Genomic DNA, 57,671 nt, shown 5'->3' with positions numbered 1-57,671 from the left:
ATAATGTTTTAACTGTTAGTGAAGGTGTTACTTTTGAAGACGGTATGTCCTTAGCAGATCTTGATGCAAATGCGTTAGACACAGACGATGACGGTATACCTAATTACAGAGATAATGATGATGATGATGATGGTGTGTTAACCATTAATGAAGAAAACGCTACGACTCAAGACAATAACCCAACAAACGATATTACAGATCCAAACGCTGGTCCTGATTATTTAAATGACGAAGTCTTTGATACTTTACTAGCAACATCATACCGACAACATACGGTTTACGATACGTTTACAATTACTATGACAGCCTACAATATTGACTTTGGCACTTTTCAATATCAAACCTATGACTTTGGGACTTTAACCCAAGCTACAGATGTAGACTTAAGTACTAGCAGAACATTACAACCAGAATTGTAATTAGCTGTTTTGATAAATATAAACTTCTGTTGCACCTAGACCATATTTCTTATAGTCAGCATCGTAGTATTTAATATTGTCATATCGACTAAAAAGAGTTTCTAACTCCATTTTTAAAACGCCTTCACCAACTCCGTGAATAAACACGACTTTTTGAATGCGTTTTTTTATAGCAAATTCTAATTGTCGCCTTGCAGTATCTAGTTGAAGGTTTAACTTATCATAGTTACTCATCCCACGTTCGTTATCAATTAATTTGTGCAAGTGTAAGTCTACTTCTAGTTTTGGTTGATAACGTTGCTTAGGCTTTATTTTTTGTGTGTTGTTGTATCGTTTCTTTTCAGTTTTTTCTTTTAAAATCTCATTAACACTAGCTAGCTTAAAAGCATCTTGATTTATAGATTTTGAACCTATTTTAACTAACTCATTAGCTTTAAAATCAAGATCAAAACCTTCATTAGTTTCAATAGTAACCATGTTACCATTAATAGCAACTATAGTACCCGAAAGTACATCGTCTAAAACATCTACTTTATCGCCAATTTTTAGCATTACTATTCTTCTTCGTCTATTTTTTCAGATTTTATATAAGTTTCATTTTTCTTTCTACTTGGTATTGTTGCTTGTAGCTTATAGATACCAAACATTAAAATTACAATACCTATCACTAACAAAAATACGTTTTGTTTTTCCGTAGCATTTGCATAGAAAGAAATAGCGCCTCCGATAATTATAAAAAGGTAATTTTTATTCATTTAAATATAACTTAAAACAAAAATAAAAGATTTAAATAAAGAAACTAGTATTAAAAGATGTTTATCAAATAGTCATTTTATGCATTAAACCTAAAAAACTAGTATTTCGTCTAAAAATAGCTTTAATTGACCGACTAAAATGCTCAACCAGAGTTGTTTTTAGTAATTTTGTGTGTGCCAAATTTATATTACTATGAAATTATTTTATTTAACTTTTTTATCATTTACATTCTGTCAATTGTCTTTAGCACAATTAACAGTTAGAAATGATGCTTTCATTTTTGCTTCAGATATCGAAGTTTATGTAGAAGATGATGTTAATCTTACAGAAGCAAACTCAACGTTCTATTTAAGAAACGAAGCACAATTATTACAAGGGTCTGGTAACACTGGCAACTCTGGTGTTGGTAAACTTAGTGTCTATCAAGAAGGTACTGTAAATCAATATGCCTACAATTATTGGGCTTCTCCTGTAGGAAATGTTGACGCAAACAGTACTGGTAACAGAGCATTTACACCTAACAAAAACATTTACGACGTTGTAGATCTAACTAACAGTAATCTTGCTGGTTACAGTACAACAGGATATAACGGAACAAGTTCTCCTTTAAATATAGAAGATTATTGGATTTGGAAATATGATCCAGGCACAGATTACAGTGCATGGGATTATGTTGGAGAATCTGGTTTTGTAAACGCAGGATACGGTTTTACTATGAAAGGAACAGATGCAGGTAACCAACAATACGATTTTAGAGGAAAACCTAACGAAGGGGAAATAAGTGTTGCTGTTCTTACTGGTCAAGAAACTTTAATTGGTACCCCTTACCCTTCTGCTTTAGATGCAGTAGCGTTTATACATGATCCTGCCAATACTGGTTTTTTAGATTCTGCCTCTTTATACTTTTGGGAGCAAGACCAATCTATTGCATCTCACAATCTAACATCCTATTCTGGAGGCTATGCTTCGTTTACTATAAATGCTGCAGGAGATGTTAGTTCTTTTACACCTGCCACATTTAAAACTTATAATGCAGATGGTACTGTAAATACAACAGGAACACCTTCTACATCAGGTAAAGAAGTATATAGATATATACCTATTGGACAAGGGTTTATGGTTAAAGGTAGTGCTAATGGTAATTTATTAATTTCTGATAGCCATCGTACTTATTACAGAGAATCTGGTGCTGACAGTGAATTTTTTAGAACAGCACAACAGAATGAGTCTGCTACTAATCAAAATGGTCAATCTACAACTAACGGATCTGATGTTTTACCAGCAGATTACAAACGTTTTAGATTAAATATAGATTTTAACGAAACCTATACACGTCAATTATTACAAAACTTCCATCATACTGCAACACCAAACGAGGATTATGGGTTAGAGAGTAATATGTATAGTACACTAAACTCTGATGCGTATTGGACACAAAACAGTAAAAAATTAGTAACTCAAGCTAATGCTTATGATTTAAATTTAGCTATACCTGTTGTTTTAAATCTTAATGCACAACAACTAATAAGATTTAGAATATTTGATGTGCAAAATTTTGATAATAATCAACCAATTTACATACATGATAAAGTAAATGATACTTACGTAAACTTACAGTCTCAAAATTTTGAAATTAACTTACCTGCTGGTAATTATACTGATAGATTTGAAGTTGTTTTTGTAGAAGCTAATACGTTATCTACAGATGAGTTTGCAGAGAACAACTTTAACGTGATTCAAAACAACAATACATCTGAATTAGTAGTTTTAAATCCTAAAAAACTTGACATAGAAAACATCAAACTATACGATGTTTCTGGTAAAATTATCTTTAACAAAATTGTAAAAAACAACAACGAGCGTTTAAGCTATTCTACTAAAAACTTAAGTGATGGTGTGTACTTAGTACAAACGACGCTTTCTAACAGTAATACAACAACTAAAAAGGTTATTGTAGCTAATAATAAGTAGATAGATATAAAATTTTATTTAAAAAGGCTTTTACAAATTGTAAAAGCCTTTTTTATTTTACTAAATTTAAATTTCAAATAGTAAAATGAAAGATTTAAACAACTACATGCTACCTTGTATGAATAAGCAAGTCTTAGGATTTGAATGTCCTGGTTGTGGTATACAAAGATCTGTCACTTTAGTATCTCAAGGTAAATTGGTGGATGGATTTTTGATGTATCCTGCAATCTACACGCTATCTCTTCTTGGCATAGTTATATTAGTATCTGTTTTCTATAAATTTAAATATTCAACAAAAATCATTTCTATATTAGCTATTATTAGTATTGTTTTAATTTTAACTAACTTTATATATAATTTAATTAACCACACTTAAAATGAAAAAAAGACTCAACCCAACCTTAGTTTATGTACTTTCAATTGTCGGCTTATTATGCTGCTGTTTTGGCGGATTAGGTTTTATCCTATCTGGTTCAGGATTTTTAGTAGCTAATAACTCTTTAAAAAATGCACAGTTAAACCCTGAAAATTACGAAGCAGGTCCTAAACAATATAACCAAATGAAAACAGCTAAAACGGTAGCTTTAATAATAACTATTATTAACGTTATCTATTTATTAGTTACAATTTACAGAATTTATACTGTTGGATGGGACGAGATACAAGAACAATTTAGACAAACAATGGAACAGTATGAAGCACAACAAGCTGCTCAATAATTACATATTCTTATAAAACAAAAAAGGCGACCAAATGGGTCGCCTTTTTTTATGAAAATAAAGCTTTTATTTTTCAAAAGCTTCTAAAGTTTTTGTAATGATAGATACACAATCTAATAATTGTTCTTTAGTCATTACTAATGGCGGTGCAAACCTAATTATGTTTCCATGTGTTGGTTTTGCTAGTAAGCCATTATCACGTAATGCTAGACAGATATTCCAAGCGGTATCACTGTCTTCATCATCATTAATAACTATTGCGTTTAGTAAACCTTTTCCTCTTACTAAATTAACAATGTTACTAGTTTCTATATATTTATTGATTTCTGCTCTAAATAATTCACCTAAATCAAAAGCTTTCTGTGCTAAGTCTTCTTCTTTTACAACTTCTAAAGCTGCTATTGCTACTGCTGCTGCAACTGGATTACCTCCAAAAGTACTTCCGTGGTTACCAGGTCTAATCACGTTCATCACATTATCATTTGCTAAAACAGCACTTACTGGATAAGCGCCACCACTTAAAGCTTTACCTAAAATTAAAACATCTGGTTTTACTTCTGGTGTACCAGAACAATTTTTATCCTCACAGGTACAGTTACCGCAGGTTGCTAATAATCTTCCTGTACGTGCAATACCTGTTTGCACTTCGTCTGCAATAAATAATACATTGTATTTTTCGCAAAGTGCTTTTGCTTTTGATAGATAATCTTCGCTTGGTACATACACACCAGCTTCTCCTTGTATTGGTTCTACTAAAAACCCTGCTACATTCTTGTTGTTTTTTAAAGCGTCTTCTAATTGCTCTAAATTATCGTAATCAATTTTAATAAATCCATTAGTATACGGACCAAAATTTTTACGTGCTACAGGATCGTTTGAAAATGAAATGATAGTTGTTGTACGTCCATGAAAGTTGTTTTTACAAACAATTATTTCAGCTTCATTCTCATCGATGTTTTTAACTTCATAAGCCCATTTTCTACAGATTTTTAAAGCAGTTTCTACAGCTTCAGCTCCTGTATTCATTGGTAATAGCTTATCAAAACCAAAATACTCAGTCGCATATTTTTCATAACGACCTAACATGTCATTATAAAATGCTCTTGAGGTTAAGGTTAAGTTTTTTGCTTGCTCGGTCATTGCACCTACAATTTTTGGGTGACAATGTCCTTGGTTTACTGCAGAGTAAGCCGATAAAAAATCGTAATATTTCTTACCTTCTACATCCCAAACGTAAACACCTTCGCCTTTACTTAATACTACTGGTAATGGATGATAATTATGTGCTCCATACTTGTTTTCTAAATCCATCGCTTCTTGCGATGTTAATTGGTCTAAAACAGCCATTTTTATAAATTTTTAAAGTGAAAAAAATAACCATTCCTTATCTACCTTTATCCTTTCGAAAAGTCTCGAAAATTCAGCGTGGGAAAGAAATCATCCCTAGAGGTTGCAAAATAATAAATATTACCTGCCTTTAAAAACATTTTTTAAGTGGATTTAATGATAATATGTTTTTAAGCTTAAAAAAGTTAAAAAATCATAATTCTAATTTCCAAAATCGAAATTGCTTTGCTTACTTTTGCAGCATGTCTAGAAGAGATCGAAATAAATTTGTAAAACGTGGTCAGCTTATCGATTTAGATATTGTAGACTACGCGTTTGGAGGTAAAGGAATTGCCCGTATAAGTAACGAATTAGGAAACTTTGTACTTTTTGTACCTAACACTTTACCTGGTCAAAAGGTTAAAGCGCGTGTGGTAAAATCTAAAAAGAAATATGCCGAATGTAAGTTGATTGATGTGCTACAAAAATCTCCAGATGAAGTTCAATCAAACTATCACGAAATTTCTGGCGCGCCATACATTAATTTACCAATCGAAAAACAACACCAATACAAGTACACAAGTACTATGGATTTGTTTAAAAAAATTGGAAAAGTACCTGAAATTGAAGACTATTTTGATGAGTTTGTGGCGTCTCCTAACCTATTTCATTATCGTAATAAAATGGAATATAGTTTTTCTGCAATTGGATACGATCATGATAAAAACACAGACGTAGACGAGTTTACTCTTGGTTTTAAACGTCGTGGTACATGGTGGATTGGTGATAATCTTGATAAAGATAGTGGTCTTTTTGATAAAGAATTAGAAGACAACTTAATAAAAATTAAAGATTATTGCGAAGCTACACATTTAGCTCCTTGGCATGCACCAAAACGTGAAGGCTTTTTTAGATATTTAGTGGTTAGAAAATCTTATAAAACTAATCAACTATTATTTAATTTGGTTACCACTTCTAATGGATTAGATCAATTTGATTTAGATGCATTTGCACAGTTTTTAGTATCACTTTTTAAAGATAGAGTTGCCGGGCTTTTACATACCATAAATGACGAACAAGGCGATCGTACAATAGCAACTTCAGGTAGTATTACACTTATCTATGGTGAAGATAAAATAGTTGAAGAATTACTTGGATTAAACTTTGAAATTAGCATGAAAAGCTTCTTTCAAACCAATCCAAAATCTGCCGAAAAATTATATCAAAAAGTAGTCGATTATGCTTTAGAAGATAAAGAAGCTGTAGATAACTCAGTAGTTTTAGATCTATTTTGTGGTACTGGTACTATTGGACAAATTATTGCTTCAAAAAGTAATAATACTAAAATAATTGGTGTAGATATTGTAGCTTCGGCAATAGAAGATGCTAAACTAAATGCTAAAAGAAATAATATTGACGGTCTTGAGTTTTATGCTGAAGATGTTGGTAAATTTTTAAGCAAATATCCACAATACCAAAACAAAATTCAAACAATAATATTAGATCCTGCTCGTTCTGGCATTGCACCAAAAACCTTAAATAAAATCATAAATTTAAATGCAAAACGCATGGTTTATGTATCTTGTAATCCTGCAACACAAGCAAGAGATACAGAAACCTTGATCAATGCAGGTTTTAAACTAAAAAAGATAAGTCTAGTCGACCAGTTTCCGCACACATCACACATAGAAACGGTTGTACTTTTTGAAAAATAAATTATGAAAAAACTATTAACGCTATTTTTGGTGTTACCGCTTTTAACCACTTGCGAACGTGACGATTTATGTCCAGAAAGCTCTCCTACAACACCAAATATGATTGTTGACTTTGTAGACAATAGCATTTTAGAAAATTCTAAAAATGTATTTAATTTAGTTGTTTTAGGTATTGAAGACCCAAGTGTGTTTCCTTTAGATACAAGTGTTCCAGAAGGTTCAAATTTAAGAAGCGCCACAGGAGAAGATACTAACCAAGTATTTTTACCTTTAAGAACAACTAACGATCAAACTTACTTTATATTAATTAGTGATTTTGAAATAGATAACAATGGGACACCTGATGATTTATCTGACGATTTCTTTACAGGAAACCAAGATCTAGTCACAATTGACTATTCAAGAAGTGATGTTTATGTATCTAGAGCTTGTGGCTACAAAACTATTTTTGTTAATACAAATGTAACAATAGATCAAGGTACTGATGGTCAATGGATTTTTCAAACAATACCACAAAACGATAATTTAACAATTGAAGATGAAACTATTACACACTACACTTTTTCTCATTAGTCTTGTTTGTAGCGTTTGGTCTTCTAACGCTCAAGACACAATACAAATACCAACAGAAAACAAAAACAAGCTAGAATACGGTTTACGTATTGGTCTAGATGCAGGAAAATTAATTAGGTCTGCTGTAGATGATGAGTATAAAGGATTTGAAATTGTTGGGGATTACCGATTAACAAAAAGTTGGTATCTAGCAGGTGAAATAGGTAATGAAGAAAAAACAACCACCAACGATTATCTAAGTGTGACTGCTTCTGGTAGTTATTTTAAAGCTGGTGCAGATTATAACATGTACGATAACTGGTACGGAATGAATAATATGATTTATGCTGGTTTTAGAGTTGGAGCTAGCACATTTAGCCAAACCAGAAATAATTACACAGTGTATAACACCAATCAATATTGGGGCGAACAAAACTCATCCAACGAAAGCGTAAAATTTAGTGGTTTATCTGCTATTTGGGTAGAACTTCAATTAGGTATTAAAGCCGAAGTACTAAACAATTTATACATTGGTATTAACGGACAATTAAAAAGTATGATAAGTCAAGATGAACCTGAAAACATGCAAAACTTATATGTCCCAGGTTTTTATAAGACTTATGACTCTAACAGTATTGGTGTTGGATATGGGTATACTATTTCTTACATGATTCCTTTATTTAAAAAGGGTAACACAAAGAAAAAGAAGACTAAAGAATTACCTGAAAATACTGAAGAAGATACTACTAATTAAACTTAGCTTTTTTGCTTCCTGCATAAATTTCATATTTAACTAATCTAGACTCTAGTTTTGCGTTAAATAATTTAATTTTTCTAGAAGGTCTTAAGCCTACATGTTTTAAAGCCTCTAAATTAGAAGTAATAAACCAAGCATCTGTATTTGGATAATTTTGTTTTAAGGTGTCTCCTATTTGCTTGTAAAACTGCTCCATTTGTATATCCAAACGCTCGCCATAAGGTGGATTAAAAACCATATGTAACTTTTGCTCTCCGCCAGGTCGTTGGGTTTTAAAGAAGTCTTCGTGTTTTATGGTTATAAACTCGTCTAAATGTGCGTTTTTAATATTTTCTTTGGCTTTATGCACAGCACTTGGTGACTTATCATAACCAATAATTTTATGATGAAAATCTCTTGTTTTCTTCAATAAAGATTCTTCAATTTTTTCAAATAAATCAACATCCCAATCTTCCCAACGTTCAAAAGCAAATTCTTTTCGCATTAAATTTGGTGGAATATTACAAGCTATCATAGCTGCTTCGGCTAACATAGTACCACTACCACACATTGGATCCATAAAATCACTTTGTCCATCCCAACCAGATAACATAATTAAACCTGCTGCTAAAACTTCATTTATAGGCGCAATATTAGTTGCTAATTTATAACCACGTCTGTGTAACGACTCACCAGAGCTATCTAAAGAAATTGTGCAAACAGATCGATCTATGTGCACATTAATTTTTAAATCAGGATAACGTAAATCTACATTTGGTCTAACACCGCCATTATCTCTAAAACGGTCTACAATAGCATCTTTTGTTTTTAAAGCAATAAATTTTGAGTGTGTAAAATGTTTAGAATGTACTGTAGCATCTATTGCTAAACTACCTGTAGCTTTTAAGTATTTTTCCCATTTAATATTATACACTTGTTTGTATAAATCGTCTTCGTTAGATACTCTAAACGTTTTTATTGGTTTTAAGATTTTTATAGCTGTACGTAAACCCAAGTTGGCTTTATACATAAAGCCTTTATCACCAACAAAAGATACGTTACGTACACCTGCTTTAACATCTTGTGCACCAAGTTGTTTTAATTCTTTTACCAATAAATCTTCAAAACCAAATAAGGTTTTGGCTACCATGTTGAAATTTTCTTCCATTATAAACGTCTAATACTTTGCAAAAATAGAGTATTTTTGCCGGAAACATAACCTTTGTTGATAATTGGGTTAAGGATTGAGCAATTTGTTTGAGCTCCTTGAAAAGAGCGAGTTGCGAAAGCCTGATAAACTGTAGCTTAAGCGAAAGTTTAAACCCCAAAATTAATTTTATGACAAATAGTACTAAAAAATGGTATGCCTCTTGGTTTGACACTCCATTTTATCATATACTTTATAAAGACCGCGATTATGCCGAAGCGGAAACTTTTATGACCAATTTAACCAACTATCTAAATTTACCTGAACAAGCAAAGGTGTTAGATTTAGCTTGTGGTAAAGGCAGACATAGTATCTTTTTAAATACACTTGGCTACAATGTTATTGGTGCAGATTTATCTGAAAATAGTATTGCATTTGCCAAACAGTTTGAAAATGAAACTTTACATTTTGATGTACATAATATGTGTAAGCCTTACGGCGAAACTTTTGATGCTGTGTTTAATCTATTTACAAGTTTTGGTTATTTTGAAAATGAAATTGACAACCTATCGACCATAAAAGCTATTAAAGCTAATTTAAACGAGTTTGGTTTTGGTGTTATTGATTTTATGAATAGCAACTACGTTATTGATAATTTGGTTAAAAAAAACACCAAAACTGTTGATGGCATTGATTTTTTACAAGAACGTCGTGTTGAAAACGGTTACATAATTAAAGATATTTCTTTTACTTTTGAAGATGAAGATTACCACTTTCAAGAACGTGTAAAAGCCTTTACTCTTAATGATTTTGAAAAATTATTTGAAAAAGCTGATGTAAATTTATTAGACGTATTTGGAGATTATAAGCTAAATAAATTTGATGCTAAAAACTCTGAAAGATTAATCATGATTTTTAAATAATCTAAACACGACCGCTAAGTCTTCTTTATGTTAAATATTATATTACCCATATTAAGTGTTGTTTTAGGTTTTTTAATTGTATTAATTTTTAAACCTAAAAAATCAACTAACCTCAAGTTATTATTAGCTTTTAGTGGTGCTTTTTTATTATCTATCACCGTTTTTAACTTTTTGCCAGAAGTATACCATCACAATCACGATAAGCCTATTGGTCTATTTATTATGGCTGGTATTTTATTGCAAATTGTATTAGAATTTTTCTCTAAAGGTGCAGAACACGGACACGTACACATCCACAAAGATAGTGTTGATTTTCCATGGTTGTTATTTGTTAGCTTAAGTATGCATAGCGTTTTAGAAGGTATACCTATCCATGCGCACGAGCAACTATTATACGGTGTTATTATTCATAAATTACCCGTTGCTATCATTTTAAGTTCGTTTTTTATTAGCTCTAAAATTAGTAATCCAAAAATCTTTTTGTTTTTAGGTTTGTTTGCTATTATGACGCCATTAGGTACATTTTTATCAGAAAATTTTGAGTTTTTCACCACTTATTTTTATGAAATTTCAGCTTTAGTTATTGGTATCTTTTTACACATTAGTACCACAATTTTATTTGAAAGTAATGAAGGACATAAATTTAATATCGTTAAATTAAGCTCCATTGTTTTAGCAATTATTATTGCTTATTTTGTCTAAAAATCAACTATAACTATGTTTTCTAAAGAAGAATCAAGGCAATTAAAACAAGAATTTTGGACCAGTTTTGGTAAATCTTTTCCTAGAAAATGGATTTTATACAACACCAAACTTAAAGGTGTTAGCTTTAAATTTCATTTTGACAATAAAAAAGCTTTAGTTGCATTAGATCTTGAAGACAGCTTAGAACATCGTATTAAATATTGGGAAAAACTGGTAGCACTTCAATCTATTTTAAAAGATGAGTTTTTACCAGAAGCCATATATGAAGAAGAATTTTTTTTAGAAAATGGAAAAGAAATCTCTCGTGTCTATGTCCTCTTAGGACATAAAGTATCTATCCATAACAAAAACACATGGCAGGAAGTTATGGTATTTTTTAATGACATTATGAGTCGTTTTGAAGCCTTCTTTTTAGAGTATAAGGATATTATTGAAGGGTAATTTTAATCAATAACCTAATATTAAGAAAAGTTTAATAAGCCACACAAAACCTTATTAGTACTTTTATAACATGAAAATAAGCGCAACTAATAAAATAATATCATGGTTATCTGTAGTTAGCCTTGCTTTTTTATTATTAGTATCGCCGTGTAAGGTTCGTAATTTTTTTCAAGCAGAACTTGGTTTACCTCAAACTGAAGTTTCTAACAAAAACAAATCTACTTTTAGCAACTACAGTTGTGACTATTTAGAGGTTAACGTTATAAAACTTTCAACATCAAAAAGTAATTCGCAACAGATTGCAATACTTCCTAATGCATTCAATTATAATTTTGTATTAGTTGAAAATAAAAGCTTAAACACACAACTTCAAGCAGCACAAACTACTTCTACTGCTCCTCTTCCACTTTATATTTTATACCAAAATTTTAAAGATTATCTGTAATTATTTATACCATAAAACACGTTAAATCGTGAAACATAAATAATAACTCACAGATAATAAAAATGAATAAAATAAATTTAAAAAATGATGCTGGGCTAATGGCTTTAGCATTACGACTTGTTGTAGGTTGGACCTACTTTTCTGCATTTTGGAGACGAACTGTATTAGCCGAAAAATTAGATCCAGAATTAGCTGGATATATTGGTGTAAAATTTAATCACTTTTTACCACATGCGTTAGGCATAAAACCTATTATTAAATATCTAGTTGAAAATCCAGATGCACTATGGGTAAATATGGTTGTATTTACCATAATTGAAGGTATTTTTGGATTATTTATCATGTTTGGTCTATTTACAAGATTGATGAGTATTGGTGTCTTTAGTTTAGCTTTAGGTATTCTTTTAGCATCAGGTTGGATAGGTACAACTTGTCTAGACGAATGGCAAATAGGTATTTTAGGTATAGCCACAGGTTTTGTACTATTTTTAACTGGTAGTGGCAAATATGCGCTAGACAATTATTTATTAAATAAGAATATATCTTTTACCAAAAAGAAATGGTTTAATTGGCTAGGGTCTGGTAACATTCCTATTAAAAATAGTAACTTCTCTAAAGTTGTTTTAATTGGATCTTTATTTATTTTTGGTTTAACATTAGCTACCAATCAAATCTTTCATGGTGGATTATGGGGAACACTTCATAATAAATCTATAAAACCTAAAGTTGAAATTACAGAAGGATTATTTAACCATAATACAATTAGTTTTGATGTATTTAGAACTGAAGGTGTTGATGTTTATGGCGCTTGGATTATTAAATTAGAACTATTAGATAATCAAAACCAAAAAGTATTTCAACTAGACCAAAATGCCTTATCACAACTAAATGATAAAAACATTTCTAATTACTACATAGCCAAAGTCAAATCTGGCAAACATAGCCTTATCCTACCGTTAGGCGCCAAAGCTAAATTGACTTTTAAAGATGATATTTTTACTGAACTTCCTAAAGGAAACTACACTATCAAACTAACAGATATTAGCGGTGCTTTCTGGGAATATTCTATAAAAAACAAATAGTATCATTATAATGAAAACAACGGTTTACATATTGTAAATCGTTGTTTTTAAACCACAAAAAACAATACCATAAAGAAGTGACAAATAGCACCAGCCAATACAAAAAGGTGCCATATTACATGATTGTAGGGTATTTTTTCTATAGCATAAAAAACAATACCAACGGTATAAGCTAATCCGCCAGCCATTAATAATACTATTCCGTTTGCAGGCATCAGACTATTTAAAGTTGAAAAATCAAATACAATAAGCCAACCCATGACTAAATATAAAATAGTTGAAAAGGCTTCGAATTTACCTGTGAAAAATAATTTTAAAATAACACCAAATCCAGCAATAGCCCATACAATATAAAATAGCAACCAACCTTTACTCTGCTCTAATGTAATAAGTAAAACTGGTGTATAAGTTCCTGCTATTAATAGATAAATACTAATGTGGTCAACTATCCTGAAGTAGTGTTTCTTTTTCTCGTCTGTAAAACTATGGTACATTGTAGACGCTGTAAACAATATAATTATTGAAATACCATAAACAACAACACTAAATAAACTAAACTCTGTTTTTTTAGTTTCAAAAATGATCAATAAAACTAATGCTACAATACCAAAAACAGCACCAATTGCATGTGTTAAAGCGTTAAGTTTTTCTTCAAAAGGTGTTTGTTTCCTCATTAATTTTCTGTTGATGCTGGTTTTTTATCTGCCCATTTATCGCTTAGTTCAAAATAATCAAACTCTACAGATGGCGCACGTAGTTCTAATAAGCCTTGTTGTTTAGCTCTTATTAAAATATCTTCTATATAAAAATCTTCTTTAACATCTATTGGATCAAATTCTCGTTTTAAAGAGATATCAAACATACTTGCTGTGGTATTAAACCAAAATGCTCTCCAACCACTACGTAATTCTTTAATTAAATCAAATGTAGTTTGACCCGTTTGTCGGTGTATTAATTTGACTAAAATTTGACCTTCGGTACGCGTTAATTTTTTTAGCTCTTCAGAAAATTCTTCTTCTATATATTTTTGTACTTTTCTTGCATAACGACGTTTTTGACCCTTTTTATCTAGTGTTTGTAAACGCGCTGTTAAGGTTTCTAATCGTTCTGCAGCCAATTTTGCGTAAGGGTAAACTTTAAGTGTTTTTCGTTTTAAAATATAGTACTTATATTTTTCTTCTTTACTGTTAAAATGCAGACTAGGTAGTAAAAGTATTTCATCTAAATAAATAGATTTTTGCGGTATAGAGTCGCCTTTTATAATTATAAATTCAACATCTGTAGTATCGTTAACTATCTCCTCTTCTTCTTGTGCAAAAAGATAAAGAGGAAATAAAAAACTTAAAAAAAGCAATTTTTTCATAGTAGTAATACTGCTAAAACCATTCCAAATTTAGATGTTAATACAAAATTAATAATTAACACTTCACTAACTATTAAATAACTGTGAATATTGTTATTTTAGACAAAAATTAAATTAAAAATGGCAAAAAAATCGATACTTAATAAAAAGTCGATGGACTTTTTAGAAAAATATTTAAATAATGCTGCGCCTACAGGTTACGAATGGGACGGACAAAAGTTATGGATGGATTATCTAAAACCTTATGTAGATGAATTTATCACGGATACTTATGGTACTGCAGTTGGTGTTATTAATCCAGACGCTAAATATAAAGTAGTTATAGAAGGTCATGCAGATGAGATCTCTTGGTATGTTAATTATATTTCTGATAACGGATTAATTTACGTGATTAGAAACGGTGGTAGCGACCATCAAATAGCTCCGAGTAAAATTGTTAATATCCATACCAAAAATGGTATTGTAAAAGGTGTGTTTGGTTGGCCTGCAATACATACACGTGACAAATCTAAAGAAGAAGCGCCAAAACCAGACAACATTACCATAGATATAGGTGCAAAAGACAAAGAAGAAGTCTTAAAAATGGGAGTACACGTGGGTTGTGTAATTACTTATCCAGACGAGTTTCATATTTTAAATGGTGATAAATTTGTATGTCGCGCATTAGATAACCGTATGGGCGGATTTATGATTGCAGAAGTAGCGCGTTTACTTAAAGAAAACAAGAAAGAATTACCATTTGGTTTATACATTACTAACTCTGTGCAAGAAGAAATTGGACTTCGTGGTGCACAAATGATTACAGAAACCATTAAACCAAATGTCGCTATCGTTACAGATGTTACGCACGATACAACAACACCAATGATTGACCGTAAAAAAGAAGGTCATTTAGAAATTGGACTTGGTCCCGTTGTGGCTTATGCACCTGCAGTACAACAAAATTTACGAGATTTAATTACAGATACTGCCGAAGCTAAAAAAATACCATTCCAACGTAGCGCATTAAGCAGAGCTACTGGTACAGATACCGATGCTTTTGCTTATAGTAATGGTGGCGTTGCTTCAGCATTAATTTCTTTACCGCTTCGTTACATGCATACTACTGTAGAAATGGTACATAAAGATGATGTAGAAAACGTAATCAAACTAATTTACGAAACGTTACTTAAAATTGAAGACGGAGAAACATTTAGTTACTTTAAATAATAAATTCCCACGAAAGTGGGAATCTTTTTTTTAATGGAAGAATACATAGACATCATCACCAAATCAGGTAAACCAACAGGTAAATCTGCTACAAAAACCGAAATACATACAAAAGGTTGGTATCACAATACTGTACACATTTGGTTATATACTTCTAAAGGAGAAATTTTACTACAGCAACGTGCTGCTAGTAAAGCTATTTGTCCGTTGCTTTGGGATGTATCTGTAGCAGGACATGTAGATGCTGGTGAAACCATAAAACAAGCTGCCATTCGGGAAATACAAGAAGAAATTAGTCTAAATATTAAACAAGAAAATTTACATCAAATTGGTGTGTTTCCTTGTTTTCAAAGCTATGATAATGGTATTATTGATAACGAGTTTCATCATACTTTTATAGCTAAACTTGAAGTTTCTATAGAAGAGTTAAAGCCTCAACCAAATGAGGTTGAAGCCTTAAAACTTGTCCCGATTGATACGTGTTTCTCCCTACTAATTAATAGCTACACAAATAATCATTTTGTTGCATCAAACCGAGCTTATTATGAAATGGTTTTTCAACACATTTCAGAATACTTAAATTATTAATTATAAGTCAAAGATAATTCTGAAATAGACAAAAGGTGTCTGATTTGAATTAAATGTAAATTTTAATCTAATATTTGTCAACCATTTTTTTAATTGCCTTATCTGCCTTCTTTAAGTTTCGTTTTGCTAACATAATATCTATATTATATTTTGAAATATTATCTAAATTAGTCAACCAGTCTTCTAATGGTGTTTTCCCTTTAGATTGGTTAATACTTCTTAAGGTTACAGATACATTTTCAGGACAATTTACCACTTGCGCAATTTGATTGTTAGTTAATCTATCTCTATAAGTCATAAAAACTTCTTCAGCAGAACGAATATGCTCATAATCATATGGATCGCCACCACGTAAGGTTTTGCCTGTATAACAATCGGTATATAAGGCTAAACCATCACATCCACGCGCTACAGCTTGTTGATGCATTTGCGCTTTAACTTTAGTAAAGAGCTGGTCTATTTCGGTACGATGGTAAGGGCGGAGTTTATCTAGTTCAAATTTCATTATGTATTTAAAATAATCTAATAATGAAGTACAATAATAAAAATAGAAGCACGCATATTATGAACCCCAAAAAAACACCCTTTTTTTTACCTTTATCAAATCCAGATTTACTACCTCCATATTTTTTTGTGTAATGTCCTTTTGCCATAGCCCTTTCAATTAATACTATTTTCTAATTCATATTGTCTAGTTTCATCTATATCATAACGTTTAGCATATCTAGCAAGCATTTTTCGCTCTGTTTCAGTTATACTTCCCTCTTCAAGAATCAGCTTATATTCTTCTAGGTATTTGACTTCGTTAGGACTAAATAACAGTTCTTGTTCAATAACTTCTGCTTGTTCTTTAGTTAAACCATGTTTTTTTCGTTTACGTTCTAAAATTCTTCTTTCACTATCATCTATAACACCATCATCCTCTATCATAAACGCAACTTCTTCTTTATAGTTTTGTAAAGCTTCTTGATTGGCATCTACTTCAGGTAGATTTTGCTCAATGAGGTTTTGATTTGAGCTTGAAACTTTTTCTTTTAATACATCAATATCTTCAAATTCAACAACCAACTCTAATGAATAGTGTTTTTCAGAGATTGCTTTGTTTAGTGTGTCTTTATTATAATCCACATTAACTTTTGCAAACAAAACACCTAGTTCCACATTTACTTTTTTAATCTCTAGTGTAGATAGACTTTCTATTTTTTTGGAAGTAATTAACTCCCTATGCTTCATTAAACTGCCACTCATGCGCTGTTGCACAATTCGTTGCCAATTAATATCTGTATGATACCATACCAATCCATTTGGAATGTATGGCATTTTTCGAGGGCTTAATTCTTGATTGAATAAAAAATTAATCTCCTCATTTAACAAATGATCCCTATTGTCTTGCTTTTCATACCCCACATTGGCACCTATCTTTTTATAAGACGCTTTAACATCTACATTGGTTTTTGTTTTTTGTTCAGATGTGTCAACTGTCCTAAAGTTATTAGTTACCTCTATTTTTTTGGCTCCTAAACCATCCATTAAGTATTTAAACTCACGAAGTTTATCTAAAAATAGAGCATCTTTATAATCTTTAAGAGGTATATAACTATTAGTGTTTATTGGATGACAAGTATAGATTTCATTAAGATGTGGATGTGATAGTGGAAAATTTATATTTTTAGGCAAATTGTCCTGTTTTATTACTACCATGCCATTTAAATCTGTATGTAATACTTCTTCTGCTACAAAAAGATATTTTCTTTGCTGTACAGGTATTGACGAAAAATCTTCCATTAATTGATTATAACTCTTTGAAAACTCTTGTTCCAGTAATCTTATTTTATCATTCTCAACCTCATGTAGGTTATCTATTTTATTATTTAGTATATAACTAAACCATTTTACTGAATCCAAACTGACTCCACACTCTCGGTAAAGATTAGCCAAAAGGGATATTAAATCAAAATCATATTCCCATTGATTTTTATCATAACATTTTTTAAATTCTAGTGCTTCTTCTAAAGCTTCATTTAGTTTTTCAAGCTCACAATAGGCAACTATTTTATGAATATAATATTGATGAGCTTCATAAAGATTATTATAGTCTTTAAATAAGGTTGATTTTATCACTTCTTCATACTTCTCCTTTTCTAACAACGTATCTAATTCGATAATACCTTCTTCAACAATTTGATTAGGGATATCAACTATATTTTCAATTAATTCCTTTATTACTCTACTAGATTCAAACGTTTTAGAAAAAAAAATATCGTCCATCATAACTTGAAAATGTGAATTTTCAATATTAGCCTCTTCTTTGAAGTAAAAAGTTAATACTGTTGATTCTTCAAATCGATGAAGCTCAACTGATTCTATATCTTCCCAACATGTATATTCCAATCCATAAATAATATCAGGGTTTGGTAAAAATGTAAAAAAAGAAAGAAACCCATCATCCAAAAATAGTGTAAAGTATTTCACTGAAGCTGCTTTTGTTTCATTACTCGTGTTAACAAGCATCATAAGTATATCATCAACATCTAAAAACTCAACATGTTCAAATAAATCATCATGATACTTAAGAATATCAAAAACTTCTTCAACTATCTTACGTTCTCTATTGCTTATGTTACTATCATTTAAAATAATGGTTCCGAAAAAACCTTTATTAGTTAAAATTTGATCTTTGAATTTGTTTATAACCTCTAAAACTTTACTCATTTTTTTTAAATTAAGTTATACTCTAAATACCCAGGACTCAAATAGCCTTCTGGTTTTAAGTCTATACCATGGACTCTAATAAAAGCTTTGTGTATTTTATCTATCTCATCAAAAGGGTTCGCACACATGGTGCTTATTTGTACAGAGAGTCCAGCGTCTACAAACTCACCTTGTACATTCATACGTTGCTTGGTTTTAATTTTGAATGTTGGCATAATTTAACTTTTAATGTTAATCATATTTCTGATTCTCAAAACTAACCTTGAAACAGACAAAACATGTCCGTTTCAAATTAAATTTGAAAAAACTTATTAAGTAAATTAAATATTAGAAAATGTACATCCTTTTATATGGGAAATAATAAAAAGGAAAGCGTTTTGTGATTTTATTAATCGTAGTAAGCTACCATAAGCTTTAAATGATGTGATACATAATCTTTTACTTGTTGTGGTTTTACAACTTTAACCCACAGATTATATTTGAATATTTCCATTAAAAACTCATAATTAGGCTCTACAAAAATTTTAATTTCAGCCCAAATATCTGGATCTTGGTAGTCTAAAGCTTCTGTTTCTGATTTTTTTGGTTCTTTAACTATAATCTGGCTAGGGTGTATCGGGTTTGCTTCTAGATATTTAAAATGGTGGTTTGCTACTTTAATGAAAATCCACTGTGGTTTTATGCCTGTTTTCAGTATCCCTATGCTATGCTTAAAATACATGTTTTCATTGAAGTCAATTGGCTTTTTGGGCTTAACATCTGTTACATTAAAACCACTTATACGATTGTCTAAACAAAAAGCATATATACCTATATTTTTGTTGTATGCTATTAAATACCATGCATTATTAATTTCTTTTATATGTAATGGTTGTATTATACCTTTAAAAGTTTGGAACTTATTATCATCATACCAACCCTTATATTCTAACTCAACTAAAAACTGTTGTTCTATGGCATTAATTAAAGCGACTACATCTACATAATCACTTAATGAAGTCCGAGCAGATGTTACAAAATCTTTCCATACGTGCGCATGATGATTTAATAAGTATAACTCTGTTTTTTCGTAAACAGATTTTAGTTTATCGTATTCTGTATAATCTTCATCATCTATATAATACCCAAGATTTCTTTTATGTTTTATATTAATTTGATAATATGCTCTTATTTTATCTAAATCTCTGTTTATCGTTTTTCGGCTATTAAGCTCTAGCTTTTCATACAAAACATCATCTTGATTTTGTCTTCGTATTGTGTTTAATACATTTTGTAATTGCTCTATAGATACGTAACCTTGAGGTAAAGCATATACTTTTGGATTTGAAATAATACGCATTACATAATAACGCCTTAAAAATTCTGGAGTCATAAAAACTATTTAAACACCTTAAAAGTAATAAACCAATTACAAAATAGGCGTATTTTTTATATTTGCCTTTCAAAATACTATTATGCGTATTGCTTTTACTAAAAAAGACTTAAATACAACCGCTTGGTTTTCTTTAGAAAAATTAATTCACCTTATTGCTGGAATATATATAGTTCCAAAAATTTTTAACACATTAGGAACTGTTGATATTGGAAAACTAAAGTTTGTAGAATCTGTTTTAGGCATGTTTGCTCCTTTATTTAGTTTAGGTTTGGCTTCAGTTTGTGTTAGAGAAATTGTTTTTAAACCCCAAAAAAGTAACCAAATTATAACCACAGCATTGTTTATAAGGATAATAACTTGGCTATGTATTGCTATTGGATTTACTTGCTATCTAACACTTACAAAAAATTCGTCGTTATTTAGTATTTATGCCATTTTAATTTTGGGCTATCTATTTAAGCTTTGCGATGTTTTTGAATATTTACTTTTAGCTAAAAAACTCGCTAAATATATATTTATAGGAAAAACCACAAGTTTACTATGTGTTCTTTTAATACAATACTATGGTGTTACTAACAACCAGAATGTTTCTTTTTTTGCGCTAATAATTACTATAGATTTTCTTTTACAAGGTGTTTTCTTCATAGTTTTTTTAATTATAAAAAAGGAACTTTTACTGAAACAGTGGCGTTTTTCAAAAAAACTAGCAAAAGACTTATTAATTATGGCTTTTCCGCTTATAATCTCTGAAGCTCTAATTATGTTTTACATTGGTATTGATGAACTATTTTTAAAATCTTTTTATGGCGATCATGCTAATGGTATTTTTGCTAGTGTTCAGTTTTTAGTTATTGGTTTAAGTTGGACGTTAGGCTTTGCTATAATTAATGCTATTTATCCTTCCTTGGCTGAATCCTATCATACAAATAGGGATAATTATTACATAAAAACCAAACAACTATTATTTAGCTTAATCATATTAGGTATTAGCATAGCTATACTTTACACGTTATTTGGGAATAAAATTTTAGAAACTTATTTTTCAAAACAGTATACTGATGCTACAGCAGCCTTACATATTTTTTGTTGGGCGCCATTATTTGTTTTTATAGGTATGTTTTATGAAAAGCATTTACTTAATGCCAATAGATTAAACCATAATGTATATAGATTTGCTCTTGGTTGTTTAGTAAATATAGTATTATGCTATACTTTAATACCTAAATATCAAGTAAACGGTGCTGCTATAGCTGTTTTAATTAGTCACTTTATAACTAATATTGGCTATATTGCTTTTGATAAAAAAACAAAAAAAGAAATTATTTTTTTACGAAACACCAAATAGTTTATGTACCTTCTCTTATCAGCAATAGCGCCTGTTTTTATAATTATCATCTACATTTATGTAAAAGACAAATACGAAAAAGAACCAACTAAATTACTGGTAATTTCATTTTTACTAGGTGCTATTGTTAGTGTAATTATTACCACAATATTTTATATGTTTTTCAATAGCTTCTTACCTTTACAAGATAAGTTAAGTGTTTGGGAGCAGTTTAAACAAGCCTTTTTTGTTGTCGGTTTCTCCGAAGAGTTAAGTAAATACCTAATTGTATTGTTATTTGCACAACGTCATAAAGAATTTAACGAGCCTTTTGATGGCATAGTCTACGCTGTTATGGTTTCTATGGGATTTGCTGCAACCGAAAACATAATGTATGTACTGCAACACGGTGCTAGCACTGCACTATTAAGGGCATTTACAGCTGTACCTGCTCACGCTACATTTGGTATTTTAATGGGATATTTTATGGGTATGGCAAAATTTAAACCTAATAAACTTTTTCTAAATCTTTGTGGTTTGTTGTTAGCTATTGTTTTTCATGGTGCTTACGATTTCTTTTTATTTATAAATTTTATACCTGGTATTTGGGTTGGAGCATTTGTATCTCTAGCCTTAGGTCTATTCTTGTCTAGAAAAGCTATAAAACGTCACCAAAAAGGATCTTTTTTTAAAAACTAACAACTATGTCTTTTTAGCAAATAATACTTTATAACTTGGGATAAAAAATGGATTTATCAGTATCTTTACAAGTAATTAAATACAAATAAAACAATGAATATATCCTACAAAGTTAAAGTTAATAACAACTCCGAATTTGAGGTAACTTCCCAAGATATTTCAGCATTAGATAGCGTTAAGGTTAGCAATCAATCTTACCATATCCTTGACAACAACACATCTTATAAAGCTGAAATTTTAGCATCTAACTTCAATAAAAAATCCTATACCGTTAATATCAACAATAATAATTACACGGTAAATATCGAAAACGATTTAGATCAATTAATAAAATCTTTAGGTTTTGAAATTGGTGCTTCTAAAAAAGTAAACGAAATTAAAGCGCCAATGCCTGGTCTTATTTTAGACGTCATGGTAAAACCTGGTGACGAAGTTTCAGTAGACACACCACTTTTAATCCTTGAAGCCATGAAAATGGAAAATAGTATCCTATCGCCTCGTGAAGGTATTATAAAATCTGTATCTGGTGGAAAAGGAACTACTGTAGATAAAGGCGAATTATTAATTGAATTTGAATAAAATGAAAAAAATATTAGTCGCCAATCGTGGCGAAATCGCAATAAGAGTCATGAAAACTGCCAAAAAAATGGGCATAAAAACCGTTGCAGTCTACTCTACTGCAGATCGTAATGCGCCTCATGTAAAATTTGCTGACGAAGCTGTTTTAATTGGTGAAGCTCCTTCTAACCAATCTTATTTATTAGGCGAAAAAATTATAGAAGTTGCAAAACAACTTAACGTAGACGGAATACATCCTGGTTACGGATTTTTAAGTGAAAATGCAGACTTTGCAGAACTTTGCGAAGCAAATAACGTTACTTTTATCGGTCCAAAATCGTACGCCATTAAAGTAATGGGTAGCAAATTAGCAGCTAAAGACGCTGTTAAAGCATACGATATTCCAATGGTACCTGGTACTGACCAGGCTATTACAGATATTTCTGAAGCAAAAAAAATAGCTCAAAACATTGGTTTTCCTATTCTAATTAAAGCATCTGCTGGTGGTGGCGGTAAAGGAATGCGTATTGTAGAAAAAGAAGCTGATTTTGAATCACAGATGAATCGTGCCATTAGTGAAGCGGTAAACGCGTTTGGAGATGGATCTGTGTTTATTGAAAAATATGTAGCTTCTCCTAGACATATCGAAATTCAAGTCATGGCAGATACACATGGTAATGTCATTCACCTTTTTGAACGCGAATGTAGTATTCAACGTCGTCATCAAAAAGTAGTAGAAGAAGCACCAAGTGCTGTACTTACTCCTGAGTTAAGAGAAAAAATGGGACAAGCTGCTATTAAAGTAGCTAAAGCTTGCGATTATGTTGGTGCCGGTACAGTCGAATTTTTATTAGATGATCAACATAATTTTTATTTCTTAGAGATGAATACCAGATTACAGGTAGAACATCCCGTAAGCGAAATTATTGCTGGTGTAGATTTAGTAGAACTTCAAATACAAGTTGCTCGTGGCGAAAAGCTTCCTATAAAACAAGAAGATTTAAAAATAAATGGTCACGCTTTAGAGCTTCGAGTATATGCTGAAGATCCTTTAAACGACTTCTTACCTAGCGTTGGTCACTTAGAGCAATACCAAATTCCTGTTGGTGATGGTATTCGTGTAGATAACGGTTTTGAAGAAGGTATGGACATTCCTATTTATTATGATCCAATGTTAGCCAAATTAATTACTTATGGTAAAACACGTGAAGAAGCTATACAACTGATGCTTAAAGCTATTTCAGAATATAAAGTAAAAGGGATAGAAACCACTTTACCTTTTGGTGCATTTGTTTGTCAACATGAAGCGTTTACCTCTGGAAACTTTGATACACACTTCGTAAAAAAATACTATTCGCCAGAAGCCTTACAGCAACAAACAGAAAAAGAAGCTAAAATAGCCGCTTTAATTGCTGTAAAACAGTATTTAGAAGATCAAAAACAATTAAGAGTACCAACTAATTAATATGAGTTTTATGTCATTTTGCACGCTTGTGCTTAGCGCAATCAAAGTAAGAAGTGGTATCTAATAATTTAAAATAGATGCTGCATCGTAGCGTAGAATGACAAAAAAAGATAAAATTTCAATTATGGAATCTAAAATAAAAGAATTAAACGAAAAACTTGAACTTGCCAAATTAGGAGGCGGACAAGTAAGAATAGATAAACAACACGAAAAGAAAAAACTAACCGCTAGAGAACGTATCGAGTACTTAATGGACGAAGGTTCTTTTGAAGAAATCGGTGCTTTAGTCACCCATCGTACTGTAGATTTTGGGATGCAAAACCAAAAGTTTTATGGCGATGGTGTTGTAACTGGTTACGGTACAATAGATGGACGTCTTGTCTATATATTTGCACAAGACTTTACTGTTTTTGGTGGTGCGCTATCAGAAACACATGCCGAAAAGATTTGTAAAATCATGGATATGGCACTTAAGGTTGGTGCACCATTTATCGGTCTTAACGATTCTGGTGGTGCACGTATCCAAGAAGGTGTTAGATCGCTTGGTGGTTATGCAGATATTTTTCATCGTAATGTAAAAGCTTCTGGAGTTATTCCGCAAATTTCAGCAATTATGGGACCATGTGCTGGTGGTGCTGTGTATTCTCCTGCTATGACCGACTTTACCATGATGGTAGAAGACACAAGTTATATGTTTGTAACAGGTCCAAACGTTGTAAAAACGGTAACTAATGAAGCTGTAACTAGTGAAGAATTAGGTGGCGCAAGCACGCATAGTACAAAATCTGGTGTAGCACATACAACCTCTGCAAATGATATTGAATGTTTAGAAGATGTTAAACGTCTACTTAGCTACTTACCACAAAGCAATTTAGAAAAACCAAAAGATTTCCCTTACGATTTAGGTGAAGAAACACGCGAGCAATTAATGAGTATTATACCTGATCATGCTAGTAAACCTTACGATATGCATGACGTGATTAATGGTATTATAGATGAAGACTCCTTTTTTGAAATCCATAAAGATTTTGCCGAAAATATCATTGTTGGTTTTGCTCGTATTGGTGGAAAAAGCGTTGGTATTGTAGCCAATCAACCTTTGTTTTTAGCTGGAGTTTTAGATGTAGATAGTTCTCGTAAAGCAGCACGTTTTACTCGTTTTTGTGATGCGTTTAATATTCCGTTATTAGTGTTAGTAGATGTGCCTGGTTTCTTACCTGGTACGGATCAAGAGTGGAATGGTATTATTGTTCACGGTGCAAAACTTTTATATGCTTTAAGTGAAGCAACCGTACCAAAAGTAACCGTTATTACGCGTAAAGCTTATGGTGGTGCTTATGATGTGATGAACTCTAAACATATTGGTGCCGATTTAAATTACGCTTGGCCAAGTGCCGAAATTGCTGTAATGGGTGCAAAAGGTGCTAGTGAAATTATTTTTAGAAAAGAAATTAAGGCAGCCGATAATCCTGAAGAAAAGCTTTTAGAAAAAGAAGCAGAATATGCAGATATTTTTGCTAATCCTTATAAAGCTGCAGAACGTGGATTTATAGACGAAGTGATTTTACCAAAAGATACCAGACGTAAATTAATTAAAGCGTTTACCATGTTGGAAGACAAAGACGAAGTATTACCTAACCGAAAACATGGTAATATTCCATTATAATAAAAAAAATAAGCCACGCATAATCTGCGTGGCTTTGACTTTAACGTATTTTCCCTACTCACACACAATTAAAGTCTCTTTATAAAAATAACATTATTTAAAATGATATAAGGCTATTTAATCTTACTTAAGGATATAGACAAATTAAAACACAATTTTGCTAATTGCTATAGTTTTATCTGAAAGTGTTGTTTTAACAAAATATACATTCTGATTTTTTCTAATAGCATTTACTGTAAATATCATTGAATTTATATCTTCTTCTTCGAAAACTTTTTTACCTAATACATCAAAAATTACTATACTAACTATATTAACGTTAGAACTTATCTGCAAATCTTCATTAGAATTACTAAAGATCTTTACTGAATTATCTTTAATGACATCGGCAAAATTTTGAATTCCTAAAGTTTCTGAATTTAGATCGGTTTCCCAAACGCCTCTTCCGTATGTTCCTGCTCTTAATTTATTTGTTGGATAAAATATTTCTAAGTCTCTAACTGAAGCGTGAGGTAAATTAGTCATATACGGTTGCCAAGACGTTGCATCATTATTTGTAATATAAACACCAACATCTCCTCCAACATAAATTTCGTCTGTTGTACTATTATTTCTGTATACTAAAGTATTCATAGGCACATTTGGTAAACCTGCAGAAATATTAGACCAAGTTTGTCCGCCATCTATTGACCTAAAAACTTTGGTTCCATCTTCATAACCAGAGTAAGTCACCCATACTTTATTAGGATCTGTATTAGATACTGTAATGTTGGATAAAGCAACAGAGGTTGGTAAAGATCCAGAAACATCTGTAAAAGTATGACCAGAATCTGTTGATTTAGAAATTGCATCAACTTGTACCGTGTATATTATTGATGGATTACTTGGTGCTACGACAAATTCTTTAATACTTCCTGATCCTGAAGGTGTACCCAAAGCGTTCCAATTATCTCCCTGATTATCAGAAGTATATAGTGTTGGCGTTCCTCCTGAATATAATTTTAGATGATTTACTGGATCCATTTTAAATGGACTATAAAAATCAATTCCATTAGGCAATCCTGTTTGAATATCATCTTTAGTTTCTGGGATAGTACTATAATCAATACGACTATATTTACCTTCTACATATTGAACATATATTAAGTTATCATTTGTATAATCAATAAAACATTCACCTCCATCTCCTCCATTTATACCATACCAGTCATTGATCACAGATGTGTTAAGAATAGTTCCGTTATCTTGTTCTCCAGCTACTATTTGAGTCTCAAAACTACTAGATAATCCTAATTTTACTACTTGACCTATAGCCAAGTTACCACTAATATCTGTCCATTGATTACCATTATCTGTAGATTTAAATATCCCACCATCATTACAAGAGTACATTATAGAAGAACTACCAGGATGATAGGTTATTTCATGCACATCTGCATGAATTTCTCCTGAGTTCCATACAGACACATTTTCCCAAGTAGTACCGCCATCAAATGATCTCCAGTGGTTTACACCACCTATTGTAATGTTATTAGGTTGTGTTGATGAAGCGACTATTGATAAATCAAAAAAAGCTTGACCGCCAGAGTCAGATCCATCTACTTCATACCCTAATAAGTTTGGAGATGTAGACATAGTAGTAAATGAATTACCACTGTCTGTAGATCGGTAAGTACCCATATAAGATTGGTTAGTAGATTCTCCTATAAGAGCATAAACATAGCTATCATCTCCTGGTGTTACTGCTAATGCTATACGAGAAACATTAGAGGTAGGTAAACCATTAGTTATTTCTGTCCAAGTATTTCCAAAATTTGTAGATTTAAAAAATTTTGTTCCTGCTGCGTAAATAGTATTTGCGTTTAGAAAACCTGGTTTAAACTCCATATCCTTTAAATCTGGAAAACTTCCATCAATATCTGTAAATGTATTAGTATTCCAACCATCTGTTGTAATCCATGCTCCTACATTACTAGCTACTATCATCCTTGATGGATTGTTTGGATCTATTAATAATTTAGATAGCTTCCATCCGTTTGCAGCATCGATAACCAAACTTGTAGTATTCCAAGTATTACCTCCATCTGTAGATTTTAAAATTCCTATACTATTCCTATTACCCTCAAGATCTCCTGTTGCTAAATACATTATTTGAGAATTTGTTGGATCTATCGCTAAATCTGAACAACCTATAATTGTTAAAAAGTCTGTATTAGTTGTCCAAGAGGATCCTCCATCTGTAGACTTCCATAAACCACCATCTGGTGCTCCTACATACATTATATTAGAATTATTTGGGTCAAAACGTAAAAAATTAACACGTCCTGCTCCTGTACCTGTGTATGGTAATGGTCCATCTGCTGGACCTATTGGTCCTAACTGTGTCCAATTGCTGGTAACTAATGATGATGTTGATGAGAAAGATCTTTCTGAATTGTTGGATCTTCTTAATAACCATGTCATGTAATTATCATAAGTTGTTGTTGGTAATGTTATATCTCCTGTAGGGTATACCCTTGGAGCCATATAATCTTCCCAACGTTTAAAAGGTTTATAACCTTTTCCTCTTTCTGGTGTTTTACCACTCCAGTAGTTATAAAAATCTTCTTGAATTTGATAAAAGGTAGCGCCTTGGTTATTATTCATTTTAGTCCAATTAACGTCCTTTGTTGCTTTTGATTGAGAAAACATCAATACTGTAAAAAGTAAAAAAGTAAGATTGTAGATTTTTTTCATGCAAAGTAAATTTATATTAGCATGCCAAATATCTTTACTTAATAAATGTTAGTAAAATTTTTGACTACTCACTAACTACGCAGTTGAAAAAAACAGTTTAAATTGGCTGATTTTGAGATGTTTTAAAAGTTTTATTTAAATAATCTAAAAGAACTATTTGTTTATTTTTTAAATCTATTTTTTTACTAATTCTATAGCGTTTACTTTCTATCGCTCTTGTTGATGTATTTAAAAAGCCTGCAATTTCTTTATTTTTAAAACCTACATAAATATAGTAACAGATAACAATTTCTGATTCGTTTAAATTTGGATGTAGTTGCTTCATTTTTGAAAAAAACTGAACATTTGTTTCATTTAAAAGTTCAAGGTAATTTTCTTCTTTTGACAAAAATGTTGATGAGTTTAAATGTATGTTTTTATACAGTTCTTTTATTTTTTCTTTTTGAGTCTCTTCGTTATTTATCGTAGAAATTAATTTTATCTCTTTTTTTAATTCTGTTATATATTCATTTAAACCACTAACTTTTAGCTTTAACTTTTCATGATTGTTTGTCAATAACGAAAGTTCTTCATCACTCTTGTTATGTGCTAAAATTTTTTCTTTTATCTTTTTAAATTTTACTATTACAAAACCAACTAATCCTACAAGTATTAAAGTTAATAACCCAATAATGTAATTTTTCTTTTTTTTACTTTCAGTTTGAGATTCTAATTCAGTTTGTGTTTTTATAAACTCGTCGTTTATTTTAATACTTGCATCTAATTCCTTTTTTAACTGATAGTCTTTAAATAAGCGTAAAGAATCTTGATATATATCACGATTGATTACTTGGTTTGAAGTATTATAATAATCATATTTTAGTTTAAAATAGTTACGTATATCACTATCATTCATATCTAGTCGTAATGACTCAGCTTTACTTAAGTATGTAGCTACAGAATCTAGATTTTTTTTGTGAAGATAGAATTGAGCAAAATCTTGATATAGAGTAACAATATGTCCATTATAAAACGATTTTATTATAGTAGTATCATTTTTTAATGTTTTTAATTGATTGAAAGAACTGTAAGCTTCAGGGATCTTATTTAAATTAATATAATTTGAAGTAAGCATAAATAATGCATACAACTGATAATATTTGTCTTCTTTTAAACTCTTATAATAGTCTAATTCTTTTAATAAAATATCATTACTTTTTCGATAGTTTCCTTTATTAAACTCTATATAAGCCAACATTTGTGTTACCTCTGCTAACCCATATTTATTATTATCTAGTTGGTAGTATTTTTTTGCTTCTTCTAAATATGCTTTTGCTTTAACAGTATCTTTTTTAATGCGATATAGATTATAAAATAGCTCTAAGCTACTCATCCCTGCTACCTCATAATTCTTTTCGATCTTTGCAAATTTTAAAGCAAATCTAAAATTGTGATATATAAGGGTTTGATTGTTTAACTCATCACTAATAATGCCTCGAAGTTTATAATATTCTGCTAAATTTCCTTTAATGTTCTTATTTAAAGGCTGTTTTATTGAATCTAAAAACTGGCTTGATAATTTAGGATTTGTACCGATATATATTTGTGCAGAGTCTATATATTTTAAATAATCTTTATTTTCAACTTGAGCTATAATATTAGTCAAATAGAAAAAGAATAGAATATATATAGTATTACTTTTTAGTCTTTTTTTAAGCATTAAAATAATATTGAAAATAAAGTGATGATTATTAAATTATAATGGCATTAGTTAATTTTGGAAATACAATTTACTAAAGATTTTTACTTTTAAAACCAACACGTTAAATAAAAAATACCGATGATAACATCGGTATTTTATAACACTTAATTTTAAATTGATAGACTAAGCTTCACAGCTAGCACAATCTTTCTTTTGTTTAAATTTTTGTGCAGCATTCATACTATGCTGGTAGTAAAGCGATTTTAATCCTAATTTCCATGCTGTAACATGTATTTTATTAATCTCTTTTACTGGCATATCTGGATGAATAATGATATTAACAGACTGTCCTTGATCAATATGATTTTGACGGTTTGCTGCTTGATAAATAATATCCATTTGGTCTATTTCAGAATAAGTTTTAAAAACATCTTTTTCTAATTCTGATAAGAAATCTAAATGCTGTACAGATCCGTCGTTATCTCTAATACTTCTCCATACTTCGGTTGTATTTTTACCTTTAGATTCTAATAAATCTTCTAAATAAGAGTTTTTTATAGTGGTTTTAATCTTAGCGATATCTTTTACATAAATATTTGACCAAATTGGCTCAATACCTTGTGATACTTGCCCTAAGATAAATGCAGAAGATGTTGTTGGTGCTACCGCATTTAAGGTTGCATTACGTCTTCCGTAACCTTTTAATACTTTTGGTTCTCCAAATTTTTCTGCTAACTCTTCTGAAGCTTTGTAAGATTTATCTTTAATTACTTTAAAGATCTCACTGTTTAAACTAAAAGCTTCTTGACTGTTAAATGGTAACATTTTAGATTGTAATAACGAGTGCCATCCTAATACACCTAAACCTAAAGAACGGTTTTCTTTAGCAAAGTTGTAGGCGCGCTCCATAAACATAAATGTTTGTCTGTCATCACGATTAGGAGAGTCTCTGTATACTTCTAATTTTTCAACAAATTCAGTAATAACTGCATCTAAGAAGTATACCATAGTTTCTACTGCATCTGTATCTTTCCATTTATCATAGTGTAACACATTTACAGAAGATAATACACATACAAAAGACCAGTCGTCATTTGATGGTAACATAATTTCTGTACATAAATTACTTGCATAGATTGGTAATTTTTTGTCTTGATAAACATCTGCTGCGTTGTTATTAGCATTATCTGTAAAGAAGATGTAAGGGTAACCCATTTCACCTCTACGTTGTAATACTTTTGCCCATGTGCTACGCTTGTCTACATCACCATCTATCATTTCTTGCATCCATTGGTTGGTAACAGTTACACCATGTGTTAACTCTTGTATTGGGTTACCTTCTGTACCAATTTCTAAAAATTCATTAATATCTGGATGCTCTATTGGTAAGTATGGCGAAAAACGTCCACGTCTTACTGACCCTTGACTAACAACATCTACCATAGATTCAAATAACTGCATGATATGTACTGCTCCAGAAGCATAACCATTGTTTTTTACTTCTGATCCACGATGTCTTATTTTTCCAAAGTAACCAGAGGTACCTCCTCCTAATTTTGACATCATTCCTACTTCTGATTGTGAGTAAAGTATGTTACCCATATCATCATCAACATGCGATCCAAAACAGCTAATTGGTAAACCTCTTTCTTTTCCAAAGTTTGACCATACTGGTGATGCTAAAGAAAAGTATCCTTCTGACATGTAGTTATAAAACTTATCAGAATAACCAGGTATTTGTAAAATTTGTTCTGCTCTATCTGCTATTTCTCTTATACGCTGTTCTGCGCTTACGCCTTCAGTTAAGTATCCTGCTGCTAAAAACTGTCTACTATGATCTGTTAACCATTTAAATCCTCCTGTTCCAGAAGTTTTTATTTGGTTTAACGACTTTTTTCTTGCATCAATTAATGGATTAGCTTCCGTTTGTTTTTCTTGGTTTGGAACTTCCTGGGTCTGGTTTTTATTTTGTTCTATCATTTAAAAAAGGTCATCACTGGTTATACTTTGGGTTCTTTTACTATAGTTTATAGAGCGCTTTACAAAAAAGTCGCCATGTTTGGTTCCGATAATTTCATCATCAAACCATTCTGTTTCTGCTAGTAGTTTTTCGTCTACTTCAAATATTTTATCAATACCTATGCTTTCTAAGGAGTTGTTAAATCTGTTTTTTATAAACTCATTAACCACTGCTTTTGGTAAAAAGTCAATTTCTCCTTTTTCAAAAATCCAGTCTACTATTTTGCTTTCAGACTCAAAAGACTCAAGACACATATCTTTTATCATTTGCTCGTACGCTGCATCAAACCATTCTGGATTTTCGTCTTTTATAATTTTTATAATATCAATTCCAAAATCTCCGTGTATTTGCTCTTCTTTAGAAGTTGCTTCTACCACGTTAGATATTCCTTTTAATACGTTTTTATGCTTGTTAAACGCCATGATAATTAAGAACTGCGAGAATAAAGACACGTGTTCTATAAACAATGAAAATAACAAGATAGACTCTGCATATTCTTGATTATCTTCACTTTTTGCGTTTTTTAGTGCAGTTTCAAGATACTGCACACGCTTCATAATCACAGGTTTTTTCTTTAAGGTTTTAAACTCATTGTTTAATCCTAAAATTTCTAATAAATGTGAGTATGCATCATGATGTCTTACTTCACTTTCAGCAAATGTTGCGCCTACAGATCCAATTTCTGGTTTTGGCATACGGTGATAAATATCTCCCCAAAACGATTTTACTGCAACTTCTATTTGAGAAATAGCTAACATTGTATTTTTAATCGCACTACGCTCTACTTCATTCAAACCTGCTTTAAAATCCTGAATATCGCTTGTAAAGTTAAACTCTGTGTGTATCCAATATGAGTGTCTTATTGCTGGAACATATTCGTATAATTGTGGATACTCGTATGGTTTAAGATTTATACGTTTTTCAAAGATATTTGTCTTACGTTTTCTGGCTTGTTCATCTCTATATAATATGTAGGCTTTTGCTACATCTAAAAAATGACTTTCCATTAAAGCATTTTCTACTGCATCTTGAACAGTTTCTACCGTAGGAATGTAATTTGGGTCATTCTCTTTATGCTTTAAAAGGCTAGTTTCTACTAGTTGAGATACACGCTCTGCATCTTCTAAACTCCCGTGTTCTAAAGCGGTCATCGCTTTTAGAATCGCATTGGTAATCTTACTAAGCTGAAAAGGTACAGTCGTAAAATCCCTCTTGATAATGTGATTAATTTGCATAATGGTAATTGATTTTTTTTTGTCTTAAAAGGATTATAAAATTGCGATTTTATTTCGAGCGTATTCAAAAAATACCATTTAGTTTTTCCACATAATTATCAACAATTGGTTATCCCTTACTATTACTGAAATGATAAAAATTCACTGTTAATTTTTTGTGAAAAAAACTTAAAAACCGAAGTTTTTATCGGCAAATTTTAAGGGTAACAAAACGCTAGATAGGTCATTTTTGACTTTTGAAGTTGAAATAATTTACGCTGTTTTGCTTAGCTTATTTTTTAAAAATTAACATTCTATTATCATTATAAAATATGACACCTTTTAAGCATTAGCTAATTTTGCAAGATGCAAAACTCTAACCCTGCTTTTAAGAACGAATTTGTAGCATTAATGGCATCTTTAATGTCTATTGTTGCTTTAACCATAGATGCATTATTACCTGCTTTACCTAACATTGCCGAAGATTTAAACATTACAGATCCTAATAGTACACAATGGTTAATTACCATGATATTTTTAGGGATTGGTTTTGGGCAGTTAATATTTGGACCGTTGTCTGATAGTTACGGTCGTAAACCTATTGTTTACATAGGCTTTTTTATTTTTATTATTTCTAGTATTATTTGTGTTACTACAAAAAACTTCGAAATGATGTTGTTTGCTAGAGTATTACAAGGTGTTGGGTTGTCTGCACCTAGGACAATATCTATTGCTATGGTTAGAGACTCTTTTAGTGGCGATTTTATGGCAAAACTGCTATCTGTAATTGTTATGTTTTTTATTCTGGTACCTGTTATAGCTCCTACTTTTGGTCAAATACTATTAGAATGGTTTGATTGGCGTGCTATTTTTAATGCTAATCTTATATTTGGATCTGTTGTTATGTTATGGTTTTGGAAACGTCAACCAGAAACATTAGATAAAAGTAAACGTATTAAATTTTCTCCTAGCATTTTTATTTCTGGCACAAAGGAGTTTTTTAAACACAAAGAAGCAGTAGCTTTTACTTTGACCTCTGGTTTTATTACTGGATCTTTTATGGTTTATTTAAGCACTTCACAACAGATTTATCAAGATCAATATAATTTAGGCGAATTGTTTCCTTACTTTTTTGCTAGTACTGCCTTGTCTATTGGATTGTCTACCTTTACTAATAGTAGATTGGTTATGCGTTTTGGGTCGCGTAACATTGCATTTTATGCTACTGTTGCCTACTTTTTAATCTCTATTTTATATGTCATTTTATTTATATCTGGAAACAACCCAAGTATCGGAGTTTTAATTTCTTTTTTCTTAATTCAGTTTTTTGCTGTTGGGTTTATTTTTGGTAATTACCGCTCTTTAGCAATGGAGCCTTTAGGACATATTGCCGGTATTGGTGCAGCAATTAACGGGTTTATATCTACAGTTATGGCGGTACCAATTGCTAACTACATTGGTAGTTTTGTACACACATCTGTACTTCCGTTATTTATAGGGTTTTCTGTATTTGGTTTACTATCGTTAATAACCTTTTATGTACTAAAATACAGTACCCAAAGAAAATTAGTTTAATAAATTTATTACAATATTTTCTACTGAAGAAATTATATACTGTACACCTATTGATATAACAATAAAACCAATAATTCTTGATAAAGCATTAATACCAGACGCGCCTAAAAACTTTACTATAAAATGTGCACTTTTAAGTATTAAATATATTGAAATGGTAACAAGTAGTACTGCAGATAGGATTATTAAAACGTCTTTAGTTAATGTATACTCTTGATTGTAGGTTATTAATAAAGATATTGTTCCTGGTCCTGCTAACATTGGTATTGCTAAAGGCGTTAAGCTAATAGCGTCTCTATTATTAATATCTTCTTGTACACGTTTACGCTTCATACCTTTATGCTCTCTAAATTTACCTGTTAACAAAGCAAAACCTGAAGAGGTTATAATTAATCCTCCTGCTATTTTTAGCGCATTTAATGTAATACCAAAAAACGATAATATATATTGTCCTGCAAAAAAGGATAAAAACAGAATAATTAACACATCTAAAGCAGTCCAAAACGCAATTTTAGCTCGTTCTTTTTTAGAGTGTTCTTGCGTTAATCCCACAAAAACAGGTACAGTCCCTAAAGGATTAATAATAGAGAATAAAGCGCCAAAAGCAATTAAAAATAAGTCCATTGTTTTTTCTGCAAATTCACTCTATTTTTTAATGGCTTAAGTTATCTTAAACTTAAATCATCTTTAAAAGTAGGTTAACTACAAAAAGCTATAATTCAGATACAAAAACCTAAAAATAAACAAGTTAAACCCGTTTTTACAATTACTTAACTTAGTAACAGTAGCATAAAATTTAATTAATCTAAGCATTAATTTAAGTTAACTTATAAAGAATAATGTCAGAGTAGTTTTGTTCAAAATCAAATTTTAAACAACCCAAAAATGAACACATTTAAACAACTATTTTTACAATTTAGCTTAGTAGCTGCTGTTGGAAGCTCTTTCTTGGCTTGTGATGGCGAAGATGGATTAAACGGTCAAGACGGACAAGATGGTCAAGACTTTACGCCTACAGAAACCATTTTTTCTAACAAATCTTCTTTAAACCCTTTAGTAGTTATTAGCCCTAATTTTAGTAACGTAAATGCGTACTCTTTAATTAGCTCTACAGACGTATTATCTAACGGTTTCCGTTTAGTTGGTGCTCAAGATGGTGCTGGATTTTTAAAAGATGGAGACGAATATATTTATGTTGTCAATGCGGAAGATGATTATAGCGTATCTAGAATTCGTTTTGATCAATACATGAATCCTATACAAGGTGAATGGTTACTTAACGCTGGTGTTGCAGATTATGCGAGACAATGTTCTGGTACTATGTGGGAAGCAGCTGTACATGGTGGATCTCAAGATTTATTCTTATCGGCTTCAGAAAGTATTTCTTACGATGTTAAAGGTATTGACCCTTGGATAGAAACTCCTACGCCTACTGCAGATTTTGGATTAGATGCTTTAGGTGAATTCTCATGGGAAAACGCTGTACCATTACCTCAAAATACTTATGCTGGTAAAACTGTAATTATTGGTGGTGATGATGACTCTAGCGGATCTGAAGGTCAAGTAACTATGTACTTATCAGAAAACGGTGATGCCGATTTAGATAATGGTAAAATTTACGTATTAAGATTTAAGCAAATTTCTAACGGATCTGGTGGCGTACAAGACGTAGCTGCTAACACTGTATATAACGAAGGTGACTTAGATTTTGGTATGACTTACGATGTAGAGTTTGTAGAAATTGTTAACGGTGCTAGCTTAACTAAAAACGAAATGGAAACGGCTTGCTCTAACGTATACGCCTCTCAATTTATGCGTGTAGAAGATGTAGACTACCAAAAAGGAAGTGATGATAACGGACGTAACGTATACTTTGCTGTTACAGGTCGTGGTCCAGGACAAGGTACTTACAACGATTGGGGAACCGTTTATAAATTACAATTAGATGCAGACAATCCATTACAAGGTCAATTAACACAAATTGTTAGTGGTAATACAGATACTAACAATATGGATGGAAATTTATCTACCCTACAAAGTCCTGATAACATTTGTGTTACAGAAAACTATGTATATATTCAAGAAGATCCAAACTCTTTTAGCCGTAACCATGCTGCAAGAATCTACCAAACAGATCTAAATGGTAGCAACCCATTAGCTGTATTAGATTTAAAAATTGAAGCTAATTTAGAACCTAACGGAAGTGATGCATTTTCTGGTGAATTTGGTGCATTAATTGACATCTCTGATAAAATAGGAGAACCAGATACTTTTATACTTAATCTACAACCACATTACTGGAAAAGCAGTGATTTTGTGTCTAATAACTTACCTCATAACCAAGGTGGACAAATTGTGTTGTTAAAAGGATTACCAAGATAAACTATCTCTTTTTTTTTAATCCTAAATGAATCTTCACGTCTTGTGAAGATTCATTTTTATTATTTATATCATTTTTAGATGAAAACACTTATTCAACTTTCTATTCTTACTACTCTACTTTTTATTGCTTGTAAACAGAAAAGCAATAGCGCAACTACAGCAATGAAAACTGTAGATGTTATTACATGGCAAAAAGCTCAAACGTATTATATCCAACATATGGATAAAGCCATAAACTATCTTGACAGCTTAAAACAAGCTGGTGTTAATGGTACAAAATCTAAATACTATTTTGCCAAAGCAAGAGAAGCTTTTAAAATTGCCGAACCCTTTGCATCTTACCTTAATCCAGAAGTTGGTCATCGTACCAACGGTCCTGCTTTACCTGTTTATAAAGAAGACACTGGTAAAATATTATATCCTATAGGTCTTCAAAAAATTGAAGAAAGTGTATACGAACAAGACATTACAGATAATGACTTTAATCAAGAAATTAAAATCACACAAGGATTAATGCTAGTTTTAAAAGGCGATATGACCAAACGTCAACTTACACCTCAACGCTTTTTTAGAGCCACACATCAGCAGTTGTTTAGACTAGTTAGTTTAGCTATTTCTGGTTTTGATACACCTGTTAGTCATCTAGGTATTAAAGAAACTGCAACGTCTTTAAATAGCTTGTATAAAGTGTATGAGTTTACCCTTCAACCTAGTATAATAAAAAAAGATGCGCTTTTAGATCAACAATTTAAAAACAACATCGAAAACGCAATACAGTACGTTAAAAACAATACCAATTTTGATACGTTTGATCGTTTTACTTTTACAAGAGATTACCTTAATCCTATTACTACGCAATGGGTAAATATTCGTAAAACTGCAGATATTTGGGAACCTACAACTACAGATCCTTTCAATTTTGATGCTCCTACTTTTTTTGAAAATAACAGCTTTAATCTTAATCATTTTACTGCTGTTAATAATCGTAATCCTTCTAAAGCTCAAATTGACTTAGGTAAAAAGTTGTTTTTTGATCCTAACCTATCGGCTAATCACAATATGGCTTGCGTAACTTGTCATTCTCCAAATAAAGGATATGCAGACGGATTAAAAACCAGTTTTGATAACAATGGTAAACCTTTAGATCGTAATACACCAACCTTAATTAATAGTGCCTTTCAGCGTAGCTTTTTTTGGGATGGACGCTCAGAAACGATGATAGAACAAATAGCTTCTGTGTTTTTAAACGAAAAGGAATTTAATACCAATGTACATCAGTTTTCAAAAGACATTCTTAAAGATTCCTCTTACATAAAAGCATTTAAAGCTGCATATGGAAAAATTCCGAAGAAAAATACAGAGGTTATAAAAGCGCTTTCATCTTATATTTCAACTTTAAATAGTTTTAACTCTAGATTTGATCAAAATATTAGAGGAGAAATTAATGATTTTACAGATCAAGAACGCTTAGGTTATAATCTATTTATGGGAAAAGCATTGTGTGCTACCTGCCATTTTATGCCTTTAACTAATGGAACTGTACCTCCATTTTTTTCAGAAACAGAAAAAGAAGTTATTGGTGTTCCTAAAACTGCTGCAAATAAAGAAAATGATGACGATTTAGGGTTTTATTTTAAGTATAAAGAAAACTTGCACAAAGGGATGTTTAAAACACCAACCGTGCGTAATGTATCATTAACAGCACCTTATATGCATAACGGTGTTTATGATAGTTTAGAACAAGTCATGGATTTTTATAATCGTGGTGGTGGCGGCGGACTAGGTTTTGATTTACCTCATCAAACCTTACCTTATGATAAGCTTAACCTAACAACAGAAGAGCAACAAGCTATTATTGCTTATTTAAAGACTTTAACTAGCGTACCAGAAGAGGATTATTAAATTTAAGTGATTAATGATTTAGAGATTGCTTCGTCCATTCGTCCTCGAAATGACAACTCATATGTCATTCCGATGTTTACTTAGTTCTTCACTGAATTGTCATACTGAGCCTGTCGAAGTATTATCGAAGTACTTAGTTAAATTTAGGAAGAACTGAACGAATCTCAATAGTCATTAGCAAGCTATATATAATTAGCACATTATAAACCCAATACAACATTCAGCATTTATTTTTTCTATAAATTAGTAAGATGAATAAAAACACAATTGCTGAACGTATACTAGATTTCCTTAAAGGTTTTCCTCCTTTTGATGCGTTAACTTATGAGCAATTAATAACTATATCTTCTCAAGTTAAAGTATTATATGTAGAGCCTAACTATTTTGTTTTTAAACAAGGAACTAGTATAAAAGATGAATTTTACGTGGTAAAAAATGGTGCAATTGGTGTATATCATGAAAACAAATTAGTAGATCAATGTGATGAAGGTGATATTTTTGGCTTACGTGCCTTAATACGTAAAGATCAATATTTTTTAGATGCTAAAGCTATAGAAGAAAGTATCGTTTACAGTATCTCTTCTACCTTATTGCAAGACATTATTATTAGTAATCCAAAAGCTAACCAATTTATCATGGCTAGTTTTGCAACTAATACGCGTAACCCATACGCAAAAGACGATAAAGGTACTTTATTAGGTCACCTTGAGTTTTTAAAACCTGATGCTTCAGGTTTTACAGAAGCACAATCTGCTATATATTCTAAAAATCCCATATGCTGTTCACCAGAAACCAGTATCAAAGAGGCATCTTTAACCATGAAAGAGCACAATGTAGGTTCTATTGTAATTACTAAAAATCAAAAACCTATAGGTATAATTACTGATAAAGACTTACGTAATCAAATTGCTACCGGGATTAACCATATAGACCAACCTGTAACAGCAATTATGTCTTCACCTGTATTATCGTTTTCACCAACAATCACGGTTGCCGAAGCTCAAATAGCCACCTTAAAACATCAAATTTCACACTTATGTATTACCGAAGACGGTACTGATCAGTCTAAAATTATAGGCATGTTATCAGAGCATGATATAATTGTTGTTCATGGTAATAACCCAGCAGTATTAATTAAAGAAATTAAACGTGCAAAAAACACAGAAAGTTTAAAGTATATTAGAGAAAAAGCACAAACGTTACTTAAAAATTATTTAGACCAAAGTTTACCTATGGTGTTTACCGCTAATATTATTTCTGCAATAAATGATGCGGTAACCAAACAGGTTATTGAGTTAAGTATTATCCAACTTAACCAAAAACTACCTGCCAAATTTGCTTGGTTAGCCATAGGCAGTCAAGGTCGTAAAGAACAACTATTAATGACCGATCAAGACAACGCTTTAGTTTTTAGTGATAAAAATTTACATGAGTCTGAGATTGAAACCGCTAGAGCTTACTTTTTAAAATTAGCTAATACTATAAATGACCAATTACATCATATTGGTTTTGACTATTGTCCTGCCAATATGATGGCACGTAACCCAGAATGGTGTTTAACGTTAACCGAATGGAAAGCAAAATTTAATAACTGGATTACACAACCAACACAAGAAAAGATTTTACTCTGCAATATCTTTTTTGATTACAACCTAGTTTATGGTAACAAAAAACTAGTGCATAAAATGTCTAATAGTATTTTTAAATCTATAGAGCAATATGAAATCTTCCTTAATTTTTTAGCTTTAAATGCACTTAAAAATCCGCCACCACTAAGCTTTTTTAGACAATTTTTAGTAGAAGATTCTGGCGAGCATAAAGACCAATTTGACATTAAAAAAAGAGCAATAATGCCACTAGTAGACGCTGCTAGGTTACTAATACTGTCGCATCACGTTAAAGAGTTTAATAGTACTATTGCACGCTACAAAAAGCTACAAGAGTTAGAGCCTCAAAATACAGATTTATATGATGCCTGCATTAATGCTTTTAAAATTTTACTACGATTTAGAGCAAATCAAGGTCTAAAACATAAAGATTCAGGTCAATTTGTAGATGTAAAAAGTCTAAGCAAATCAGATCGTTTAAAATTAAAAGGCTGCTTTAAACCTGTAAAAGATATTCAAACCTTAGTGCAAGTCCGCTTTAAATTATCGCAAATTATGTAATTATGCTTTGGTTTAAATCAAAAACATATCCCGAATTTTGGAATAGCTATGCCAATAGCTTTAATGAAAAATACAGCCTAGAAGATACACGTTTTGTGGTTTTTGATACCGAAACCACAGGTTTAAATCCTAAACAGGATCGATTATTATCAATAGGTACAGTAACCATCATAAACTTTCAAATTGATGTTGCAGACCAACTAGAGTGCTACATCAAACAAGAACATTTTAATACAAAAACTGTTGAAATACATGGTATTTTAAAAGAAGGATCTCTTCATAAAATAGAAGAAAAGGAAGCTATAAAACACTTTTTAAAACATATTGAAGGTGCTGTTCTTGTAGCGCATCACGTACACTTTGATGTGGCAATGATTAATGAAGCTTTAAAACGCTTAGGCTTACCCAAACTAAAAAATAAAACGGTAGATACCGGCACTTTATACCGCAAAACCAAATATATTAAAACGGATAAGCATTACAGTTTAGACAATTTGTGCAACAAATTTAATATTACCCTGCACGATAGGCATACCGCATCTGGTGATGCTTATTTAACCGCTATCCTGTTTTTAAAACTCTGCGCCTTACTTAAGGCGAAAAATAAAAGACTAACACTAAAGGATGTGTTGAAGAGGTATTAGACTTTACCTTTGTTATTCCGAACGAGGTACGAGGAGGAATCAGACTTGTTGTTTATGATTATTTTTGCGACTTCTCTCTGCGATCGAAGTGACTATAGAAATCCTTTTTTTCTGGTTTAAGTGTAATTTTTGTCTTAGTTAGTCATTAATTAATAGTCATTAAAAACAGATTGCTTCGTCCTGCGTCCTCGCAATGACAATAAAAAAACACCTTCAATGTTGAAGGTGTTTTTGCTTTAATAATCAAATATTTAGTTTGTTAGTTAACATATTTAATTAGAGACTATAAAGCATGATCCATTATATCTTGTACTACTTCTGGGTTTAGTAATGTACTTGTGTCTCCTAGGTTACCAGTGTCTTTACTTGCTATTTTACGTAAAATACGACGCATAATTTTTCCGCTTCGTGTTTTTGGTAATCCATTTGTAAACTGAATTTTATCTAACTTAGCAATTGGTCCTATTTGCTCAGTGATTAATTGGTTAATCTCTTTACGTAAGTTATTATGATCACGTCCTTCGCCTGTTTCTTTTAATGTCACGTAACCGTATAACGCATTTCCTTTAATATCATGAGGGAAACCTACAATTGCAGACTCTGCTACTGCTGGATGCTCATTAATAGCATCTTCTATTGGTGCAGTACCAAGGTTATGACCTGATACGATAATCACATCATCTACACGACCTGTAATACGGTAATACCCTACTTCATCTCTTAATGCGCCATCACCTGTGAAATATTTGTTGTCGTAAGCCGAGAAATACGTATCTTTATATCGTTGATGATTGCCCCAAATAGTACGCGCCATACTTGGCCAAGGGAATTTTATACACAAGCGACCATCTACTTGATTTCCTTTAATTTCTTGTCCGTGTTCATCCATTAATGCTGGTTGAATTCCGATAAAAGGAAGTGTCGCATAGGTTGGTTTTGTAGGTGTTGCAAATGCTATTGGTGTAATCATTATTCCACCAGTTTCAGTTTGCCACCATGTATCTACAATTGGTGCTTTTTTCTTTCCTACGTTATCATCATACCAATGCCAAGCTTCTTCATTAATTGGTTCGCCAACGGTTCCCAATACTTTTAAAGATGATAAATCGTGTTTTTCTAAGTGGTCTACACCTTCTTTTGCTAATGCACGAATAGCTGTTGGTGCTGTATAGAATTGGTTAACCTTATGTTTTTCTACAATATCCCAAAAACGACCAAAGTCTGGGTAACTTGGTACACCTTCAAACATTACGGTTGTAGCACCATTACATAATGGTCCGTAAACAATGTAACTATGTCCTGTAATCCAACCTATATCTGCTGTACACCAATACACATCTTTTTCTCTATATTGAAACACGTTTTTAAACGTGTAAGCTGTATAGACCATATATCCAGCTGTAGTATGCACCATGCCTTTTGGTTTTCCTGTTGATCCTGAAGTATATAAGATGAATAACGGATCTTCTGCATTCATAATTTCTGGCACACAATCGTGATAAGCGTCGTCTAATAAAGGTTGTAACCAATGGTCACGACCGTCTTTCATGTTAATATCGCTATTAATTCGTTTTGCTACCAAAACGCTTTCTATGGAATTACAATCTTCTAACGCTTCATCTACAATGCCTTTTAAATCTATGGTTTTTGCACCACGATACGATCCGTCACTGGTAATAACCATTTTACATTCTGAGTCGTTAATACGCGTTGCTAATGCTGTAGAAGAAAACCCAGCAAAAACTACTGAATGTATCGCACCAATACGTGCACAAGCTAATACTGAAATGGCTAATTCTGGAATCATTGGTAAATAAATACAAACACGATCGCCTTTACCAATGCCTTTATCTTTTAATACATTTGCCATACGACATACACGGTCGTGTAATTGGCGGTATGTGATATGTTCTGCCTCTTCTTTTGGATCGTTAGGTTCGAAAATTATTGCGGTTTTATCGCCTCTTGTGTATAGATGTCTGTCTATGCAATTTTCGGTAATGTTTAGTTGTGCGCCTTCAAACCATTTTACTTCTGGTTTGGAAAAATCCCAACTTAACACATTGTCCCATTTTTTTCGCCATAAAAAATGCTCTTCTGCTATTTCTTCCCAAAACACCTCAGGATTTCTGACTGATTTACGGTAGACTTGGTAATATTCTTCTAAGTGTTTGATATGATAATTACTCATAATTGATATATGTTATTTTAGTTTTGTTTTAATTATAATAGGTCTCGACTGCGCTCGACCAGACATTTTATTTATTTATATTTTATCTCTTGCTCTCTCTTTCATTATGCTCAATGACCAATGTTTTACGATTAGCCAAAGTACATTTCATTGAGATTTAATGTATCCCAATATGATGGGTTTGATAAATTGTTTTTATTTCGTCTATAATTGTAACATCATCAATGGTTGATGGAATGTTATATTGTTGTTCGTCTGCGATATTTCGTAACAATTTACGAAGAATTTTACCGCTTCTAGTTTTTGGTAATCGGTTAACTACCAATACGTCTTTAAAGGAAGCGACTGCGCCAATCTCATGACGCACATCTTTGATAATTTCGTTTTGAATGGTATCATTATCATTAGTGTTATCTGACTTTAAAACTACTAAACCTAGAGGTTTTTGTCCTTTTATATCGCAATGCACTCCAAATACAGCACATTCGGCTACAGATTTATGAGAGGCTACAATTTCTTCCATTTCGGCAGTAGATAATCTGTGACCAGCAACGTTTATAATATCGTCTACTCTACCTGTTATAAATATGTAGCCATCTTCATCTTTATAACCACCATCGCCAGAAAAGTAATACCCTGGGAATTTGTTTAAATATCCTGATTTAAAACGTTCTGTGTTTCCCCATAAATTCATTAATGTTCCTGGAGGTAATGGTAATTTGGCAGCAACATAACCTTCTACACCTGCTTCTACTTCGTGACCTTCTTCATTTAAAATTTGAATATCATAACCACTTACCGGAAAGCTTGCCGATCCAGGTCTTACTTCTTGTAATTGTACACCAACCATATTTGCTAGCATTGGCCAACCGCTTTCTGTTTGCCACCAATGATCTATTACCGGAACTTGTAATTTTTCTTGGGTCCAAGTTAAAGTTGCTACGTCGCAACGCTCGCCAGCTAAAAATTGATATTTTAGACAGGATAAATCATAGTTTTTAATCATTTGTCCTTCGGGATCTTCTTTTTTTATCGCTCTAATGGCTGTTGGTGCTGTAAACATGACTTTTACATTATGCTCGCTAATAACACGCCAAAAGGTTGAAGCGTCTGGTGTTTTTATAGGCTTACCTTCAAAGAGAATAGTTGTGTTTCGGTTTAATAACGGTCCGTACACAATAAAACTATGACCTACAACCCAACCTACATCACTAGCTGCCCAATAGACATCATCTTCATTAACACCATATACGTTTTTCATTGAGAATTTTAACGCAGTAGCATAACCACCAGTATCTCTAATGATGCCTTTTGGTTTTCCTGTTGTGCCGGAAGTATATAAAATATAAGATGGATGTGTTGCTGGTAAAGGTGCTGCATCTACTGCTAACGATGTTTCTACTAAAGTTTTATAGTCTACATCATAACTTTTTTTAGGAATATCTACTTCTTGATCTCTATCAAACACAATAACATGTTCTGGTTTGTTTTTGGCTTGTGCAATAGCATCGTCTACATAAGGTTTATATGGAATGATACGCTGTATTTCGATTCCATTTGAAGCGGTAATGACAGCTTTTGGTTTGCAATCGTCAATACGAATGGCTAACTCATGCGGTGCAAAACCACCAAATACTACCGAATGTATGACTCCTATCCTTACACATGCTAGCATAGCATATAAGGCTTGCGGTATCATAGGCATGTAAATAATACAAGTATCTCCTTTTTTTAGTCCTAAACTTAGTAATCCGCCAGCAAGTTTAGAGACTTCTTTGTGTAATTGATTATAGGTTATATGCTGTTTGGTATTGGTAACTGGCGAGTCATAAATTATTGCATTTTGATTACCATATCCATCTTTTATATGTTTGTCTATACATAAATAGCTTAAGTTAAGTTGACCGTCTTCAAACCATTGAAAATAGTCATGTTGGTCTTTAGACAAGATGGTATTTGGTTGTTTATACCAGTCTAATTGTTGCGCTTGTTCTTTCCAGAATTGTTCTGGATATTTAATACTTTTTTTATAGAAATCTTGATACGGCATAACTAAGCTTTTTTAGAGTTAAAAAGACCGAACCAATTAGGGTTAAGTACTTTAAGCTTAATTAAAGCCCAAATAATAGCCACAAAGGATAAACCAACTACAATAGATAACATTGGAGTTACAATAGTTTGGCTTTGCCATTTAAATCTAAGGTATAACGTAGCAACAACGTAGATACATATTATTATATCTGATGCTAGTGGATTGATACGAAGTTTCATTGTCTTTATATTTTAATTAAATACTTGCTTGTTTGCACACAAAACCAATATTTAATTAGTCATATTAAGACTAACTTTTATGTTTTTAAGCGACGAGTTTCATAATTTCTGAAACTATTTTTTTTACTGAAAAGGGTTTGGTTAAATACTTATCTGCACCTAAATTTAGTCCTTTTTCTATATCTGACGCTTTATTTTTAGCGGTTAAAAAAACCACTTTTATATCTTTTAAATTTTTATCTGATTTTATGTATGACAATGTTTGGTAACCATCTACATTAGGCATCATTATGTCTAACAATATAACGTCTGGCGTTTGGGTTTTTAATATCTCTAACGCTTCACTTCCGTCTCTTGCTATATACACTTCAAAGTCTTGTTTTTTAAAGGTATACTCTAAAGACATTACAATGTTAGGCTCATCATCTACAATTAAAATCTTCTTCTTCATATAAAAATGTTGTACAATTTACTTAAAAGGTAGCGTAAAAACAAGACTTGCGCCATTTTTTAACCCTTTTTTAGCCCAGATTTTTCCGTGATGTTTTTCTATGATTTGTTTTGTAATAGCCAAACCTAATCCGCTTCCTTGTGGTTTTATTGTGTTTTGGTATTGAGATTGATAAAATTTATCAAAGATATAATCATGATCTTCTTCCGGTATCCCTTTACCATTATCACTTACAGAGACTTCTATATGTTGCTTAAAAACCGAGTAATCTACAACTATTTCTCCTGTTTTAGGAGCACAAAATTTTAACGCATTAGATAATAGGTTTGTAAGTACTTGTAGGATACGGTCTTCATCATACTCTAAATACAGTTGGCTTTTGTTTTTATTAATTATACGTATCTCTTTTTTTGCTGCGATATGGTTTAAACTAGAAATTGCTTTTGATATAGTACTACATATGTCGTTACGATTAACATCTAGATTTAGACGTCCGGTTTCTAGTTTTTCAAAATCTAAAATGTTATTAATTAAGCGTCCTAAACGATCTGAATCCTGAAGTATATTTTTTAAGAACTGTTGTTTTATCTCTTTAGGCATATCATCGTCTTCATCCATTAATAGCTCGGTTGCTGCACGTATACCTGTTATTGGTGTTTTAAGCTCGTGTGCTACAGTGTCTAAAAATTCGTCCTTTTGTCTATCTTTTACTATAAGCTCGTTATTAGCTTGTTTTAATTGTGATGATAATTGAGATAGCTCTTGAGATTGCTCTAGCAACATTTTATTGCTTACAATATTCTCTTTAGACTCTTCTAAAATTTTAAGCACTTCTACCAAACTAATTTGTTCTTCTTTGACGACACTTGCTATTAATATTTTAGCTGAAGCAGCACCAATGCTACCGGTTAGTAGTTTTTCTGAAAAATTAATTAATCTAGCATCTGCTAACTGTGTGTCTTGAGGTAGTTTATATTTAGTAAAAAAGATATTTAAAGCACGGTTGGCTCTATATTCTCCTAAAAAACGAATTAATACATTTTTTATATCATTAACGTACGCTTCTCCTTTCCATACTAAAGCGCTGTCTTGTAAAGTTGTAAAGTTTTTACTATCTACATACATCTCGGCATAATTACGTTCTCTATAATTTCCTTTATAGATTAATGAAAACACTAAGTAAAACATAACATTAAAAGTTATGCTCCAAAAAAATGCATGTGCAGGTGGACTTAAAAAGTCTAATCCAAATAAAGCATAAGGTTTAAATGCTTCTACACCAAAAAGCCCCAACTGAGTAAAAGCATCTTTACCTATAAAAGCATCTAAAGTGAAGGGTAACACCAAGGTATACAATACTGTTAAAGTCCCAACAACCATGCCTATAATAGCTGCTCTTGCTGAACCACGATTCCAATATAAACCAATAAAAAATGACGGTGCTAATTGCGCTATAATAGTAAAGGATATTAACCCTATAGAATATAAGGAAAGCTCTTTAGAAAACGATATATAAAAAAAATACGCTACAATTATTATGGAGAATATTGATATGCGTCTTATATTTTTAATGTATTTAGAATTTCGTTCAGGTTGATTTTTAATGAATTTATCTAAAAACCCATAAGGTATAATTAAGTTATTACTAACCATTGTTGATAATGCTAAAGTAGACACAATAACCATTGAAATTACTGCTGAAAAACCACCTAAAAAAACAAGCGTTGCTAAAAAGGAATGACCTTGCTCTAATGGCAAGAACAGTGTGTAATATTCGGCATTTTGAGTATTACCAAAACTTAATTTTCCTGCCCAAGCAATAAAGATTACAAATACATTAAACAGTAATAAGTACAACGGAAACATCCAGATAGCATGTTTAAGGTGTTTTTCTCTATTATTTTCTAGTACTGCAACTTGAAATTGTCTTGGTAACAAGAATATAGCCATAAAAGACAATCCCATAGTAAAAAGCCAATTAAAACCTTCTTCTAAGCTATCTATAGTGGTTAGCGGTATTAAATTGTCTATTTTGGATATTTTATTGTAAATATCTGTAGTGCCATTAAACAGGTAAAACGTAACATATACACCAATAATTAAAAAGAATAAGAGTTTTATAATAGACTCAAAAGCAACCGAAGCAATAATCCCTTTATGTTTTTCGGATGCATCGGTGTTTTGTGTCCCAAAAAAAGCAGCAAAAATGGCTAATAGCAAGGCGACATAAAACGTAGAGTCGTCTATTATTGACGTAGAAATATAGCTTGTATCATCAGACATTATTTCAAATGTCTCAGATACTGCTTTAAGTTGTAAAGAAATGTAGGGCAAGGTACCAATTAAGCAAATACCAGTTACTAAAGCGCCTAAAAACCTATTATTACCGTAACGTACAGAAATGAAATCTGCTATAGACGAAATTTTATGTTGCTTAGAAATACGAATAATTTTGCGCAATACCGTAATCCATAAAGGTGCAGCAATAACAGGTCCTAAATAGATAGTTAAAAAATTAATACCAGAATTTGCAGCAATACCAACGCTACCATAATAGGTCCATGCAGAACAATAAACAGCTAAAGATAACGTATAGACATAAGGGTTGTTAACCCATTTGCTTTGTCGTTTTTTTTCAGCAATAAAAGCAATGTAAAACAACACTGCTAAATACAATACAATTATAACTACTAACGCATAATTACTCATAATGACGTTTTAAAACTATAAACGAAATTACTACTGAAAGTAACCATGTAGAAAATATAAACACATAAAAATAAGGCACGCCAAACACATGTCCATTAACATTAAAAATAAGTACAAAAGGTATATTAAACATTAAAAATAATGCTATGGAGAGGACGATTAGTTTTTGCTCGTGGCGTTTTTTCATATAAATATTTAAATAGAATACTAATATAATTAAAAATCAGCATTACAGTTTGTAATGCTGATTTTAACTAACTAAATTAAAATATGCTCTTAATTATTTTAAGATAAAGAACAATGTTTTAATGTGAAGAAGCTTCTCCAGCTCCCGATGGAATACGAATGTTTTCCACCATATCTTGTACATCTTGAGGCGGTGCAGGTGTTAACCTTGATACTACTACCGAAACTACTACGTTTATTAGCATTGCTATAGTACCAAACCCTTCTGGAGATGTCCCAAACCACCAGTCTTCTGCAGTACCACCACCAAACATATTTAATTTAAATTTCATCATGTAGAATAACATAATTACGATACCTACAACCATTCCTGAAATAGCACCTTTGCTATTCATACGCTTATCAAAAATACCTAAGATAATAGCTGGAAAGAATGACGCTGCTGCTAGACCAAATGCTAGTGCGACGACAGCTGCCACAAACCCTGGAGGATTAATACCAAAATATCCAGCAATTAATATAGCTACAAAAATAGATACACGTGCCCAAGTTAATTCACCTTTATCAGAGATATCTGGTTTTAATTGCTTTTTAATTAAATCGTGAGATACTGAAGTAGAAATTACCAATAGTAAACCTGCTGCTGTAGATAAAGCTGCTGCTAATCCACCAGCTGCTACTAAACCAATTACCCAGTTTGGAAGGTTTGCAATTTCAGGGTTTGCTAATACCATAATATCTCTATCAACATATAACTCGTTAGAGGCATCACTTACATTAGCTACCATACGTTGTCCATATTGCCCTCTTTCTTCGGTATATACAGGTTTTTTACCATCTAAAGCGTTGCCAGCTACATATTGAATTTTTCCATCGCCATTTTTATCTGCCCATGCTATTAATCCTGTATCTTCCCAATTTTTAAACCATTCAGGAATTTCAGAGTATTCTTTATCACTTACTGTTTCGATTAAGTTAGTTCTAGAAAATACTGAGATTGCAGGTGCAGTTGTATAAAGAATAGCAATTAATAATAATGCGTATCCTGCAGATTTACGTGCATCTTTAACTTTAGGCACCGTAAAGAAACGCACAATTACGTGTGGTAATCCAGCAGTACCAGTCATTAAAGCTAAAGTAATAGCAAATACATCCCAAGTACTTTTAGTTCCGCTAGTATATTCGTTAAAACCAAGTTGCGTATGTAATGCATCTAATTTGTCAAGTAAAAATTCGCCACCTTCAACAGTTCCTCCCATTCCTATTTGAGGTATGATGTTTCCTGTCATTTGCATAGAGATAAAAAATGCTGGTACCATAAACGCAAAGATTAATACACAATACTGTGCTACTTGCGTGTATGTGATTCCTTTCATTCCTCCTAATAAAGAGAATACTAAAACCACAGCCATACCAATAATTACACCTAAATTAATATCTACTTGCAAGAATTGTGAAAATACAATACCTACACCACGCATTTGTCCTGCAACGTATGTAAATGAAACAATTAAGGCACATATTACAGCTACAGTACGTGCTGTGTTAGAATAATATCTATCACCAATAAAATCTGGTACAGTAAACTTACCAAACTTGCGTAGATAAGGCGCTAAGAGCAACGCTAATAGCACATATCCTCCAGTCCAACCCATTAAATAGACTGAACCATCATAACCAGCAAACGAAATAATACCCGCCATACTAATAAAAGAAGCGGCACTCATCCAGTCTGCTGCTGTAGCCATACCATTTGCTAAAGGTGAAACACCACCACCAGCAACGTAAAATTCTTTTGTTGAGCCTGCTCTAGCCCAAATTGCAATTCCGAAATATAGAGCAAAAGATAGCCCTACTAATAACCATGTCCATACTTGTACACTCATAATGTTTTTTTGTTTTTTAGTTAAGGCTTACTCGTCGAAACCGTATTTTTTATCTAATTTATTCATCAATCTTACGTAAACGAAAATTAGAATTACGAATACGTAAATAGATCCTTGTTGTGCAAACCAGAACCCTAGTTTAAATCCGCCAAGTCTTATTTCATTTAAAGCATCTTTAAAAAGGATTCCGCATCCGTAAGACACTATAAACCAAACAGAAAGCAGTATAATTAAATACTTTAAGTTTTCTTTCCAGTACGCTGTTGCGTGTTGTTGTTTATCAGACATAATATGTTTTAGTTTTAGTTTTAATTAGTTGTTTATAGAAAAATGTGCGTTTGTAGTCTAAAGATATTAGTAGACTCTGCACCAGTTGCTCCTTTGGTACCTGTAGTATATTCTGCAGTTATTTTAGCAAAATGACCGTTTATAAAATAGTTAAGTCCTAAACCTAACTCATCACTATTATTTGGCGTAAAATCCATATTTGATGTATTATAAGTTATATATGGCATTACGTTATGTTTTCTAAATAAAAGTCCTAATTGACCATGAACAACTGTACCTGAAGATGGGACTAAACCACCAGTACTAAATCCGTCGGTATCACCATAATTATAATTGTAATAAGCACCTAAAGCGCTAATTGCTAAGTTTTCGTTTAATGGTGCATCATAAAATGCATCTACAGCAAAGTGTGTTACAGATTCTCTATTATTTAAATCGTTTACCGCTAATGCGTCTGGATGATGGAAAAAACCAGCACCTATACTTAGCACTTTTTTCTTACCTAAGTAAGTACCAACTAAATAAGGCAATTTATCTGATTCTTTATCAAAGATGTCATACTTAAAATATCCTGCGTAATTCCAAACACCATCTCCAATAGCATTATCGACTTGGTAAGTTGGTGTAGCGCCTAAAACTCCTACGTTTGTTCTTGCATTATTTGCTGCTATACGATAGCTGAACTTACCTAAAGAACCTTTAGCATAAATCCCTAAATGACGTGCAAACTGATCACTTGTTGTAATATTATTCCATGGAAATAACCTTACATCAGAGTTTCCTGCTCCAGGATTATCTAAAGTCATCATGTTTAATGTACTTTGATTTGATAATCTTGAAATACCATTCCAATAATGTAAACCAGAACCAACATGAAGTTTTCCTGGCTCTATAGCAAACTCTGCCCAAGCATCATGTAAAAACAATAAACTTCTATTATTTGCTGTTTGTGAATTTGGATTTGCTGTTAAATTGTCTGCACTTAAACTATTAAGTCCAAAGTGAGTTAAGATTAAAAATCTTGGTGAGATTTGTGCGTAAGCTAATAATCTAGACCTTCTAATAGAATGTCTTATTCCTTTTTGATCGCTTCTAGCTTCAAGCCATAATTGATGCCAAGTAATAAACCTTATGTATTTACTACCATCTTCATTAAGATTTACTTTTAGTGGTTTGTAAGAATGGTCTGCTTCTTTTTTTTCTGCTTCTTGACTATTTCCTAAAAAAGGAAAAATCAATACTGCTGCTATTAAAAATAAGAATGTTTGTTTTCTCATAATTTTAAAGAGTTAGTTAGTGAATAATTAAATTATTGGTTTTGTGTGCACTACTAAACTCTAAAAAAGAATGTGTTAACAGAAAATTAATATATAAATCTGTTAATTATATATACTAATCTTTAAAACGCTCCCATTTTATTAGCATAAATTTGTCTCCTAGCTCTGTTACAACAACTCCTGCTCCTTTAATATTTTCTGTTTTTTGAAAATAATTACCTAATTCTGTGGCGTTTAATATTTTATAAGTTGGATGATAATTAGAATTATAAGGCCTTTTAATATTATATTTTTTTACCCAATTCATTATACTTACATGAGACACGCCAAGGATACGCTCTATTTCTCTATAAGTTAATCCTTCTAAGTATAGTTGTAATGATTTGTTTACATAATAGTCATCAATCTTCTTACCTATCTTATTTACCGAAAAAAAATAGTTACATTTTTTACACTTATAGCGTTGTCTATCATTTACAATTCCACTTTTAATATAGTGATCAGAACCACAATTTGGACACAAATCAATTTTCATATATATTATTTTAGCATAAATATATTAATTTAGCAATAAAAAATGATTCAAAAACTTAATTATTTATCAAATACATATTTTTAAAACCAAAAACATATAAAATTTATATTTTTTTAAGCTTATAATTAACAATAAAACAAAACCCTATAATACGGTATTATAGGGTTTTGTTTTTAACTTGTAGCTTGTATGATTATTTATGATTAAAGTAAGTATCTTCTTCTTCTGTTAATAATCTAGAGTGAATAATAAAACGGATCCCTAAAGGAATCTCTAAAGAGAAACTTGCACCTCTTCCTTCGGTGATATCGATAGTTAAGTGTGTATGTTTCCAATATTGAAATTGATCTTGATTCATGTAAAAAGGAACGCCTTCAATATCTCCAAGATGAATATCACTTTCATCTAAATACATATCATCTTTTTCAAAAATCATTGGCGCAGATCCATCACAACATCCGCCACTTTGATGAAAAATTAGATCCCCATGTTTTTCTTTTAGCTGCCTAACTATTGTTTTTGCTTGTTCTGTTATGTCTAATCGTTGCATTATTATAAATTTAATAAAAAAGGCTGAATTAATTAAACTCAGCCTTTTCTGCTATTATATTCTATCTATTAAAAGAAACCTAACTTATTCTTATCATAAGAGATTAGCATGTTTTTAGTTTGGCGGTAGTGACTCATCATCATTTGGTGGTTTTCTCTACCAAAACCAGATTTTTTATAACCACCAAAAGGTGCATGTGCTGGATAAGAATGGTAACAGTTTACCCAAACACGACCTGCTTTTATAGCTCGTGGTATTTGATATAATTGGTGCGCATCACGTGTCCAAACGCCTGCACCTAAACCGTAAAGTGTATCGTTAGCAATATCTAAAGCTTCAGCTTCGTCTTTAAATTTGGTTACGCAAACTACTGGTCCAAAAATTTCTTCTTGGAAGACTCTCATTTTATTATGACCTTCTAGAATGGTTGGTTGGATGAAGAATCCGTTACCTAAATCGCCTTCTTTATTAGCGTCACCACCACAAAGTACTTTAGCTCCTTCTTCTTTACCTATTTTTATATAAGATTGAATTTTTTCATATTGATCGTTAGACGCTTGCGCACCAACCATACAATCTGTACTGTAAGGACTAGTTTGTACAATTGCTTTGGTACGCGCCACAACACGCTCCATAAACTTATCGTAAATATCTTCTTGTACTAAAATACGAGATGGACAAGTACACACTTCACCTTGATTAAAAGCAAATAATACTGCTCCTTCTATAGCTTTATCTAAAAATGCGTCATCTTCATCCATAACAGAATTAAAGAAAATATTTGGAGACTTACCACCAAGCTCCATGGTTACAGGATTTAGGTTCTTTGATGCATATTGCATGATTAACTGTCCTGTAGTTGTTTCGCCTGTAAAGGCAACTTTATCTACACGAGAACTTGATGCTAAAGGTTTTCCTGCTTCTGGCCCAAAACCATGTACCACATTAATGACTCCTGGAGGAAACACATCTGCAATTTTTTCCATTAATAAGGTTGCTGAAGATGGCGTTTGTTCTGCTGGTTTTAATACTACACAGTTACCTGTTGCTAAAGCTGGTGGCAACTTCCATGATAACATTAATAAAGGGAAGTTCCATGGAATAATTTGTCCAACGACACCAAGTGGCTCTTTAATATTCATGGATAAAGTGTTTTGATCTAACTCTGTTGCACTACCTTCTTCTGCACGAATACACGATGCGAAATACCTCCAATGATCTACAGAAAGTGGCACATCTGCATTTAACGTTTCACGGATTGGCTTACCGTTATCACAAGTTTCTACTAAAGCAAATTCTTCTAAGTTTTCTTCAATAATATCTGCTACTTTATTTAAAAGTGTTGCGCGTTCTGTTGCCGAAGTATTACCCCAAGCTTCTTTTGCTGCATTGGCTGCATCTAAAGCAAGTTCTACATCTTCTTTTTGAGATCTTGGGTATTTTGCAATTAAAGATTTATCTATTGGTGATGTGTTTTCAAAATATTCACCTCCAATAGGTGCTACAAACTTTCCGTTTATAAAATTGTCATAGGATGCTTTAAATTTTGGTTTAGAGTAACTCATAGTAATTAATTTAGATTATTAGTTATTATTTAGTTTTCAATCATTATTTATTAATAATGTAACATTGATAGTTTTCATCTTATTAAAATGAATAATTATTAATTTTTGTAAAGTTATTTTGTTACATTCTCAAATTATTGAACATATTTATTATATTGTTGCACAATCCTATTATTAAGTATTTTTTAAAATACATTTTTGTATCATTGGGTATGAGTCATTTATTAAGTCAGCATAGAAAACATAGAAAATTAACTACGCTTGTAGAAAACAGAACGACTTACAATGCAGAGTTTGCAGAGTTGAATATTTATGAAACTCATCAATATGCAGAGCAAGTATCTTTGACTTTTGATTTTCCTATAATAGCTAGCATGCTAACGGGTAAAAAAGTAATGCATATTGAAGGCATGCCGTCTTTTGATTTTTATCCAGGTGAATCTGTTGTTATGCCTACAAATAAAGAAATGGTGATTGATTTTCCTTTAGCAAAAGAAAATGATCCTACGCAATGCTTAGCCTTAGGTATTGATAGTACAAAAATTACCGAAGTTGTTGATAAATTTAATCATCACGTAAGTATTGAAAATGAAAACAATAATTGGTCTATTGACAAAAACACTAATCACTTAACCAATAACAATGAGGTTAATCATTTAATTAACCGTTTAGTATATACTTTTACTAATAACAATAATACTTCTAAAGATGTATTGTTAGATTTAATGCTACAAGAATTGATTGTTAGACTATTACAAACTAAAGCTAAAACCTTGTTATTAAGCGATCAAAACATGTTTAATGACACCAGAATTGGTATGGTAATTAACTACATTAAACAAAACTTAACCAATAAAGATATTACCGTAGATTTACTTGCTAAAAAGGCTTGTATGAGTACGTCTCACTTTCATAAAAAGTTTAAAAACACCTTAGGTATTTCTCCTATTGATTATATTAATTCTGAAAAAATAAAATTTTCTAAAAAACTAATTAAAGCATCTAAAGACCTAAGAATATCTGAAATTGCCTTTAAAGCTGGATTTAATAATACTAGTTATTTTAATAGGCAGTTTAAAAAAATGGAAATGATGACACCTGCACAGTTTAAAAAGTCTGTTAGTCAATAATTTACTGTATTGTTTTTACGTAACGCTTTACTTCTTTCATCACTTTTGGCGCCAATAATAGTGTTGCTGTCATCGTTGGTATTGCCATTAATGCAAATACACCGTCAATTAAATTAATCATTAAGCTTAATGATGTCGTTGCACCAATAATTATACTTAAAATATAAAAATAATTATAGTAGTGTTGATGCTTTGCTCCTATTAAAAAAGATAAACATTTACCGCCGTAATACGCATAAGAAAACAAGGACGAAATACTAAATACAGCAATACAAGCCATAAGTAAATATTTACCATAAATAGGCATAGCATTACTAAAAGCTGATGCAGTTAAACTAACACCGTTTGCGTCTGTTGTTTTCCAAACACCAGTAACAAGAATAGCAAGAGCAGTTAATGTACATACTACCAAAG

General features: G+C 31.6%; 53 protein-coding genes (2 of these 53 cut by a window edge). 25 read left to right on the top strand and 28 right to left on the bottom strand.

The annotated features are described in order from the left end of the window. Positions 1-419, top strand: partial view of a hypothetical protein gene (locus INR78_RS11460; protein ID WP_223076619.1) — the end only. It extends 529 nt beyond the left edge of the window; only the last 419 of its 948 coding nucleotides appear in the window; its start codon lies off the left edge, out of view; it ends in the stop codon at positions 417-419. On the opposite strand, the gene INR78_RS11455 is transcribed toward INR78_RS11460, so the two are convergent. Both INR78_RS11455 and INR78_RS11450 read right to left on the bottom strand, forming a co-directional pair. Beyond that, positions 420-971 carry a Smr/MutS family protein gene (locus tag INR78_RS11455; protein WP_223076618.1) on the bottom strand — a complete coding sequence of 184 codons (552 nt, stop codon included), beginning with the start codon at positions 969-971 and terminating at the stop codon, positions 420-422. 2 nt (positions 972-973) lie between these two features. Beyond that, positions 974-1,174: a hypothetical protein gene (locus INR78_RS11450; RefSeq protein ID WP_027879928.1), complete on the bottom strand. Its 201-nt coding sequence runs from the start codon at positions 1,172-1,174 to the stop codon at positions 974-976. A gap of 193 nt (positions 1,175-1,367) precedes the next feature. On the opposite strand from INR78_RS11450, the gene INR78_RS11445 reads away from it, so the two are divergent. From INR78_RS11445 to INR78_RS11435, 3 genes are all read left to right on the top strand, one after another. After that, positions 1,368-3,146 (top strand): T9SS type A sorting domain-containing protein, encoded by a 1,779-nt coding sequence (locus INR78_RS11445; RefSeq protein ID WP_223076617.1) that lies wholly within the window; start codon positions 1,368-1,370, stop codon positions 3,144-3,146. Between the two features lie 85 nt (positions 3,147-3,231). Next, positions 3,232-3,522, top strand: a complete 291-nt coding sequence (locus tag INR78_RS11440; protein ID WP_223076616.1) for a DUF2752 domain-containing protein — start codon at positions 3,232-3,234, stop codon at positions 3,520-3,522. Position 3,523: 1 nt separating this feature from the next. After that, the gene (locus INR78_RS11435; RefSeq protein WP_223076615.1) at positions 3,524-3,865 is read left to right on the top strand and encodes a CCC motif membrane protein; all 342 of its coding nucleotides are present in this window, start codon (positions 3,524-3,526) and stop codon (positions 3,863-3,865) included. Positions 3,866-3,931: 66 nt separating this feature from the next. Here the strand turns inward: INR78_RS11435 and rocD are convergent, their stop codons facing one another. Continuing rightward, positions 3,932-5,212: an ornithine--oxo-acid transaminase gene (gene rocD / locus INR78_RS11430; RefSeq protein WP_106678394.1), complete on the bottom strand. Its 1,281-nt coding sequence runs from the start codon at positions 5,210-5,212 to the stop codon at positions 3,932-3,934. 242 nt (positions 5,213-5,454) lie between these two features. On the opposite strand from rocD, the gene rlmD reads away from it, so the two are divergent. From rlmD to INR78_RS11415, 3 genes are read left to right on the top strand one after another with little or no spacing between them, the layout of a single operon-like run. Continuing rightward, positions 5,455-6,906: a 23S rRNA (uracil(1939)-C(5))-methyltransferase RlmD gene (gene rlmD / locus INR78_RS11425; RefSeq protein WP_223076614.1), complete on the top strand. Its 1,452-nt coding sequence runs from the start codon at positions 5,455-5,457 to the stop codon at positions 6,904-6,906. Between the two features lie 3 nt (positions 6,907-6,909). Beyond that, positions 6,910-7,479, top strand: coding sequence for a DUF6452 family protein (locus INR78_RS11420; protein ID WP_223076613.1), 570 nt, complete (start codon positions 6,910-6,912; stop codon positions 7,477-7,479). Further along, positions 7,445-8,212, top strand: a complete 768-nt coding sequence (locus INR78_RS11415; RefSeq protein ID WP_223076612.1) for a DUF6048 family protein — start codon at positions 7,445-7,447, stop codon at positions 8,210-8,212. The genes INR78_RS11420 and INR78_RS11415 overlap by 35 nt, the downstream gene beginning before the upstream one ends. Here INR78_RS11415 and INR78_RS11410 read toward each other — a convergent pair. Beyond that, entirely contained in the window at positions 8,205-9,362 is a 1,158-nt protein-coding gene (locus tag INR78_RS11410; RefSeq protein ID WP_223076611.1) for a class I SAM-dependent RNA methyltransferase, read from the bottom strand. The two genes, INR78_RS11415 and INR78_RS11410, sit on opposite strands and share 8 nt — an antisense overlap. Before the next feature lie 170 nt (positions 9,363-9,532). Here INR78_RS11410 and INR78_RS11405 point away from each other — a divergent pair, with 170 nt between their 5' ends. The 5 genes from INR78_RS11405 to INR78_RS11385 all read left to right on the top strand — a co-directional run bounded on the left by INR78_RS11405 (position 9,533) and on the right by INR78_RS11385 (position 12,937). Then, the gene (locus tag INR78_RS11405; protein WP_223076610.1) at positions 9,533-10,264 is read left to right on the top strand and encodes a bifunctional 2-polyprenyl-6-hydroxyphenol methylase/3-demethylubiquinol 3-O-methyltransferase UbiG; all 732 of its coding nucleotides are present in this window, start codon (positions 9,533-9,535) and stop codon (positions 10,262-10,264) included. Positions 10,265-10,291: 27 nt separating this feature from the next. After that, positions 10,292-10,966 carry a ZIP family metal transporter gene (locus INR78_RS11400; protein WP_223076609.1) on the top strand — a complete coding sequence of 225 codons (675 nt, stop codon included), beginning with the start codon at positions 10,292-10,294 and terminating at the stop codon, positions 10,964-10,966. 15 nt (positions 10,967-10,981) lie between these two features. Then, a complete protein-coding gene (locus INR78_RS11395) occupies positions 10,982-11,410 on the top strand; it encodes a DUF4268 domain-containing protein (protein WP_223076608.1) in 429 nt (142 codons plus the stop codon). 70 nt (positions 11,411-11,480) lie between these two features. Next, positions 11,481-11,855 carry a hypothetical protein gene (locus tag INR78_RS11390; RefSeq protein WP_223076607.1) on the top strand — a complete coding sequence of 125 codons (375 nt, stop codon included), beginning with the start codon at positions 11,481-11,483 and terminating at the stop codon, positions 11,853-11,855. A gap of 62 nt (positions 11,856-11,917) precedes the next feature. Continuing rightward, the gene (locus tag INR78_RS11385; RefSeq protein ID WP_223076606.1) at positions 11,918-12,937 is read left to right on the top strand and encodes a TQO small subunit DoxD; all 1,020 of its coding nucleotides are present in this window, start codon (positions 11,918-11,920) and stop codon (positions 12,935-12,937) included. 47 nt (positions 12,938-12,984) lie between these two features. On the opposite strand, the gene INR78_RS11380 is transcribed toward INR78_RS11385, so the two are convergent. Then, positions 12,985-13,611, bottom strand: a complete 627-nt coding sequence (locus INR78_RS11380; RefSeq protein WP_027879914.1) for a hemolysin III family protein — start codon at positions 13,609-13,611, stop codon at positions 12,985-12,987. Then, positions 13,611-14,300, bottom strand: a complete 690-nt coding sequence (locus INR78_RS11375) for a DUF4294 domain-containing protein (RefSeq protein ID WP_223076605.1) — start codon at positions 14,298-14,300, stop codon at positions 13,611-13,613. The genes INR78_RS11380 and INR78_RS11375 overlap by 1 nt, the downstream gene beginning before the upstream one ends. A gap of 120 nt (positions 14,301-14,420) precedes the next feature. Between INR78_RS11375 and INR78_RS11370 the strand changes: the two genes are divergently transcribed. Both INR78_RS11370 and INR78_RS11365 read left to right on the top strand, forming a co-directional pair. Continuing rightward, positions 14,421-15,509 (top strand): M42 family metallopeptidase, encoded by a 1,089-nt coding sequence (locus INR78_RS11370; RefSeq protein ID WP_223076604.1) that lies wholly within the window; start codon positions 14,421-14,423, stop codon positions 15,507-15,509. 15 nt (positions 15,510-15,524) lie between these two features. After that, entirely contained in the window at positions 15,525-16,097 is a 573-nt protein-coding gene (locus tag INR78_RS11365; protein ID WP_255593070.1) for an NUDIX domain-containing protein, read from the top strand. A 67-nt stretch (positions 16,098-16,164) separates the two neighbouring features. Here INR78_RS11365 and INR78_RS11360 read toward each other — a convergent pair whose 3' ends face one another. The 4 genes from INR78_RS11360 to INR78_RS11345 all read right to left on the bottom strand — a co-directional run bounded on the left by INR78_RS11360 (position 16,165) and on the right by INR78_RS11345 (position 20,181). Next, positions 16,165-16,602, bottom strand: a complete 438-nt coding sequence (locus INR78_RS11360; protein WP_223076603.1) for a hypothetical protein — start codon at positions 16,600-16,602, stop codon at positions 16,165-16,167. Between the two features lie 155 nt (positions 16,603-16,757). Further along, the gene (locus tag INR78_RS11355) at positions 16,758-18,809 is read right to left on the bottom strand and encodes a hypothetical protein (RefSeq protein WP_223076602.1); all 2,052 of its coding nucleotides are present in this window, start codon (positions 18,807-18,809) and stop codon (positions 16,758-16,760) included. A 5-nt stretch (positions 18,810-18,814) separates the two neighbouring features. Further along, positions 18,815-19,024 carry a DUF6140 family protein gene (locus INR78_RS11350; RefSeq protein WP_223076601.1) on the bottom strand — a complete coding sequence of 70 codons (210 nt, stop codon included), beginning with the start codon at positions 19,022-19,024 and terminating at the stop codon, positions 18,815-18,817. A gap of 173 nt (positions 19,025-19,197) precedes the next feature. Beyond that, positions 19,198-20,181 carry a YafY family protein gene (locus INR78_RS11345; RefSeq protein ID WP_223076600.1) on the bottom strand — a complete coding sequence of 328 codons (984 nt, stop codon included), beginning with the start codon at positions 20,179-20,181 and terminating at the stop codon, positions 19,198-19,200. A gap of 82 nt (positions 20,182-20,263) precedes the next feature. Between INR78_RS11345 and INR78_RS11340 the strand changes: the two genes are divergently transcribed. From INR78_RS11340 to INR78_RS11320, 5 genes are all read left to right on the top strand, one after another. Then, positions 20,264-21,529 carry a flippase gene (locus INR78_RS11340; RefSeq protein WP_223076599.1) on the top strand — a complete coding sequence of 422 codons (1,266 nt, stop codon included), beginning with the start codon at positions 20,264-20,266 and terminating at the stop codon, positions 21,527-21,529. 3 nt (positions 21,530-21,532) lie between these two features. Then, entirely contained in the window at positions 21,533-22,207 is a 675-nt protein-coding gene (locus INR78_RS11335) for a PrsW family intramembrane metalloprotease (RefSeq protein ID WP_223076598.1), read from the top strand. 93 nt (positions 22,208-22,300) lie between these two features. Further along, positions 22,301-22,786, top strand: a complete 486-nt coding sequence (locus tag INR78_RS11330) for an acetyl-CoA carboxylase biotin carboxyl carrier protein subunit (protein ID WP_223076597.1) — start codon at positions 22,301-22,303, stop codon at positions 22,784-22,786. Position 22,787: 1 nt separating this feature from the next. Continuing rightward, entirely contained in the window at positions 22,788-24,230 is a 1,443-nt protein-coding gene (gene accC, locus INR78_RS11325) for an acetyl-CoA carboxylase biotin carboxylase subunit (RefSeq protein ID WP_223076596.1), read from the top strand. Between the two features lie 124 nt (positions 24,231-24,354). Further along, positions 24,355-25,896, top strand: a complete 1,542-nt coding sequence (locus INR78_RS11320; protein WP_223076595.1) for an acyl-CoA carboxylase subunit beta — start codon at positions 24,355-24,357, stop codon at positions 25,894-25,896. Between the two features lie 144 nt (positions 25,897-26,040). Here INR78_RS11320 and INR78_RS11315 read toward each other — a convergent pair whose 3' ends face one another. From INR78_RS11315 to INR78_RS11300, 4 genes are all read right to left on the bottom strand, one after another. Then, the gene (locus INR78_RS11315) at positions 26,041-28,632 is read right to left on the bottom strand and encodes a glycoside hydrolase (protein WP_223076594.1); all 2,592 of its coding nucleotides are present in this window, start codon (positions 28,630-28,632) and stop codon (positions 26,041-26,043) included. A gap of 97 nt (positions 28,633-28,729) precedes the next feature. Further along, positions 28,730-30,331, bottom strand: coding sequence for a LuxR C-terminal-related transcriptional regulator (locus INR78_RS11310; RefSeq protein ID WP_223076593.1), 1,602 nt, complete (start codon positions 30,329-30,331; stop codon positions 28,730-28,732). Between the two features lie 165 nt (positions 30,332-30,496). Then, positions 30,497-32,293: a ribonucleoside-diphosphate reductase subunit alpha gene (locus tag INR78_RS11305; RefSeq protein ID WP_223076592.1), complete on the bottom strand. Its 1,797-nt coding sequence runs from the start codon at positions 32,291-32,293 to the stop codon at positions 30,497-30,499. Beyond that, positions 32,294-33,568: a ribonucleotide-diphosphate reductase subunit beta gene (locus tag INR78_RS11300; RefSeq protein WP_027879903.1), complete on the bottom strand. Its 1,275-nt coding sequence runs from the start codon at positions 33,566-33,568 to the stop codon at positions 32,294-32,296. A 345-nt stretch (positions 33,569-33,913) separates the two neighbouring features. Between INR78_RS11300 and INR78_RS11295 the strand changes: the two genes are divergently transcribed. Beyond that, a complete protein-coding gene (locus tag INR78_RS11295) occupies positions 33,914-35,122 on the top strand; it encodes a multidrug effflux MFS transporter (protein ID WP_223076591.1) in 1,209 nt (402 codons plus the stop codon). On the opposite strand, the gene INR78_RS11290 is transcribed toward INR78_RS11295, so the two are convergent. Continuing rightward, on the bottom strand, positions 35,114-35,746 hold the full coding sequence (locus tag INR78_RS11290) for a MarC family NAAT transporter (RefSeq protein WP_223076590.1): 633 nt from the start codon (positions 35,744-35,746) through the stop codon (positions 35,114-35,116). The genes INR78_RS11295 and INR78_RS11290 overlap by 9 nt on opposite strands. Positions 35,747-36,007: 261 nt before the next feature. Between INR78_RS11290 and INR78_RS11285 the strand changes: the two genes are divergently transcribed. From INR78_RS11285 to INR78_RS11270, 4 genes are all read left to right on the top strand, one after another. Then, positions 36,008-37,504 carry a PhoX family protein gene (locus tag INR78_RS11285; RefSeq protein ID WP_255593069.1) on the top strand — a complete coding sequence of 499 codons (1,497 nt, stop codon included), beginning with the start codon at positions 36,008-36,010 and terminating at the stop codon, positions 37,502-37,504. A 78-nt stretch (positions 37,505-37,582) separates the two neighbouring features. Further along, entirely contained in the window at positions 37,583-39,406 is a 1,824-nt protein-coding gene (locus tag INR78_RS11280) for a cytochrome-c peroxidase (protein WP_223076589.1), read from the top strand. Between the two features lie 251 nt (positions 39,407-39,657). Continuing rightward, positions 39,658-41,574 (top strand): DUF294 nucleotidyltransferase-like domain-containing protein, encoded by a 1,917-nt coding sequence (locus INR78_RS11275; RefSeq protein ID WP_223076588.1) that lies wholly within the window; start codon positions 39,658-39,660, stop codon positions 41,572-41,574. A gap of 2 nt (positions 41,575-41,576) precedes the next feature. Next, entirely contained in the window at positions 41,577-42,218 is a 642-nt protein-coding gene (locus tag INR78_RS11270; protein ID WP_223076587.1) for a PolC-type DNA polymerase III, read from the top strand. 283 nt (positions 42,219-42,501) lie between these two features. Here INR78_RS11270 and acs read toward each other — a convergent pair whose 3' ends face one another. The 12 genes from acs to INR78_RS11210 form a co-directional block, all read right to left on the bottom strand. Then, positions 42,502-44,409 carry an acetate--CoA ligase gene (gene acs, locus INR78_RS11265; RefSeq protein ID WP_223076586.1) on the bottom strand — a complete coding sequence of 636 codons (1,908 nt, stop codon included), beginning with the start codon at positions 44,407-44,409 and terminating at the stop codon, positions 42,502-42,504. Between the two features lie 157 nt (positions 44,410-44,566). Then, the gene (locus tag INR78_RS11260) at positions 44,567-46,459 is read right to left on the bottom strand and encodes an acetate--CoA ligase (RefSeq protein WP_223076585.1); all 1,893 of its coding nucleotides are present in this window, start codon (positions 46,457-46,459) and stop codon (positions 44,567-44,569) included. A gap of 2 nt (positions 46,460-46,461) precedes the next feature. Next, positions 46,462-46,680, bottom strand: coding sequence for a hypothetical protein (locus INR78_RS11255; RefSeq protein ID WP_027879893.1), 219 nt, complete (start codon positions 46,678-46,680; stop codon positions 46,462-46,464). An 85-nt stretch (positions 46,681-46,765) separates the two neighbouring features. Further along, positions 46,766-47,131, bottom strand: a complete 366-nt coding sequence (locus INR78_RS11250; RefSeq protein WP_223076584.1) for a response regulator transcription factor — start codon at positions 47,129-47,131, stop codon at positions 46,766-46,768. Between the two features lie 18 nt (positions 47,132-47,149). Beyond that, positions 47,150-49,840, bottom strand: coding sequence for a sensor histidine kinase (locus tag INR78_RS11245; RefSeq protein ID WP_223076583.1), 2,691 nt, complete (start codon positions 49,838-49,840; stop codon positions 47,150-47,152). Further along, positions 49,833-50,027 carry a hypothetical protein gene (locus INR78_RS11240; protein WP_106678441.1) on the bottom strand — a complete coding sequence of 65 codons (195 nt, stop codon included), beginning with the start codon at positions 50,025-50,027 and terminating at the stop codon, positions 49,833-49,835. The genes INR78_RS11245 and INR78_RS11240 overlap by 8 nt, the downstream gene beginning before the upstream one ends. Before the next feature lie 118 nt (positions 50,028-50,145). Continuing rightward, complete coding sequence (locus INR78_RS11235) at positions 50,146-51,912, bottom strand: sodium:solute symporter family protein (RefSeq protein ID WP_223076582.1); 1,767 nt, start codon at positions 51,910-51,912, stop codon at positions 50,146-50,148. Between the two features lie 27 nt (positions 51,913-51,939). Continuing rightward, a complete protein-coding gene (locus INR78_RS11230) occupies positions 51,940-52,200 on the bottom strand; it encodes a DUF4212 domain-containing protein (RefSeq protein ID WP_027879889.1) in 261 nt (86 codons plus the stop codon). A 32-nt stretch (positions 52,201-52,232) separates the two neighbouring features. Then, positions 52,233-53,477: a hypothetical protein gene (locus tag INR78_RS11225; protein ID WP_223076581.1), complete on the bottom strand. Its 1,245-nt coding sequence runs from the start codon at positions 53,475-53,477 to the stop codon at positions 52,233-52,235. A 115-nt stretch (positions 53,478-53,592) separates the two neighbouring features. Continuing rightward, complete coding sequence (locus INR78_RS11220; protein WP_223076580.1) at positions 53,593-54,012, bottom strand: helix-turn-helix domain-containing protein; 420 nt, start codon at positions 54,010-54,012, stop codon at positions 53,593-53,595. Positions 54,013-54,205: 193 nt separating this feature from the next. Next, positions 54,206-54,562, bottom strand: a complete 357-nt coding sequence (locus tag INR78_RS11215) for a DUF779 domain-containing protein (RefSeq protein WP_223076579.1) — start codon at positions 54,560-54,562, stop codon at positions 54,206-54,208. 68 nt (positions 54,563-54,630) lie between these two features. Then, positions 54,631-56,127 (bottom strand): aldehyde dehydrogenase family protein, encoded by a 1,497-nt coding sequence (locus INR78_RS11210; protein ID WP_223076578.1) that lies wholly within the window; start codon positions 56,125-56,127, stop codon positions 54,631-54,633. Positions 56,128-56,339: 212 nt separating this feature from the next. Between INR78_RS11210 and INR78_RS11205 the strand changes: the two genes are divergently transcribed. After that, positions 56,340-57,257 carry an AraC family transcriptional regulator gene (locus tag INR78_RS11205; RefSeq protein WP_223076577.1) on the top strand — a complete coding sequence of 306 codons (918 nt, stop codon included), beginning with the start codon at positions 56,340-56,342 and terminating at the stop codon, positions 57,255-57,257. Position 57,258: 1 nt separating this feature from the next. On the opposite strand, the gene INR78_RS11200 is transcribed toward INR78_RS11205, so the two are convergent. After that, positions 57,259-57,671 carry the final stretch of a sodium:alanine symporter family protein gene (locus INR78_RS11200; protein WP_223076576.1) on the bottom strand. Its footprint extends 958 nt past the window's final position, so 413 of the gene's 1,371 nt are visible here — the last part of the coding sequence; its start codon lies beyond the right edge, outside the window; its stop codon occupies positions 57,259-57,261.

The sequence above is a fragment of the Mesoflavibacter sp. SCSIO 43206 genome (assembly GCF_019904215.1).
GTDB lineage: Bacteria > Bacteroidota > Bacteroidia > Flavobacteriales > Flavobacteriaceae > Mesoflavibacter > Mesoflavibacter zeaxanthinifaciens.
This window is presented reverse-complemented; position numbering and strand designations above follow the sequence as displayed.

Bases quoted from the DNA above. Each gene is read 5' to 3' on its own strand.
- INR78_RS11455 (WP_223076618.1), bottom strand. From the start codon at position 971: ATGCTAAAAATTGGCGATAAAGTAGATGTTTTAGACGATGTACTTTCG.
- INR78_RS11450 (WP_027879928.1), bottom strand. From the start codon at position 1,174: ATGAATAAAAATTACCTTTTTATAATTATCGGAGGCGCTATTTCTTTC.
- INR78_RS11445 (WP_223076617.1), top strand. From the start codon at position 1,368: ATGAAATTATTTTATTTAACTTTTTTATCATTTACATTCTGTCAATTG.
- INR78_RS11440 (WP_223076616.1), top strand. From the start codon at position 3,232: ATGAAAGATTTAAACAACTACATGCTACCTTGTATGAATAAGCAAGTC.
- INR78_RS11435 (WP_223076615.1), top strand. From the start codon at position 3,524: ATGAAAAAAAGACTCAACCCAACCTTAGTTTATGTACTTTCAATTGTC.
- rocD (WP_106678394.1), bottom strand. From the start codon at position 5,212: ATGGCTGTTTTAGACCAATTAACATCGCAAGAAGCGATGGATTTAGAA.
- rlmD (WP_223076614.1), top strand. From the start codon at position 5,455: ATGTCTAGAAGAGATCGAAATAAATTTGTAAAACGTGGTCAGCTTATC.
- INR78_RS11420 (WP_223076613.1), top strand. From the start codon at position 6,910: ATGAAAAAACTATTAACGCTATTTTTGGTGTTACCGCTTTTAACCACT.
- INR78_RS11415 (WP_223076612.1), top strand. From the start codon at position 7,445: ATGAAACTATTACACACTACACTTTTTCTCATTAGTCTTGTTTGTAGC.
- INR78_RS11410 (WP_223076611.1), bottom strand. From the start codon at position 9,362: ATGGAAGAAAATTTCAACATGGTAGCCAAAACCTTATTTGGTTTTGAA.
- INR78_RS11405 (WP_223076610.1), top strand. From the start codon at position 9,533: ATGACAAATAGTACTAAAAAATGGTATGCCTCTTGGTTTGACACTCCA.
- INR78_RS11400 (WP_223076609.1), top strand. From the start codon at position 10,292: ATGTTAAATATTATATTACCCATATTAAGTGTTGTTTTAGGTTTTTTA.
- INR78_RS11395 (WP_223076608.1), top strand. From the start codon at position 10,982: ATGTTTTCTAAAGAAGAATCAAGGCAATTAAAACAAGAATTTTGGACC.
- INR78_RS11390 (WP_223076607.1), top strand. From the start codon at position 11,481: ATGAAAATAAGCGCAACTAATAAAATAATATCATGGTTATCTGTAGTT.
- INR78_RS11385 (WP_223076606.1), top strand. From the start codon at position 11,918: ATGAATAAAATAAATTTAAAAAATGATGCTGGGCTAATGGCTTTAGCA.
- INR78_RS11380 (WP_027879914.1), bottom strand. From the start codon at position 13,611: ATGAGGAAACAAACACCTTTTGAAGAAAAACTTAACGCTTTAACACAT.
- INR78_RS11375 (WP_223076605.1), bottom strand. From the start codon at position 14,300: ATGAAAAAATTGCTTTTTTTAAGTTTTTTATTTCCTCTTTATCTTTTT.
- INR78_RS11370 (WP_223076604.1), top strand. From the start codon at position 14,421: ATGGCAAAAAAATCGATACTTAATAAAAAGTCGATGGACTTTTTAGAA.
- INR78_RS11360 (WP_223076603.1), bottom strand. From the start codon at position 16,602: ATGAAATTTGAACTAGATAAACTCCGCCCTTACCATCGTACCGAAATA.
- INR78_RS11355 (WP_223076602.1), bottom strand. From the start codon at position 18,809: ATGAGTAAAGTTTTAGAGGTTATAAACAAATTCAAAGATCAAATTTTA.
- INR78_RS11350 (WP_223076601.1), bottom strand. From the start codon at position 19,024: ATGCCAACATTCAAAATTAAAACCAAGCAACGTATGAATGTACAAGGT.
- INR78_RS11345 (WP_223076600.1), bottom strand. From the start codon at position 20,181: ATGACTCCAGAATTTTTAAGGCGTTATTATGTAATGCGTATTATTTCA.
- INR78_RS11340 (WP_223076599.1), top strand. From the start codon at position 20,264: ATGCGTATTGCTTTTACTAAAAAAGACTTAAATACAACCGCTTGGTTT.
- INR78_RS11335 (WP_223076598.1), top strand. From the start codon at position 21,533: ATGTACCTTCTCTTATCAGCAATAGCGCCTGTTTTTATAATTATCATC.
- INR78_RS11330 (WP_223076597.1), top strand. From the start codon at position 22,301: ATGAATATATCCTACAAAGTTAAAGTTAATAACAACTCCGAATTTGAG.
- accC (WP_223076596.1), top strand. From the start codon at position 22,788: ATGAAAAAAATATTAGTCGCCAATCGTGGCGAAATCGCAATAAGAGTC.
- INR78_RS11320 (WP_223076595.1), top strand. From the start codon at position 24,355: ATGGAATCTAAAATAAAAGAATTAAACGAAAAACTTGAACTTGCCAAA.
- INR78_RS11315 (WP_223076594.1), bottom strand. From the start codon at position 28,632: ATGAAAAAAATCTACAATCTTACTTTTTTACTTTTTACAGTATTGATG.
- INR78_RS11310 (WP_223076593.1), bottom strand. From the start codon at position 30,331: ATGCTTAAAAAAAGACTAAAAAGTAATACTATATATATTCTATTCTTT.
- INR78_RS11305 (WP_223076592.1), bottom strand. From the start codon at position 32,293: ATGATAGAACAAAATAAAAACCAGACCCAGGAAGTTCCAAACCAAGAA.
- INR78_RS11300 (WP_027879903.1), bottom strand. From the start codon at position 33,568: ATGCAAATTAATCACATTATCAAGAGGGATTTTACGACTGTACCTTTT.
- INR78_RS11295 (WP_223076591.1), top strand. From the start codon at position 33,914: ATGCAAAACTCTAACCCTGCTTTTAAGAACGAATTTGTAGCATTAATG.
- INR78_RS11290 (WP_223076590.1), bottom strand. From the start codon at position 35,746: ATGGACTTATTTTTAATTGCTTTTGGCGCTTTATTCTCTATTATTAAT.
- INR78_RS11285 (WP_255593069.1), top strand. From the start codon at position 36,008: ATGAACACATTTAAACAACTATTTTTACAATTTAGCTTAGTAGCTGCT.
- INR78_RS11280 (WP_223076589.1), top strand. From the start codon at position 37,583: ATGAAAACACTTATTCAACTTTCTATTCTTACTACTCTACTTTTTATT.
- INR78_RS11275 (WP_223076588.1), top strand. From the start codon at position 39,658: ATGAATAAAAACACAATTGCTGAACGTATACTAGATTTCCTTAAAGGT.
- INR78_RS11270 (WP_223076587.1), top strand. From the start codon at position 41,577: ATGCTTTGGTTTAAATCAAAAACATATCCCGAATTTTGGAATAGCTAT.
- acs (WP_223076586.1), bottom strand. From the start codon at position 44,409: ATGAGTAATTATCATATCAAACACTTAGAAGAATATTACCAAGTCTAC.
- INR78_RS11260 (WP_223076585.1), bottom strand. From the start codon at position 46,459: ATGCCGTATCAAGATTTCTATAAAAAAAGTATTAAATATCCAGAACAA.
- INR78_RS11255 (WP_027879893.1), bottom strand. From the start codon at position 46,680: ATGAAACTTCGTATCAATCCACTAGCATCAGATATAATAATATGTATC.
- INR78_RS11250 (WP_223076584.1), bottom strand. From the start codon at position 47,131: ATGAAGAAGAAGATTTTAATTGTAGATGATGAGCCTAACATTGTAATG.
- INR78_RS11245 (WP_223076583.1), bottom strand. From the start codon at position 49,840: ATGAGTAATTATGCGTTAGTAGTTATAATTGTATTGTATTTAGCAGTG.
- INR78_RS11240 (WP_106678441.1), bottom strand. From the start codon at position 50,027: ATGAAAAAACGCCACGAGCAAAAACTAATCGTCCTCTCCATAGCATTA.
- INR78_RS11235 (WP_223076582.1), bottom strand. From the start codon at position 51,912: ATGAGTGTACAAGTATGGACATGGTTATTAGTAGGGCTATCTTTTGCT.
- INR78_RS11230 (WP_027879889.1), bottom strand. From the start codon at position 52,200: ATGTCTGATAAACAACAACACGCAACAGCGTACTGGAAAGAAAACTTA.
- INR78_RS11225 (WP_223076581.1), bottom strand. From the start codon at position 53,477: ATGAGAAAACAAACATTCTTATTTTTAATAGCAGCAGTATTGATTTTT.
- INR78_RS11220 (WP_223076580.1), bottom strand. From the start codon at position 54,012: ATGAAAATTGATTTGTGTCCAAATTGTGGTTCTGATCACTATATTAAA.
- INR78_RS11215 (WP_223076579.1), bottom strand. From the start codon at position 54,562: ATGCAACGATTAGACATAACAGAACAAGCAAAAACAATAGTTAGGCAG.
- INR78_RS11210 (WP_223076578.1), bottom strand. From the start codon at position 56,127: ATGAGTTACTCTAAACCAAAATTTAAAGCATCCTATGACAATTTTATA.
- INR78_RS11205 (WP_223076577.1), top strand. From the start codon at position 56,340: ATGAGTCATTTATTAAGTCAGCATAGAAAACATAGAAAATTAACTACG.